This is a genomic window from Mycobacterium sp. UM_CSW (assembly GCF_000455205.1).
In the GTDB taxonomy this organism is placed as follows: domain Bacteria; phylum Actinomycetota; class Actinomycetes; order Mycobacteriales; family Mycobacteriaceae; genus Mycobacterium.
Genome location: NZ_AUWQ01000085.1, coordinates 1 through 47,159, shown reverse-complemented (window position 1 = coordinate 47,159; position 47,159 = coordinate 1). Strand labels below are relative to the sequence as shown.

Genomic DNA, 47,159 nt, shown 5'->3' with positions numbered 1-47,159 from the left:
GTCGTACTTGTCGTCGTTCACGCCCAACACGATGGTGATGTCGGGATCGGTGGCCGGCGCGGAGATGATCACCTTCTTGGCCCCGGCATCCAAATGGCCCTTGGCCTTGGCCGCGTTGGTAAACAGCCCGGTGGATTCCACCACCACGTCCACACCCAGATCGCTCCACGGCATCGCCGCGGGACCCTCGCGCACCTCGAGCGCCTTGATCCGCCGAGTGCCCACCACGATGGTGTCCTCGCCCTCCAGGCTCACGTCATCGGGCAACCGACCCAAAATCGAGTCGAATTTGAGTAAATGCGCCAACGTGGCGTTATCGGTGATGTCATTGACGGCCACCACCTCGACATCGGCCGTCCCCGCCTCCTGCTGGGCCAGCAACGCCCGGTAGAAATTGCGTCCGATTCGGCCGAAGCCGTTGATACCCACTCGGACCGTCACTTGTGCCTCCATCGATCGTTCACGTCATCGGAATGCCATGGTCTTCCGACGCTTTCGCCAGTGCATCCCCCAGTCAGGGGGCAATTCTGAGGGCTGAACACCCGACCACCCCGAAAACCCCCCATCGGGGGCGCCCGCGGCGGGCGCCGCGCGACAACAATCGACGCAACGTTGTCGAAAGGAGCCGAAATGTCCCGCACCGCCGCGGCTATCCACGGTCCCGCACGCGCACACCACGCTCCGACGGCCGGCGATCGGGTGCGTGTGGCGTCCGGTGTGTCCGGCCGGCTGGGGCGAATCCGCTCAACCTCGCCCGGCCATGTGCTGGTCGAATACGACGCGGGCGGCCGTGAGGTGGTCGATCCGACGCGGCGCGCGCTGTGGGTCGTCGGCCGTGCCTGACGTGATCGAGCCACGGCCCGCGCGTCGGTTCGGCGATCGTGGGCACGTGGCACGACGCCGGTTGAAGCCGCACCAGCGACGCGAACACCTGCTCGATGAAGGCGCAGCGTTGTTCGCGGAAAAACCATACGAAGATGTTTGGATGGAGGACATCGCCGCACGCGCCGGTGTGTCGAGAGCGACTCTGTATCACTATTTTGCGAGCAAGCGGGACATCTATGTAGCGATATTCGAGCGCGCTAGTGGCCGGTTTCTGGCGCGCGTGAGTCCTGATCCGCACTTGCCGCTGGCCGAACAGCTTGCCATCGCGCTCGACGCCCACATCCAATCGTTTGTCGATCATCCCTTCGAAGCCGTCACGATCAACCGCGGCGCATTGTCGGACGACCCGGCGATCCAGGCGATCATCGCCGAGGAGCTCAACATCGTGGGCCGGCGCCTGGTCAATGAGCTTGTCGCGGAGGGCCATCTGCGCGATGCCGTCGAGATCGCCGTCGAAGGCTGGTTGGCATTCGTCCGCGCGGCCTGCGTCAAATGGATCCAGTCGCAGAATATCTCGCGAGCGGACCTCACCGACATGTGTCTACGGGCGTTCGAGTGCGCTGTCGGTACCCCACAAGCCGCGTTCGTGTACGGATCGGCCGGGGATGCGGCGTCCGGCGACTACACCGCCGCCCTGACCGCTGACGTCGTCGACGGCGTGGCATGGTGAGGGCACCAAGACCGTGGCCTCGGGGATTCACACCGACTGAAGTTCGCCGCGAAGCCGCACCGCGGCCCCGTTGGCGGCGACCCGCTCGACCAGCGCGGCCTGCCCGTCGGCGACGCGGTCCGGGTCCCCGCGCCAGGCCGAAAGCGCCGGCGACACCAGGGCCCGGCCGAAGGAGAACGTCAACGGCCAAGGCGTCTGATGTTGCTGCATCGCCGCGAGATTGGCGGTCGCCCGCTCGGGTGACTGGCCGCCGGACAGGAAGGCCACACCCGCGAGATCGCCCGGCCACGCCCGCAGCACGCCCACGGTGAAGTCGGCCACCTCGGCCGGGGTCGATTGCCGGGCGTAGCCCTCGCCTTCGAGGACCATGTTCGGCTTGAGGACGATGCCGGCCAAATCGACGTTGAGCAGCGCGAGTTCGGTTCGCACCGCGGTGTGCACCCAACCGGTCACTTCCCGGCAGACGCCCCGGTTGTGGCTACCGTCCATGAGCACCTCGGGCTCGACGATCGGCACCAGTCCGGCCTCCTGGCAGGCTGCGGCGTAGCGCGCAAGGGAGTTGGCGTTGGCCCGGATCGCGCCACGGCTGGGCGTGGCGTCGGTTATCGTGAACACCGCCCGCCACTTGGCGAATGCCGCGCCCATCTCCGCGTACTCGGCCAGCCGGGCAGGCAACCCGTCCAGCCCCTCGGTGACCGTCTCCCCGGGCAACCCCGGGCACGGTTTGGCGCCGGTGTCCACCTTGATGCCGGGCAGGATGCCCAACCCGCGCACCGCCTCGGCGAACGGTGTTCCGTCGCTGAAGCTCTGGCGGAGGGTTTCGTCGCAGAAGATGATGCCCGACACGCTCTCGGAGAGACCGGGCGCCGTGGCGAGGAGTTCGCGGTACAGGCGCCGGTTTTCGGCGGTCGGTTCGACGCCGGCCTCTTGGAGCCGCTTCGACATGGTGGCGATGCTTTCGTCGGCAGCCAGAATCCCCTTGCCGAGCTCCATCATTCGCGCGGCGGTCTGTCGACAGGTCGTCATTCGGTGGTGCCCCTTCTGCTACGTGGTCGTGTGTTGGAAGTTATCCGGGCCGAGGCCCCCCGACCTCACCAACCTGGTGGATGCGCGGGGTGAGTTAGTCAAGTGATAACTTCAGTTTCAATGGCAGATTCTCAATAGACATGTTGAGAATTGGCTGGCAGCATTCCGGACATGACAGATCGATGGAACGCCGGCGTCATTCCTTACGCCGAAATGGGTTATTGGCAACCGGATTACGTCCCGAAGGACTCGGATGTCTTGTGCGCCTTCAGGATTACACCGCAACCGGGTGTTCCGCCGGAGGAGGCCGGCGCCGCGGTCGCCGGTGAGTCGAGCACCGCGACGTGGACGGTGGTCTGGACGGACCGGTTGACCACATTCGAGCACTATCAAGCCAAGTGCTACCGGGTGGACGCGGTGCCGAACACGCCGGGGCAGTGGATCGCGTGGATCGCCTACGACCTGGATCTGTTCGAGGAAGGGTCGATCGCGAACCTGACCAGTTCGATCATCGGCAATGTGTTCGGCTTCAAGCCGCTCAAAGCTCTTCGCCTGGAAGACATGCGTATTCCGACCCAGTACGTCAAGACCTTCCAGGGCCCCGCGCACGGAGTGGTGATGGAGCGCGAACACCTGAACAAGTTCGGGCGGCCGCTGTTGGGCGCAACCACCAAGCCGAAGCTTGGGCTTTCGGCGCGCAACTATGGCCGCGTCGTCTACGAGGCCCTGCGCGGCGGGCTCGACTTCACCAAGGACGACGAGAATATCAACTCGCAGCCCTTCATGCGCTGGCGCGATCGATTCCTGTTCTGCATGGAGGCCGTCAATCGCGCGCAGGCGGCCACCGGCGAGATCAAGGGACACTACCTCAATGTCACCGCCGGCACCATGGAGCAGATGTACGAACGGGCCGATTTCGCCAGGGAACTCGGTTCGGTGATCGTGATGATCGACCTCACCATCGGATACACCGCGATCCAGTCGATGGCCAACTGGGCGCGCGCCAACGGTGTGCTGCTGCATCTGCACCGCGCCGGGCACGGCACCTACACCCGCCAGAAGACCCATGGGGTCAGCTTCCGGGTGATCTCCAAGTGGATGCGGCTGGCCGGCGTCGACCACATCCACGCGGGAACCGTGGTGGGCAAGCTGGAGGGCGACCCGCACGCCATCGCCGGCTTCTACGACACGCTGCGCCTCGACCACATCCCGGCCGACCCGATCAAGGGCCTGTACTTCGACCAGGATTGGGCGTCAATGCCCGGCGTGATGCCGGTCGCCTCCGGCGGCATCCATGCCGGCCAGATGCACCAGCTGCTGCATTACCTGGGCGAGGACGTCATCCTGCAATTCGGCGGCGGCACCATCGGTCATCCGATGGGCATCGCCGCGGGCGCCGAAGCCAACCGCGTCGCCCTGGAGGCAATGATCAAGGCGCGCAACGAGGGTCGCGACTACTACAAGGAGGGGCCCGAGATCCTGAAGAAGGCCGCCTCCAGCAACCGCGCCCTCGACACCGCGCTGGCCACCTGGGGTGACATCTCGTTCAACTACGAATCGACCGACACACCCGACGTTGTCGCGACGCCAACACTCTCCTGAACCGGATCGGAAACTGAAATGCGTATCACCCAAGGCACCTTCTCCTACCTACCGGACTTCACCGACGACGAGATCACGGCCCAGATCAACTATGCGTTGGACAACGATTGGCCGCTCTCGGTCGAGTTCACGGACGACCCGCATCCGCGCAACGTGTATTGGGAGATGTGGGGCCTGCCGATGTTCGACCTCAAGGACGCCGCGGGTGTTCTGTTGGAAGTCAACGCCTGCCGAAGCGCCTATCCCACCGCATACGTCCGCCTCAACGCGTACGACGCCCGCCTGGGCCGGCAGACCACCGCGTTCTCGTTCATCGTGCAGCGTCCCGCCGACGAGCCGGGTTTCCGGCTCGATCGCGCCGAAGGATCTGACCGGCGCATCGGGTACACCACCTTCGCCTACGCCACCCGGCAGCCGCCGGGTCACCGCTACGCGGACTGATGGCCCACCCGTCGTCGACCGCGGATCACGAATATGTCTGCGCCGCCGACACACTCGACGGATTTCGGGTGCCGGTGAGGCTGAGCGGTCCTGACGGGGGCCGGGTGGTCGTCATGCTGGACGAGGTGCCGGGCGGGCAGAACGCCTATGACGCCGTCCGCGATCGGCTGCATGTCGCGACGTTCCGGACGCTGACGATCCCCGCCCACCCCGACCTGAGCCCGAAGTCGGTGATCCGCATCCTGGACCAGTTCGAGGTGGGCAGCGCGCTGCTGGTCGGCGACCGCAGCGGGGGCGAGTTGGCGTGGAGCCTGGCCGCGAGCCAGCGGGGGCGGTTCACGGGCTTGGTTGTCATCGACTGCGGCCACCCGCGCGTGCCGGACCTCGACGGTTCGGTCCGCGACAAGGACTGCGGCCCCGTAGAAGTCGACACCACCGCCCTGGTCAGTTCCCGCACGGCAGACGCCGTGGCCCGGGCGAGCCGGCGATACGTGCACGGAGAGTTTCGCCTGGTGGACCTCGCCGGTCCGCGGGATTCGCGCCACTTCACCGCCCAGCTCGCCGCTGAAATCGTCGTTCGCGCGCTGTCCCGCTGAACGGAGTCCGCTTAATCTTCGGCCAGCCCGCTCCACCGCTGCTCGATGCGGGCGAAGCGCCAAACTAGCAGCGCCACGGCCCACGTCAACGCGAACAACCCGACGATGATGAAGCCGACCGCATTCAAATCGATGCCGCGCAACCATTCCCAGAAGTCGCCCGTCAACCCGAGCTGGTCGGCAAGCACCCCGACCAGCTCAATGCTGCCGACGATAAGCGCCACCGCCGCCGACAGCGCGGTTATGGTGATGTTGTAGTAGACCTTGCGCGCGGGCCGCGAAAATGCCCAGCCATAGGCGAAGTTCATGAACGAACCATCGATCGTGTCGAGCAGGCTCATGCCGGCCGCAAACAACACCGGCAGGCACAGAATGGCGTACCACGGCACGCCCGCCGCGGCGCTGCTGCCGGCCAGCACCAGCAGCGCAACCTCGGTCGCGGTATCGAAACCCAGGCCGAACAACACTCCGAGCGGGTACAACTGCCATGGGCTGCGAATGGATTTTGTGAAGCGCCGCAGGAACCGGGCCGCCAGCCCGCGGTTGTTCAACTGCCGCTCCAACTCGCCTTCGTCATATATGCCCCGCCGCATCCGGCGGAAAATCCGAACGATCCCCACGAGCACCGCGATGTTGATGCCGGCGATCAGATAGAGGAAGACGCCGGACACTGTGGTTCCGAAAAGGCCCGCGTACCTATGCAGTGTCGAGGCGTCGTTCAGGACAGGCCCGCTCAGCGTTCTGATGCCTACCGACAGCAACAGGGCCACCACGAACACCACCGTCGAATGTCCCAGCGAGAAAAAGAATCCCGTGGTCAGCGGGCGCTGCCCGTCGCTCATCAACTTGCGGGTGGTGTTGTCTATCGCGGCGATGTGATCGGCATCGAAAGCATGCCGCAGGCCGATCATGTATGCGGTGAGACCGACGCCGACACCCAGCGCCCGGCCGCCGACGCTCAGGTGCTGCGGCACCACAAACGCGATCAGGACTAACCATCCGGTGAGATGCAGCGCGATGACAACACCGGCCATGGCCGCCACGTGCGCCCACTCGCGCCGGGACAATGCCGTTCGCCAGGATGGTGTAGTCACGGTCGATCAGCGGCTCACCAGATCCGCGTTGCGGAGCTCCGCGTTTCGCCGGTCGACCAGCCGGAGGATCATCGGGGTGAAGATGAGCTGCATCGCCAAATCCATTTTGCCGCCCGGACACACGATTGTGTTCGGGCGCGACATGAACGAGTCGTGCAGCATCGCCAGTAGATAGGGAAAGTCGATGCCGTGCGGATCGCGAAACCGGATGATCAGCATCGATTCGTCCGCCGTCGGGATGGTCCTGGCGATGAACGGGTTCGACGTGTCGACCACCGGAACGCGCTGAAAGTTGACGTCGGTATTGGAGAATTGCGAACAGATGTAGTTCACGTAGTCAGGCATCCGGCGCAGGATCGTGTCGGTGACCGCCTCCGACGTGTAACCGCGAACGTTCTTGTCGCGGTGAAGCTTTTGGATCCACTCGAGGTTGATCACCGGCACCACGCCGATGCGCAGGTCCGCATGGCGGGCGACGTCCACCGTCTCCGTGGTGATCGCGCCGTGCAGCCCCTCGTAGAAGAGCATGTCCGTACCCTCGGGGATCTCCTCCCAGGCCGTGAAGGTGCCGGGTGGCTGGCCGTACGGCTTGGCTTCGTCGTCGTCGTGCAGGTATTTGCGGAACTTGCCGGTCCCCGCTTCGCCGTACGTCCGGAACAATTCCTCGAGGTCCTCGAAAAGGTTTGCCTCCGGGCCGAAGTGGCTGAAGGCGTGGTCACCACGGGCGTGGGCGTCGGCGATCGCCTCCTTCATGCCGAGGCGATCGAAACGGTGAAAACTGTCGCCCTCCACATAGGCGACGTTGACGCCTTCCCGACGGAATATCTGCTGGAAGGTGCGCATTACCGACGTCGTGCCCGCTCCCGACGAGCCGGTCACCGAGACGATGGGATGCTTGCGTGACATGACGCTCAGCCCACCGCGCTGCGGAACAGTCCGCGCGTGCCGTACAGGGGCAGCGTGGAGGTCAACTCGTAGCTCTCGCCGTGGTACTCCTCGATGCGCGCGACCTCCTCGCGGGCCCCGAACACGAACGAGACCCGCTGATGCAGCTCGCCGGGAACCACATCGAGCACACGGGCGCGTCCGGTGCTGGCCGCGCCGCCGGCCTGCTCGATCAAAAACGCCACCGGGTTCACCTCGTAGAGCAACCGCAACCGACCCGGCTTGGCGGGCTCGCGCGAGTCGCGCGGGTAGAGGAAAATGCCTCCGCGGGTGAGGATCCGGTGGGTTTCGGCCACCAGCGAGGCAACCCAGCGCATGTTGAAGTCCTTGTGCCGGGGGCCCGTCCGTCCGGCCAGACACTCCTGCACGTAGCGCTGCACCGCCGGTTCCCAGAACCGCTGGTTCGACGCGTTGATCGCGAATTCTTTTGTTTCCGGCGGGATTCGAATCGACTGACGGGTCAGCACGAACTCGCCGAGGTTCGGGTCGAGGGTGAACGCGTGCACGCCGGTTCCCACCGACAGGACCAGCATCGTCGATGGTCCGTAGATCGCGTAGCCCGCGCAGACCTGCCGGGAGCCGGGCTGCAGGAAATCCCGCGGCTCGGGGTCCGAGCCCGGCGCGGCGGCCGCAAGTATCGAAAAGATGCTGCCGACCGAGACGTTGACGTCGATGTTCGACGAGCCGTCCAGGGGGTCGAACAGCAGCAGGTACTTGCCCCTCGGGTGCTCGGCCGGCAACCGGTAGGGCTCCTCGAGCTCCTCGGACACCATCCCGGCGACGTGGCCACCCCATTCGGTGGCGCGCAAGAAGTAGTCGTTGGCCAGGACGTCGAGCCTCTGCTGCACCTCGCCCTGGACGTTGGTGTGCTCGACCGAGCCCAGGACCCCGCCCAGCGCACCGGCCGCCACCCGTTTCGAGATTGCCTTGCAGGCCAGGGCGACGTCGAGGATGAGGCCGTTGAGGTCCCCCGACGCGTCCGGATGTCGGCGGCGTTCCTCGATCAGAAACTGGACGAGGGTGGTGCGGTCGGCAAGCATGCCCGCAGGATGCCGGAGCGACCATGGCCGGCCATCCCCCTTTTAGGTGGCCGGCCGGGTGGCCGCGCCGGCGTGCGCCGCCCGGTGGAGTTCGGCGAGCCATTCGCACCAGTCGTCGATGCCCGAACCGGTCCGGGCGCTCGTCTCGATCACGGCGACGCCGGGGTTGACGGCGTTCAGGTTCGCGTAGAACGTCGGCAGGTCGTAGTCGAGGTGCGGAATCAGGTCCAGTTTGTTGACGATGACGAGGTCGGCCGAGCGAAACATCACCGGGTACTTCAGCGGCTTCTCCTCACCCTCGGTGATCGAATACACCATGGCGCTCGCGTGGGCGCCGACGTCGAATTCCGCCGGGCACACGAGGTTTCCGACGTTCTCGATGACGACCAGGTCGAGCTCGGCCAGGGGCAGGCGGGGCAGGGCCGAACGCACCATCGGCGCGTCGAGATGGCACTCGCCCCCGAATCCGTTGGCGGTGTTGATGAGCGACACCGCCGCGCCGAAGCCGCCTAGCCGGTCGGCGTCGATGCTGGTTTCGATGTCGCCCTCGATGATGCCGATCCGCAGCCGACCCTGCAGCCGCCGGAGGGTCTCCGCCAGCAGCGTGGTCTTGCCCGCTCCCGGGGACGACATCAGGTTGACCGCCGTCAGGCCCGCGTTGTCGAAGTCGGCGCGGTTGGCCGCCGCGGTCTTGTCGTTCTCGTCGAAGATCCGCTCGAGCACCATCACCCGCTCGGTGCCGGTCGCGTAGCCGGCGTGATCACCATGGTCGTGCGGATGGTCGTGCTCGTGCGGATGGTCGTGCTCATGCGCGTGGCCGTGGTGATGACCGCCGTCGTCATGCCGATGGAATCTGCCCATCTGTCACACCTCCGCCAAATCGAGTGAAGTGATGAGGAATTCGTCCCCCTCGACCAATTCGACCGCGGCCCCGCCGCAGGACGAACACGCCATGACGACTGCATCGAGCACGGTTTCCCGGCCGCACCCGGCACACCGGATTTTGGCGGGTATGCGCTCCACCCGGAGCTCGACGCCCGCTAATTCGGAGCTTTCGGTGACCAGGGACCAGCAGTAGACGAGGGTCTCGGGCACGATCTGGCGCAGCGCCCCGATCCGCACGTGCACGGTTTGGATCCCGCGGCCGGCCGCGTGCTTGCGCACGATTCCGACCATCGAATTGCAGATGGACAGTTCGTGCACGGCCGGCCTCCTCGAGTCAGACGAGACCATACACCCGTCGGCGGTCTACTGGCGCAACGTTTCTGACGGACTCATTCCCCAGCGTTTCCGGTATTCGACGGCGAAGCTGCCGAGATGGTTGAAGCCCCAACGGGTTGCGACGTCGGTTACCGTGACGCCATCCCCTGGCAGGGCATCGGCCAGCTCGGCGTGCACGCGCTCGAGCCTGCGGTCGCGGACATAGGTCATCGGGGACATCCCCAGTTCCTCGCGGAACCCCTGCTGTATCGAGCGGATGCTCATGTGGACGTTGCGGGCGATCGACTCCATGTTGATCGGCTCGGCCAGGTTCGCTTCGATGTACTTGATCGCCTCCTGCACCACCTTGCGGCCGGAATCGGTCACCGGCCGGATGAACTCCTCGTGGTAGTTCGACGGCTGGATGTACAGCAGGCTGTTCATCAGCAGCTCCTCGATCCCGCTGATTCCGTGACCGCGCTGCACCAGCGAGCCGGCGTGGTAGACCTCCGTGTGCAGCAGCTGGACGGCGGCATGCCAGCGCACCGCGACGTCGCTGGCCAGGTTGAATTCGGGGTGAAACACGAGCGGCCTGGACAGCCTTCGGCCGCGGAGGCGCGTGAGGTATTCCAGCAACGCCGGCTCCTCGATGCGGATCAGCAGCTGGGGCGAATCGTCGTCGAAATGCATGGTCAGGGCGGCCCCCGGGCTGGTGACCAAGGCGTTGATGGTGTTGGCCTCGAACTCGTGCCCATTGTGGTGGCACCGGGCGCGCCCGTTCATCGGCATGTGCACAGCGAAGTAGCGGCCGAGAGCAGGGATTTCAAGCGTCGAACGGACGTGCAGATCCAGATAGAGCATGCTGATATCGCGAAACCGCACCCCGTGCATGGTGGCGGCGAAGCCAGATGCGTCCTCTCCCAACGTAATCCAGCCCGGCGCCAGCGCACGGCTGAGCAGCGAGCCCGCCTCCCGGACGCTTTCGGTGTAAAAGATCTCGTTGTCGGCCAGCGCGGGCGGCACGCCGCGCGAACGCACCTTGCGCCGAACCGGATTGCCGGTGCGCCGGGTGTCGATGAAACCGAGCCTGGCCAGGCGAGACACTAGCGCCAACCCGCCCCGGGGCACCCACGGAATTGACAATTCGGTGAACAGTTCGCGGCGATCATTCAAGACTCCTCGGCGTATTGAGCGCATCTACGCACATAAGTTTGCGCAATTCTGACAGTCATTGCGCGAATGCGATAGGCCCGATGGTCTCGTGGGGCTAGCGTGTGTGACCACCGACACACCGGCCTAGGAGGGATTGGGTGGCTGCACACGCTTCGCTGATCGAGGGCTTTGACACCGATGCGCTCGTCGCCGAGTCCCCCGGGGACGAGGTGATCGCCGCGCTGGAGGATCCCCGGATCGCTTCGTCGCTTTCGGTGCTCCTCGAGCACGCCGATCTGTTGGCGACGATCGTCGTCGGCCTCGACGGGCTGCTGCGCCGCGCCGAGGTGATCGGTGACAACGTGGCGTCGGGCGTCGCGGAGATCAGGGGGGTTGCGGCGTCGGGTGGCGGTCAGACCCTGTGGCCCAGCGTGGACTTCGCCGCGCTCAGCGACAGCGTCAGCCGGCTCTCCGCCGCCGTCGTCAACGCCACACCCGGGCTTGACCGGTTACTGCGCTCCCCCCTGGCCGACCCGCAGACCGTCGAGATCATCGCGGACGTCGGTGAGGCGTTGCTGGAAGGTAAACGCGCCGCGGCCGCCGACCCGCGCGGGCCGAAGGGTGTCTTCGCGCTGATGCGGGTGACGAAAGACCCTGATGTGTCACGCGGTTTGGGCTTCATGATCCAGATCGCACGGGCCTTCGGTCGAAGGCTTGCACAAGCAGACACGCCCCCGGCAGCCCGCCACGCGGCCACCTAGTCGACCACCAAAACCAGCCCACCCCAAGGGGTATCGAGAGGAGTTTTTATGGCGTCCGTGCTTTGGTTCCAGGGAGGGGCATGCAGCGGCAACACGATGTCGTTCCTCAACGCCGAGGAACCCAACGTCGTCGACCTGATCGTCGACTTCGGCCTCGACTTGCTGTGGCATCCGTCGCTGGGCCTCGAACTCGGTGACAACGCGCAAAAAGTGTTCTGGGACTGCGCCCGAGGCGAGCGGCCGCTGGACATCTTCGTCTTCGAGGGCTCCGTCATCGAGGCCCCCAACGGCACCGGCCGGATGGACATGTTCGCCGACCGGCCGATGAAGGACTGGGTTACCGACCTGTGCGCCGCGGCCCAGATCGTCGTCGCAATCGGCGACTGCGCCTGCTGGGGCGGCATCCCCGCCACCGAGCCCAACCCGTCGGCCTCGACCGGCCTGCAGTTCCACAAGCGCCGCAAGGGCGGGTTCCTCGGCCCCGACTTCCGTTCCAAGATGGGCCTGCCGGTCATCAACATCCCCGGCTGCCCCGCGCACCCAGACTGGATCACACAGATCATCGTGGCACTGGCCACCGGCCGTGCCGGCGACATCACCCTCGACGAATTGCACCGGCCGGAGACGTTTTTCAAGACGTTCACCCAGACCGGCTGCACCCGAGTGCAGTTCTTCGAATACAAGCAATCGACGCTCTCCTTCGGCGAGGGCACGCGGACGGGCTGCCTGTTCTACGAATTCGGTTGCCGCGGCCCGATGACCCACTCCCCCTGCAACCGGATCCTGTGGAACCGGCAATCGTCGAAGACCCGCGCGGGCATGCCGTGCCTGGGCTGCACGGAACCCGAGTTCCCACACTTCGACCTGGCTCCCGGCACGGTGTTCAAGACCCAGAAGGTCAGCGGCATGATCCCCAAGGAAGTCCCCGAGGGCAGCGACCACCTCACCTACATGGCCCACGCCGCGGCCGCCCGCATCGCGGCGCCGCAATGGTCCAAGGAGGACATGTTCGTCGTCTGATCCCAGCCCGCGCTGCCCTCCCGAAGCTCAGCCCAAGCCCTTGAAAGGACTTACCGAATGACCGCGTTGGATTTGTTTGTCAGCCCGCTCGGGCGCGTCGAGGGTGACCTCGACGTGCGCGTCACCATCGAAGACGGGGTTGTGACCTCGGCGTGGACCGAGGCCGCGATGTTCCGCGGCTTCGAAATCATCTTGCGCGGAAAGGATCCGCAGGCCGGCCTGGTGGTCACGCCGCGAATCTGCGGCATCTGCGGCGGCAGCCACCTGTACAAGTCCGCCTACGCCCTGGACACCGCGTGGCGCACCCACGTACCGCAGAACGCGACGCTGATACGCAACATCTGTCAGGCCTGCGAAACGCTGCAGTCGATCCCGCGCTACTTCTACGCACTGTTCGCGATCGATCTCACCAACAAGAACTACGCCAAGTCCAAGCTGTACGCCGAAGCCGTGCGACGGTTCGCCCCCTACGTCGGCGCCAGCTATCAGCCCGGTGTGGTGCTGTCAGCCAAACCGGTTGAGGTGTATGCCATTTTCGGCGGCCAGTGGCCCCACTCGAGCTTCATGGTGCCCGGCGGGGTGATGTGTGCTCCCACCCTCTCCGACGTGACGCGCTCGATCTCGATCCTCGAGCACTGGAAGGACGAGTGGCTCGAAAAGCAATGGCTCGGCTGCTCGGTGGATCGCTGGCTGGCCAACAAGACCTGGCAGGACGTGCTCGACTGGGTCGACGAGAACGAGGCGCAGCACAACAGCGACTGCGGGTTCTTCATCCGCTACTGCCTCGACGTCGGCCTGGACAAGTACGGCCGCGGCGTCGGCAATTACATCGCCACCGGCACCTATTTCGAGCCCTCGCTGTACGAGCACCCGACCATCGACGGACGCAACGCGGCGCTGATCGGGCGATCCGGGATCTTCGCGGGCGGCAAGTGGTCGGAATTCGATCAGGCCCGCGTTCGCGAGGACGTCACGCACTCCTTCTACAAGGGCACCGGGGCCCTGCATCCCTTTGAGGGGGAGACCATCCCGATCGACCCCGAGGAAGGCCGCAAGCAGGGCAAGTACAGCTGGGCCAAGTCGCCGCGCTACGACGTCCCGACCCTCGGGCACGTCCCGCTGGAGGCCGGACCGCTGGCGCGGCGGATGGCCGCGGGCGGTCCCAACGCCGCTGCTCATCAGGACGACGACCCGTTGTTCGTCGATCTCTACAACGCGATCGGCCCCAGCGTGTTCGTGCGTCAGTTGGCCCGCATGCACGAGGCCCCGAAGTATTACAAGTGGACCCGCGAATGGCTCAACCAGCTCAACCTCAAGGAGAGCTTCTACACCAAGCCCATCGAGCACGCCGAGGGCATGGGCTTCGGGTCGACCGAGGCGGCCCGGGGATCGTTGTCGGACTGGATCGTCATCGAGGACAACAAGATCAAGAACTATCAGGTGGTGACCCCAACGGCATGGAACATCGGGCCGCGCGACGGCGCCGAGACCCTCGGGCCCATCGAGAAGGCGTTGGTCGGCTCGCCGATCGTCGACCCCGAGGACCCCGTCGAGCTGGGCCACGTGGCCCGCAGCTTCGACTCCTGCCTGGTCTGTACCGTGCACGCCTACGACGGCAAGACCGGACGTGAACTCTCGAAATTCGTCGTCAATGGAATGGTGTGATTCCCACGGCAACCAACCCTGACGCGACGGCGCAACCCGGCGGATCACAGCTGGACCTGGAACCGCCGGGCTGTGCCGTGCTGGTGATCGGCTGCGGCAACCTGCTGCGCGGCGACGACGGAGTGGGCCCAATCCTGGTGCGCCACTTGTGGGAACGGGGCATGCCCGACGGGCTCCGGCTGGTCGACGGCGGCACCGCCGGGATGGACGTGGCCTTTCAGATGCGCGGCGCGGAGCGAGTGGTGATCGTCGACGCCTCGGCCACCGGCGCCCGGCCCGGGACGATATACCGCGTCCCCGGTGCCGAACTGGCCGAGTTGCCTCCGCTGGAGGGGCTGCACACCCACTCGTTCCGCTGGGACCACGCGATCGCGTTCGCCCGCTGGGCGCTGGCAGACGCGTGCCCTTCCGACGTCACCGTCTTCCTCATCGAGGCGGCCAACGTCGCCCTGGGTGCCGAACTGTCGCCCGAAGTGGCCACGGCGATGGACGAGGTGATGGAAATGATTGAGGCGGAATATATCTCGCCGCTGCGCCCGCCCGAGCCGAGCGATCCGGCCGACCTCACGGTGCAGTTCACCGCCGACGGCTACTTGCGGCTGTCCGCTGCGCTGTCCGCGGCTCACTTTCCCGCGCACGTCGCCGTCGGAGCCGTCCACGACGACCAGCTCTGGCTGTTGCCGCTGCGGGGACCGCGCAATGGCGGGCTGCTGCTCAAGCAGCGCACCCCCGCCGGCGATCGCGCGGTGCTGGTCCGCGAGGTGCTCGACGATGTGATCCCCGCCGGAGTGCGCCGTGCGTTCTGGGACGACGAGCATGGTGCGCTTCGGATTCCGCTGGAGCAGCAGTAGTGATACTCGTGGCCGAGCATCCCGACGTCGACCCGGACCCGAACCGCCGCACGCGGCGGCGCGAAGACAGCTCCGCCGACGAGGCGCTCAGCGTCGACACCGTCGTGTCGGAGGAGCGCGGACGCTGGGCCGTAGACATCGTGGTGGTGTTCGCCGACGGCGTAGTGCGCAAGCGCATCGACACGCACGCGACCAAGGCCCGCGCCGAATTGTCGGCCCGGATGATCAAGCGGGCCGCCGAACGTGACATCAGGGGGCCGCTCAATGGCTGAATCGCTGAAGGCAAGGACACAGCTGGCGCTGCCGCCGCAGCCGCTCGGCCTCTTCCCGCTTCCGTTGGGCTACATGCTGATTCCCGCCGGCGCCGATACCGAAGCCGCACGCATGGAAATGCTGGCCGGGCGGCCCCCCGAAAGCTGGCCGCAGAGCCTGCGACCCCACGAGCTTGCCGCCGCCGGTCAGCGAGACGCCGCGATAGCCGCGCTGGCCGACCGCACGGATTCGGTCGCCCGCTACAACCGCTTCGTCCTGGACCCCGACGGCGCCGACCCCGACGAACTGCGTACCGAATTGGGCAGGTTCGCGGTCCTCGTCGATGTGGTGCTGTTCACGCTGGGTCGCATCGACATGCCGCCGGATTGCGAGATCACGGAGGGTGAACTGGCCGCCACCGTGTTGTCCGTCCGGGCGGGTCATGCCCTCGCCGAGGGAAATCCGCACGCCGCCATCGAGTTGCTCGACCGGGCCGCGGAGGCCGCGGCGCCGGTGTCGGCGCCGCTGGCCGGGACCCTGCTCGCCGCCGCCGGTGCGATCGGCCGGGACACTCGCGACCCGGATTGCGAGACCCGGCTGCGAAAGGCGCTCGGTGCGCTCGGTGCCGCCGACGGGCTGCGCGTCGCCCGCGCCGAAACCCATTTGTGCCTGGCCGGCCTGCTGCACGAGGACGCGGCGACGCGGCCGGAGCTGCTGGCGACGGCCATCCCGCACTACCACTCGGCGCTGCAGCTGATCAAACGCGAGGACGCGCCGTTGGTGTGGGCCGCCGCGCACGCCGGGTTGGCCACGGCCTACCTGACCATGCCGATGGTCGAGGCGTCCAGCCAGCTGCGGCTGGGCGTGGCGGCCCAGTCGTTGCGGTCGGCGCTGACCGTCTACACCCGCGAGGACCACCCGGACGAATGGGCCAGCGTGCAGCTGAACCTCGCCAACTCGCTCGTGTATACGCCCTCGCGCCACAACCGGGAAAACCTGGTCGAGGCCGTCGAGATATACGAGGCCGTCCTGCAGACACGGGACCGCGCAACCCAGCCCCTCGGCCGGGCCCGGGTGTTGGCCAACCAGGGCAACGTCCTGGCCCACCTGGGGATGTTCGACGACGCCAAGGCCAAGCTCTACGAGGCGCGGTTCCTCTTCGAGGAGATGGGCGACGACGACTCGGTGCGCACCGTGCGCGGGGTGCTCGACGAAATCGCGCGCCAGCGCGTACTTTCCAGCACCGAAGAAGGCGGGAGGGTGTGATGTCGACAGCCGTCACCCAGGCGCCGTCAAACGGCCATGGTGCCGCCTCGGAGCCGACCTTCGAGGAACTGGCGAGACGTGTCGATGACGCGATCGCGGCGCTGCAGGGGCTGGACCCGGCCGCGCGCGCCGTGGCCGAGGAGTTGAAGGGGGCGATCGAGGCGGTTCATCGGGTGGGATTGGTGACCATCGTGCGCCGGATGCGCGCCGACGACGACGCCCGCGCAGTCCTTTTCGAGCTCGTCGATGATCCCGTTGTCCATCTGCTGCTGTCGCTGCACGAGATCGTGCGTCCGGACCCGATGACCCAGGCCGCCAAGGCCCTCAACGCCGTCCGGCCGCAACTGCAGGGCCACGGCGGCGACGTCACCCTGGTGCGCATCGAGGACCGCACGGCGTTCGTCCGCCTGCAGGGCGCTTGCAACGGATGCTCGATGTCGTCGGTGACGCTGCGCAACCTGGTGGAGAAGGCGCTCGTCGACGGTGTCCCCTCGATCACCGCGGTCGAGGTGCTGCCGAACGAGCCTGAGTCCACGCTGATTTCGGCTGAATCCCTGTTCGCGGCCCGCCACCCCGTCGAGGAGGGCTGGGCGCCGGCAGGTGCGACCGACGACGTGCCCGTCGGCGATTTCGTCGCGGTCGAGTTGACCGCACCGCGCTCCGGGCAGCAGGTCTCGGTGCTGGTGGTGAACCTCGATGGACAACTAACTGCCTACGTCAACGAATGCGCCCACGAGGCTTTGCCTTTGGATAACGCGGTGCTCGACGCTCACAACGGCACCCTGACGTGCCCGTGGCACGGGTTTTGCTACGACGCCGCGTCCGGCGAGTGCCTCACCGCGCCGGCAGCTCAACTCGAGCAGTTGCCGCTGCGCGTCGACAACGGGCGGATCTGGGTTCGGGTGGGGCAGTGACACGGCTGACGGTGCGGACCAGTCTGCTGCCACGGCCACCGCGCGCCGACTCTCCGACTGCGCCGGACCTGTCCGGTGGCTGGGTGCCCGAGGTATGGCTGGGCGCGCCGGCACCCGGCGGCCTGGCGTTGCCCGCGGCGACACCCACTTTGGCGTGGATGTACTCGCCCCGCGGCGTGTTCTTCGATGACAAGCATCTAGTCGTCGCCGATTCCGGCAACCATCGGGTGCTGATCTGGCACGGCCTGCCCGCCCGCGACGAACAGCCCGCCGATGTCGTGCTCGGGCAGCCGGATGGCACCACCGAGGGACGCGCGGCGGCCGGGCGCGGTCCGCGGAACGGGATGAACCTTCCCGCCGGTGTGCTGGTGCACGACGGGCGGCTCATCGTCGCCGACGCCTGGCATCATCGCATCCTGGTGTGGAACTCGGTACCCGAAACAAGCTCGACACCACCGGATTTCGTACTTGGCCAGACCGATGACTGCACGGTCGAGCCGAACGCCGGCGGCGAGTGTTCGGCCTCGTCGTTCTATTGGCCGTTCGGCGTCGCGGTGGTCGGCTCGATGTTTTGGGTCGCCGACACCGGCAACCGCCGGGTGCTGGGGTGGACGGGCGGCCTGCCCGAGCCCGGCCAGCCTGCCGACATCGTGCTCGGCCAACCCGACGCCGCTAGCCGTGAAGAGAACCGCGGGGCGCAGGTGGGTCCCGCCAGCTTTCGTTGGCCGCATGCCATCACTGGACGTGACGACCTGCTTCTGGTCGCCGATGCAGGTGATCATCGCGTGCTCGGGTGGACACCGCTGCCCGACGGCGACCGGCCGGCCGACCGGCTCCTCGGCCAACCAGACTTCCGCACCGCCCGTGAATGGCCATACGGACCGCAGTGCGCAGATCGGTTCCGCTTCCCTTACGCGGTCAGCCTGGACAGCACGGAAGGCACCGTCGACCGGCTGGCGGTCGCCGACACGGCCAACAACCGCGTCCTGCTCTGGGACGGCGTCCCGGACGACGGCCGCGGCGCCGATCACGTCCTGGCGCAGCCGACATTCGAGGCCAACGGCGAAAACCGGTGGAGCGCCGTGACCCACGATTCACTTTGCTGGCCGTACGGAATCTGGCTGCGCGGTAACCGGCTCGCCGTGGCGGACTCAGGCAACAACCGGATCATTCTGTGGCGGTTGACATGACGCCGCTCACAACCACGCGGCGCCGCCGCTACCTGGTGACCGGGGTGGTTCAGGGCGTGGGCTTTCGGCCGTTCGTCCACCGGGTGGCCACCGAGTTGGGGTTGAGCGGCTTTGTCGGCAACGACGCGTCGGCGGTGTTCATCGAGGTCCAGGGCAGACCCGACGCGCTCGCGCAATTCGGCGACCGGCTGATCACCGACGCTCCCCCGCTGGCGCTGATCAGCGACGTGGCCTGCGCCGAGCTCAACGGAGAGCCGCACGAAGCCAACGGTTCTCGCGGGTTTCGCATCGTCGCCAGCCGCAACTCCGGTGCCACGGCGAGCGCGATACCCGCCGATATCGCCGTCTGCGACGACTGCGTGACCGAGCTGTTCGACCCGTCCGATCGCCGATACCGGCATCCGTTCGTCACATGCACGAACTGCGGTCCCCGGTTCACGATCATCCGCGCACTGCCCTACGACCGGCCCGCCACCACCATGGCGGAGTTCGCGATGTGCGGCGACTGCGCCACCGAATACCACGACCCCGCCGACCGCCGGTTCCACGCCCAGCCCATCGCATGCCCGGCCTGCGGCCCTTCCATGTGGTTCACCGGAGGCGACGGCGTGCGCATCACCCAAGTCGACGCCGCGCTGGCCGCCACGCAGCGCGCGCTGGCCGACGGCCGCGTCGTAGGCATCAAGGGCATCGGTGGATATCACCTCGCGTGTGCGCCTGACGACGCCGCTGCAGTCGGGGCGATCAGGCGGCGAAAGGCGCGGCACGGCAAGGCCTTCGCCGTCATGGTCCGAGACCTTGAAGTCGCGCGGCGCTACGCGCACATCAGCAAGTCGGAAGCCGCGGCGCTCCTGAGCCCGTCGCGTCCGGTGGTGCTGCTCCGGCGTAGGCGAGGCGCGCCTGTCGCGGCGACGGTCGCACCGGACAACCCGCTGATCGGGCTGCTGCTGCCGTACTCGCCGGTCCATCACCTGTTGTTGGCCCCCGTCCCGGGTTCGAACACGCCGTCGCCCCAGGCGATTGTGCTGACCAGCGCCAACCGATCCGACGAACCCATCTGCTACACCGTCGAAGACGCCGCCAAGCGGCTGCCCGAGCTCGCGGACGCCGTCCTGGACCACGACCGGCCGATCCACGTGCCGTGCGATGACTCCGTGGTGCGGGTGATCCGGGAAGAGACTGCCGGTTCCGCCCGCAAGAAGGCCAGCCAGCTGCCTATCCGGCGATCCCGCGGCTACGCACCGCTCCCCGTCGACCTCGGCCGGAACAGCCCTCCGGTGCTCGCGGTCGGCGGGGAGCTCAAGAACACCTTTTGCCTGACCGACGGCCGGCGGGCGTACTGCTCGGCCCACATCGGCGACATGGGCACCGTCGCCACGCTGAAGGCGTTCACCCACTCGGTGCGGCAGCTCGCTGACATGCGGTCGCAGCCGGTGCGGCTGGCCGCCGATCTGCATCCGCGCTACCTGACGCGAAACTGGGCTGAGCGCAACGCCGGTGACCGACCGCTGGATCTTATCCAGCACCATCACGCGCACGTGGTGTCGCTGCTCGCCGAGCACGAAATGCTGAACGAGCCCATCATCGGCGTCGCCTTCGACGGCACCGGGTACGGGCTCGACGGTGCCGCCTGGGGCGGCGAGATCCTGCGGCTTGGCCGGGACAGTCACCGCTTCACTCGGGTTGGGCACCTTGCCGACGTGCCGCTGGCCGGTGGTGATGCGGCCGTGCGCAACCCGTGGCGGATGGCGCTGGCCCACCTGTGGAGCGCCCGCACTCCGTGGGACGCCGACCTGGCCCCGGTCAAGGCGGCCAGCCCAGCCGAATTGCGTTTGCTCCGAACGCAGTTCACGGCGGGGCGCGGCTGTGTGCCGACCACGAGTGTCGGCCGGTTGTTCGACGCGGTCGCATCGATCCTCGGGGTGCGCCAGCGCATCGACTACGAAGGCCAGGCCGCGATCGAGCTGGAGGCGCTGGCCGCATCCGCCGGCAACCGCGAACCGTCGATTCAGCTGCCTATCGCGGTAAGCGCCGACGGGATCATGGATCCCGCACCGATGATCACCGCGATGGTCGACGCGCTGGCAAGCGGCGCCGACAAGCGCGACCTGGCGGCGGCGTTCCACCACACCGTCGCGATTGCCGTCACGGTAGCGGTCGGCCGGGTCGCGGGGGGCACATCGACGGTCGGGCTGACGGGCGGGGTGTTCCAAAATGTGTTTCTGTTGACCGAATGCCGCCGGCGGCTGGAGGATGCCGGTTTCACCGTCCTCACCCACCGTCTCGTTCCCCCCAACGACGGCGGGCTGGCGCTTGGCCAGGCCGCGATCTCGATACTGACCGCGGCGTCGGAAGAAAGGACCGCGCGATGTGTCTAGGGATTCCCGGCCGGATCACCGAGGTCTGGGACGCCCCCGAGGGAGGGCGGTTTGCCGCGGTCGCCTACGGCGACGAGATCAAGACCGCCTGCCTGGCATACCTTCCCGATTTGGCGATCGGCGACTACACGATCGTGCACGCCGGTTTCGCGCTCACCCGCATCGACGAGGAGTCCGCGCGGGTAACCCTAGAGACGATGCGCGAGTACGGGGTGTTCGGCGACCTCGAGGCGGATCTGGAGGCGCGGCCGTGATGACGCCCGATCTTGCGGCCGACCTGGCCCAGGCCTCTTTCGCGCTGGCGCAGCGCTTCTCGGCCGGCGCGACGATGTGGTGCGTCGCCCCGGCCCTTGCCCCGCACGCCCAGCACGTCGCCGTCGAATTCGTGCACCCGGTGATCGTCGGGAAGCGCGCCCTGCCGGCGGTCGCCCTCACCGGGCACGACCTGGTGGGGCAGGTGCGGGTATCGGCCCGCGCCGGCGACGTGGTGATCGCCGTCGCCGGCGCCGCGGACCCCGACGTATGCGCGGTCATGCGTCGCGGCGCCGCGTGGGGTGTCACGACGATCTGGATCGGCAACGGCGAACGTCCGACGGCCGGCGCCGCGGATCACGTGCTGTGGCTTGATGATCCGGATCCGGTGCTGTCCGCGACCGGCGAGTTCGTACTGCTCTACCACCTGCTGTGGGAGTTGACCCATGTGTGCTTCGAGCATCCCGGGCTGCTGGTCCCTCGGCCCCAGGACTGCGCCGACGACGTGTGCATCACCTGCGCCGACGAGGGGCGGCCCGCCGAGGTTCTGCCCGGCACCCACGGCACCGCGACTTCGTTGACCCCGGTGCGCACCGCGAAGGGCACCGAGACGGTGGCCACCGATCTGATCGGCCCGCTCTCCCCCGGCGACGTCGTTCTAGTGCACGCCGGCCTGGCGATCAGCAAGCTGGGTGAAGCCTGAAAGCCCATGAGCAAGAATCACATCGGCGAGGCGACCAACTTCCTCTATCCGTTCATTGACGGCGACGAACGCGACCCCGGCCCGTTGCTGACCGACCTGGTGGACTCCGCGCTGGCCAAGTCCGCCGAAAGCTCCGCGTTGCGCGCGGCCACGCTGGAATCGTGCGACGCTTCGATCACCGTCGCGGCCGCCGAGATGGCGCGCCGATTCGCGGCTGGCGGCAGGCTGTTCACCTTCGGTAACGGCGGAAGCGCCACGGACGCAGCCACTTTGGCGATGCTGTTCGCCCAGCAGTGCGCCGCGCGGCCGCTGCCGGCGTGGTCGCTGACATCGGACCAGGCGGTGCTGACCGCCCTGGCCAACGACGTCGGCTTCGACTTGGTGTTCGCCCGGCAGTTGATCGCCCGGGCGCGGGCCGGCGACATCGCCGTCGCGATGTCCACCAGCGGCAATTCGGCGGACCTGCTGCATGCGATGCGCGAGGCTCATCGCCGCGGCGTCTACACGATCGGGTTCACCGGGTACGACGGAGGCGCCTTCGCCGACAGCGCCGACGTCGACGTGTGCTTTGTCGTCCGGTCCCAGAGCGTGCACCGAATCCAGGAGTCGCAGGCGGCGTTGGGATATCGGTTGTGGTCCGCCGTGCATGCGCAAATGGGAGTCCGATGAGAGAACATGTTGCCGAATACCTCACCTCCGGCCCCTCGTTCGGCGAGGGCGAGGTCATCGACCGCATCGAGGCGTTCCGCAGGCGGCGGCCGCGGCTGCGCGACACCGTCGTGACGCTCGCTCACGGTGCCGGCGGCAAGGCGTCCGCCGCATTGGTCGACGCCGTTTTCCTGGAGGCCTTTCGCAACCCTCAGCTGGAATCGCTGGGCGACGGCGCCGTCATCGCGATGCCCGGCGGGCCGCGGCTGGCGATGTCCACTGATTCGTTTGTCGTGCAGCCACTTCGATTCCCCGGCGGATCGATCGGCGACCTGGCCGTCAACGGCACGGTGAACGACCTCGCCATGGCCGGTGCCGTGCCGTCGTGGATGACGGCGGCCTTCGTCCTGGAAGAGGGCTTTGCGATCGAAGAGCTGCGCGGAATCGTCGCCGACATGGCCGCCGCCGCGCGGGCGGCCGGTGTGCAGATCGTCACCGGCGATACCAAGGTGGTCCCCCGGGGCGCGGCCGACGGCATGTTCATCACGACCGCCGGAGCGGGAGTCGTTCCGTCGGAACGGGACCTGTCCCCGCGAAAGGTGCGGCCCGGCGACAGGGTGCTGGCCTCCGGGACCATCGGTGACCACGGCATGGCGGTGATGCTGGCACGCGGCGACCTGGCGATCGAAGCCGACATCCACTCCGACACCGCCGCGGTGACCGGCCTCGTGGAGCGTCTGCTGCGGGCGGCCCCCAAGACGCGGTGGCTGCGCGACCCCACCCGGGGTGGCGTCGGGACGGTGTGCAACGAGCTGGCGCAGGCGTGCGGCCTGGCGGTCGTGCTAGAGGAGGACCGGCTACCGGTGCGATCCGACGTGGCGGGCGCCTGCGAAATGCTCGGCATCGACCCGCTTTACGTGGCCAACGAGGGCAAGTTCCTGGCCGTCGTCGACCCCGCTGAGGCCGACGACGCGTTGGACGCCCTGCGCTCGCACCCCGCGGGTGGCGACGCGGCCGAAATCGGACGCATCGCCGACGAACCGGCGGCCACCGTGCTGGTGCGCACCGCGTTCGGCGGCACCCGCATCGTGGACATGCTCGTCGGCGACCCGCTGCCCCGAATCTGCTGAGAGGACTTGAGAGATATGTGCCTGGGCATCCCCGGACAGGTCATCGAGATCACCGACGCCGAAAACTGTCTGGCCAAGGTAGATGTCAGCGGCGTGCGCCGCATCATCAGCGTGCGGCTGCTCGAGAACGACATGCTCGCGCCGGGCGAGTGGGTGCTGGTCCACGTCGGTTTCGCGATGGCCAAGATCGACGAAACCGAGGCGCTGCTCACCCTTGCCGCCGTGCAGAAGTTGGGCCAAACGTATTCCGACGAAATAGACGCGTTCGACACGTCGTCGATCATCTGACCGGGGAGACTGCGATGCGATTTGTTGACGAATTCCGAGACCCCGCCTCGGCACGAAAGCTGTTGGCGGCCATCGAGTCGCTGGCCGGGGCCGGCTCCGGAGACGAGCACTTCAAGTTCATGGAGGTGTGCGGCGGCCACACCCACACGATCTACCGCCACGGCGTCGAGCACCTGCTGCCGGACAACGTCGAACTCGTGCACGGTCCCGGCTGCCCGGTTTGCGTCATCCCGATGGGCCGTGTCGACGACGCGATCTGGCTGGCGCGCCAACCGGACGTGATCTTCACCTGCTTCGGCGACATGATGCGGGTGCCCGGCTCGGACGGGAGTCTGCTGGATGCCAAGGCCGGCGGCGCCGACGTCCGGTTCGTCTACTCGCCACTGGACGCGCTGAAGATCGCGACCGAGAACCCGGACAAGCACATCGTTTTTTTCGCGATCGGCTTCGAAACCACCGCCCCGTCAACGGCGGTCACGCTGGTGCGGGCGCGGGAGCTCGGGATCGAGAACTTCACCGTATTCTGCAATCACGTCACGATCGTGCCGCCGATCAAGGCGATCCTGGAGTCGCCCGACCTTAGGCTGTCCGGTTTCCTCGGCCCGGGCCACGTGTCCACTGTCGTCGGCACCCGGCCCTACCGGTTCGTTCCCGCCGTCTACGGCAGGCCGCTGGTGGTTGCCGGATTCGAACCGCTGGACATCCTCGCATCGATCGCCATGCTGCTGCGCCAGATCCGCGAGGGGCGTTGCGAAGTCGAAAACCAGTACTCGCGGGTCGTCTCCGAGGAGGGCAACCCGGCGGCGCTCGCCCTGATGGCCGACGTCTTCGCGCTGCGCCCCCACTTCGAATGGCGTGGACTGGGATTCATCTCGCAAAGCGCCTTGCGGCTGCGTGACGAGCTCGCGGACTTCGATTCCGAACGCCGATTCGCACTGCCGGGCGTGCGCGTGGCCGACCCCAAGGCCTGCCAGTGCGGCGAGGTGCTCAAGGGCGTGCTCAAACCCTGGGAGTGCAAGGTGTTCGGAACGGCGTGCACCCCGGAGACCCCGATAGGCACCTGCATGGTCTCCCCGGAGGGCGCGTGCGCCGCGTACTACAACTTCGGCAGGCTGCACCGCGACGCCGCAACGCTGATCGGGCAGGGCGCGCGAGCATGACCATCGCCGACATCACCGACACCCGCGGTGCGGAGATGTTCGCGCGGTACGCCTACGCACCCAACCAGCTCGGCTACTGCGGGCCCCGCGAGTCATCGGCCCTCCTCAACGGTGGGCGGGCCGAGATCGAGCGTGCGGCACGGCGATTCACGGGGGCGTGGCCGTATCTGCGGGTGATGTCGCGGCTGACCGGAATCCCCGACCCCCTCGACCTCCGCCTGGTCGAATCCTATTGGCTGGGCGGGGGCGCGGGCTCGACGATGGATTCGCACGCCTTCACGGCCGAGCTGATGGCGATCATCGCCCCGCAGGCCGGGCACTACTGGGCGCACCTCACCGAGGACCTCGCCGAGGAGGCCGCGGCGAATCACGGCTTCCACGTGTTCGGCGTCTACCCCTGGTCGCGGTTGCTCGGCAGGGGCGTCGACGAGCATCCGGTGTCCGTCCTGGACAACTGCCGCATCTCCTGGGGCACCGTCCTGTCGACGGACGGAGATACGGCGCTGGTCGTGTCGCAGCAGCTGTGCTTCACGGGATCCTCGCTGTCGCTGTCCGGGCCGCGGACGCGCCGGGTCGGGGTCCGCACCGGCGAGGGAAGGCCGATCGCGGTCCGGCGGGGCGATCTCGTCGCGATGCACTGGGGCTGGGTGTGCGACCGCCTCATCCCCGAACAGTTGGCGAGGCTCAAGGACAGCACGCACCGGCAACTGGCGGCCACCAACCGCAGGCTGCGGGCGCAGGCGCCATGAGACCGCGAATCACCCAGGCGGAGGGCCAGATCGGCTTCTACTGGTGCACACCGGAAGGCGCCGCCACGACGCTGCCCGACCTGGTCATCGGGGATGGTGAGGCCGACCGCTTGATTGCGACGCACCTCGAGGCTCTTGACGACGCGTTGATCATCGCCGCGGCGCGGTTCGGGGAACTGCTCGGCGGGGGCAAGCGCCCCGATCCGGACGAGCGCGCCGACCTGGTTGTCCTGCACCGCTGCCTGGACCTGTTGGTGCGGGATTACGCGCTGGCGGCGGAGATCACCGGCGTCGTCCCGGACGTGCGGGCGGGCAAGATCGTCGGTACCGCCACCCTGTTTTCGCTCCGCGCTCGTTTTCCGGTGGGCCTGCTCGGCCCGGCCCCGTTCGACGGCGAGCTCGGTGAGCCGTCGCCGGGGGTCATCAGCGGCTTCGGCGAGATGGTTCTTGTCAACCCGCAGGAACCCTGGAGGGGCGGTCGGTGGGTGCTGAAATCCGAGACCGGCCAACGCTATCCGCTGACGCTGTCGACGATGTTGTTCGACAGCTCGGGAGTCAACAAGGACGCCGCCAGGCGGGAACACCGTGAGGCCATCGAGGCCTGCGTCGCGGGCGCGGCGTCGGACGAGGCGGACCCGTTCGCGGTGGCCTGTGCGCTGGACTGGCTGCTCTACGACTGGCTCATGGCACACCGCGAGGACCCCGACAGCGCGGCGATCCAGATACCCAAGGGCTCCGACTCCGACGCGGCCATGATCGTGCGTGCGTCATGTGCGTCCGTCGCGGTTCGCGCCCGGATCGACCCGGGCCTGTCGGTCGTCCAATAGGCCCCACTTCTCGAGCGCGCGGCGCGCGTCGTCATCCCCGGCGAGAACCACCGGGGGGCGGGCGGATTCGCTGCTCCAGACGGCGTGCGCGGCGGCTCGTACGATGGACAACCCGCAGTCCTGGCCGCCTTCGCCCGTCGACGTGACGGTCACCGCGCCGCGGCCGGCCTGCGCATGCCAGCCGGGCTGTGGGGCGACGCGCAACGCGTCACTCCGCTCGGCGAGGGCGGTCAAGTCCTCCCCGATGTACGTCGGCCGGCAATCGGGTTTGGCATAAACGACATCGGCGGCGGTGGCGACGCCGCTGAACACCAGCAGACTGGGCAGACCCGCCACCGTCGCGCCGGCGATGTCCGTCTCGAGGCGGTCACCGACCACCAGCGGTGATTCGAAGCGACCGCGCCCCAAACCATCTCGGACCATGTAAGACTCGGGCTTTCCGACGACAATGGGCTCGGCGCCAGTGGCGGCGCGCAGGGCGGCGACCATTGCGCCATTGCCCGGGAGCAGACCGCGTTCGGTGGGGAATGTCGGGTCGATGTTGCATGCCACCCACAGCGCACAGCCGCGGATAGCCAAGGCCGCCTCCGCCAGTCCGGCCCAGTTGGTGTGCGGCGAATGACCCTGCACCACCGCTACGGGCCCGTCGTCCCAGGAGCGCACCGGTGCCAGGCCGGCGTCGGCCACCTCGGCGGCCAGCGCGTCGGTGCCGATCACCAAAACCTTGGACCTTTGCGGCAACTTATCGCTCATGAGGCGTGCGGCGGTGTGTGCGCTGGTCACGACGTCAGCCGGGTCGACCGCAAAGCCCATGTCGCGCATGTGGTCCGCGACCTCGACTGCGCTCCGGGAGGCGTTGTTGGTCAGGAACAGCGTACGAACCCGTAGACCTTCCAGGGTTTCTACGGCACCGGCGGTCGGGACCGCGCCCCGGTAGACCGTGCCATCGAGGTCGAGCAGCACACAGTCATGCTCCTCGGCCAAGGTTGCCGCGCCCAATCCCGAACTCACACAGTGACTCTACTGGATTTCACCTGGGCCTGACGGGGGAAATCACGGGGGATAAACGCTACCCGTCCCGTTCCAACGCCCGCCGCGCGTAGGCGCGGACGTCGGCGTCGCCGTCTTTGAGCGCGATGCTCAAGGCGTCGCGGGTGGCGGGTTCGGCGGCCCAGCGGGTCAGGCTCAGCACCGCCGCCTTGCGCACGTCGAGGTGCGCGTCGGACAGCGCCTCCGCCAGCAGCGGCACCGCGACCGCGGCACTGGCGCCCTTTAGTGCCCGCGCCGCGCCCTCGCGCACCTGCCACGCCGGCGCGCGCAGCGCCTTTTCGACGGCCCCAAGATCACCGTCGCCGCAGCCCAATTCGCCCAGGGCGGCGAGCGCGGCCGCTCGCACCAGGGGGTCGGGATCGGCGACCAGCGCGCTGACCGCCGGCGCGCCGTCGCGCAGCGTCGCCAGAGCACCGGCCGCTGCGATGCGGACCTCCCGGCTCTCGTCCGCCGTGGCCGCGACGACGCCGGCCACGTCGTCGACCGACACCAGCGCGCGCACCGCCTCAATGCGCACCCGGTGGTCGGGATCGTCCAGGGCGCCGCGGTATTGGGCGGCGTCGCCGGCCCGGCGCGCGGCCAGCAGGTAGACGGCGGCCGCGCGCACCACGGAATCCCGCGACGCCAGATGCGGTTCGGCGCCAGCCGGGTCGGGCAGCACCTCCACCAGCTCCCGGATGCCCTCAGCGCCGGTGCGGCGGACCGCGGCGTCGGCGTCGTCGAGCGCCGCGAACAGCGCGGGCGCGTACCCGTCGGGGATGTGCTCGGTCAGGGTGGCGACCGCGGTCCGGCGCACGCCGGGATCGGTGTCGGCCAGGTACGGCGCCAGGTCGCCGATCGTGGGCTCCTCCAGGGCGAGGACCTCGGCGATGCGCGGCGACGGGGGTTCGAACGCCGTTGCGGGCGAGGCGATCCGGGATGCCACGGTGGCCGGCGCCTGACCCCCGGTCAGCGGCGGCTGCTCCACCTCGCGCACGGTTTGGTCCACCGGCGGCAAGCCGTCCAGCTCGGGGACGGGCACGAAGTACGGCGCGACGGGCCGCTTGAGGAAGGCCATCTCGCCGTCCGCACCCTTGCGCAGGTTCAGGTGATAGCCCCATTGGTTGTCGTCGCGGCCGGGCAGGTCGGCGCGGTCGTGGTAGAGGCCCCAGCGGGATTCGGTGCGGGTGAGCGAGGAGCGGGCGGCCATCTCGGCGCAGTCGCGGATGAACGACACCTCCACCGCCCGCATCAGCTCGTGCGGGTCGCGCGCGCCCATCTCGGCAATCTCGGCCCGCATGCGATCGAAGGTGCGGACGGCGATGGACAGCTTGGCCGCCGTCTTCGGCGGCGCCACATAGTCGTTGACGAAGCGCCGCAGCTTATATTCGACCTGCGGCTGTGGGGGCCCGTCCGGGTGCCGCAGCGGTGAGTAGATCAGCTCGTGCGCGGCGCGCAGCTGGTCCTCCGGGAGCGTTTGTGGGGCAACGACATCGGGCAGCGACTTGGCGGCGTCGGTGCCGGCGAGGTCGCCGAACACGAACGCCCCGATCATGTAGTTGTGCGGAACGCAGGCCAGGTCCCCCGCCGCGTACAGGCCCGGCACCGTGGTGCGGGCGTGCTCGTCGACCCACACGCCCGAGGCGGAATGGCCGCCGCACAAGCCGATCTCGGAGATGTGCATCTCGATGTCGTGGGTGCGGTAGTCGTGGCCCCGGTTGGCGTGGAAGGTGCCGCGGGTCGGGCGTTCGGTGGTGTGCAGGATGTTCTCCAGCGCAGTCAGCGTCTCGTCGGGCAGGTGCGACACCTTGAGATAGATGGGCCCGCGGGCGGAGTCGATCTCGCTTTTCACCTCGGCCATCATCTGCCCCGACCAGTAGTCGGAGTCGACGAACCGCTCGCCGTGCGCGTTGACCTGGTAGCCGCCGAACGGGTTGGCCACGTAGGCGCAGGCCGGCCCGTTGTAATCCTTGATCAGCGGATTGACCTGGAAACACTCGATTCCCGACAGCTCGGCGCCCGCGTGGTAGGCCATCGCATACCCGTCGCCGGCGTTGGTCGGGTTCTCGTACGTGCCATACAGATAGCCCGACGCGGGCAGGCCCAGCCGCCCGCACGCCCCGGTGGCCAGGATGACCGCCTTGGCGCCGACGGCGACGAACTCGCCGGTGCGCGTATTGAACGCGGCGGCACCAACGGCTCGGCCCCCGTCGGTCAGGACTCGCACTGGCATCAGCCGGTTCTCGATGCGGATCCGCTCGCGCATGGACTTTTGCCGCAGCACCCGATAGAGCGCCTTTTTGACGTCCTTGCCCTCCGGCATGGGCAGCACATAGGAGCCCGAGCGGTGCACCCGGCGCACCGCGTACTCGCCGTGCTCGTCCTTCTCGAACTTCACCCCGTAGCGCTCCAGCCGCTGCACCATCGCGAAACCGCGGGAGGCGGTCTGATAAATGGTGCGCTGGTTGACGATTCCGTCGTTGGCGCGGGTGATCTCCGCGACGTAGTCCTCAGGTTCGGCCTTGCCGGGGATGACGGCGTTGTTGACTCCGTCCATGCCCATCGCCAGCGCACCGGAGTGCCGGACGTGGGCCTTCTCCAGCAGCAGCACTTGAGCGCCGTGCTCTGCGGCGGACAGGGCCGCCATGGTGCCGGCGGTGCCCCCGCCGATGACCAGCACGTCGCAGTCGAGGCGCACCGGCGTCAGATCCGGGACATCCATCATGCCGCCACCGAATGGTCAAGTGCCGCAATGATATCGGCGCGCAGTTCCGGACGCGGCCGGTCCAGGCGCGGATCCGGCACGTCGAGCACCGCGCGCACCGGCTCGCCGGCCTTGCCCAGCACGACGATCCGGTCCCCCAGCGTCAGCGCCTCGTCGACGTCGTGGGTGACGAAGACGATCGTGGTCGGATGGGTGCGCCAGGTGTCGACGAGCAGGCGCTGCATGGCGGCACGGGTCTGGGTGTCCAGCGCCCCGAACGGCTCGTCCATCATCACCGCGCGCGGCGCCCCGGCCAGGCCGCGGGCCAACTGGACGCGCTGGCGCATCCCGCCGGACAAGCTCTTGGGCAGGTAGTTGCCGAAGCCGGTGAGCCCGAGCTCGTCGATCCAGCGCTCGGCCGCCGCGCGCCGGGTGGCGCGGGGTTCGCCGCGCAGCCGCAGCGCCAACTCGATGTTGGACCGCACAGTGCGCCAGGGCAGCAGCGCGCTGTCCTGGAAGACCATGCCGCGGTCGCCCGAGGTGGTGGTGACCGGTACGCCGTCGGCGAGCACCCGGCCGTCGCCGGGCGCCAGCAGGCCGGCCAGCGCCCGCAGCACCGTCGACTTGCCGCAGCCCGACGGCCCGGTGAGCACCAGGATCTCTCCCGGCCGCACCGTGAGGCTCAGCTCGTCGATGACGGGAGAACCGGTGTAGGACAACCGGACTCGATCGAGCTCGAGGCTCATGCCCCGGTTTTTCGAAGTCATCGTGCCTCCTCCTGTGCCCGCGGCAGCCACCGCGTCACCCGGCGGCCCACCACTTCCACGGCGGCCGCCGTCGCGAAGCCGAGCACGCCGATGGTGATGATGCCGACGAACACCTGGGGGTAGGCCAGCACGGTGTAGTCCTGCCAGGTGCGGTAACCGACGCCGAGCCGACCGGAGATCATCTCGGCGGAGATCACGCAGATCCACGCCACCCCCATGCCGACCGAGAGCCCGCCGAACACGCCCGGCAGGATGCCCGGCAACACGACCTGGCTCAGCACCTCCCACCGGCCGCCGCCCAGCGTGCGCACCGAGTCCTCCCACAGCGTGGGCAGCGCCCGCACCGCGTGCCTGGTGCTGACCATGATCGGGAAGTAGGCCGCGAGGAAGGTGATGAACACGATCCCGGCCTCGTCGGTGGGGAACAGCAGGATCGCCACCGGCACCAGCGCGATGGCCGGGACGGGCCTGGCCAACTCCGTCAGCGGACCGAACACGTCGGCGAAAAGCCTTGAGCGGCCCAGCAGCACCCCGGTCGCCACCCCGATCACCGCGGCCAGCCCGAACCCGGTGAGGATCCGTAGCAGCGACTGCGCCAGGTCGAGCCAGTACTCGTAGGCGCCCAGCCGGCGGTGCAGCGCGGTCACGATCTGGGTGACCGTCGGCAGGGTATCGAATCGCAGCACCGCCCGCACCTTGCCGGCGGTGAGAAGCTGCCACAGCCCGATGGCGGCGACCACCGACGCCACCCGCACCAGCCACGACCGCCACGACCGCCCCGTCCAGGCCGACGGGCGCGGGGTCGCCACGGCGGGCAGCGGGACGGCACCCACGACCCGTTCGCTCAATTCGGCGGTCATACCGAACCTCCCAGTGCTTGTTGGTAATTCACGGCGACGCTGCCGGGATGGGCAGCGGTGTAGCGACGGGCCCCGGCGACGGTGCCGAAGGGCAGATAGGTCTGGCCGTCCCGCACCCAGACCGCCTTGTCGGCGAACCACCGCGTTCCCAGCTCCGCGTCGGGAACGTAGGCCGCGCGGACCTTCGCACCGCGGGCGGCGGCATCCCTGATCGCCTGCAGCAGAGCGGTGGGATTCGCGACGGTTTGGGTGATGTCGGAGCCGTCCAGCCACAGCTCGCTGGCCAGCGCGGGGTCGCCGGCGAGCACCGAGGGGTTGACGGCGCGCGCCCGCGTCGCGTCATAGTCGAGCCCGCGGGCGGCGAACACCGCGCGCAGCGGTGCGTCCACGACGAACTTTCCCACGTCGAGGTCGGCGAAGTCACCGATCGACTTCAGGTACGGCACATCGCTTTTCAGCGCATCGACCAGCGACGGTTTCAGTGTGGTGTCGAACGAGGTGCCGCCGGGGCCGTTGTATAGGTACACCACCTCCTGCGGCAGCCCGCTCCCCTGCGCGACAATCCGCGCGGCCTCCAGCGGCTTGGAGTTGAGGAAATCGGTCGCGTCCAGTTGCGCCTGCAGGAACGCCGCCAGCACCTCCGGGTGGGCCGACGCGTACGAGCGCCGCACCACCACGCCGTGCAGGGTGGGCAGGTTCAGCTCAGCGCCGTCATAGAGCAGCCTGGCCTTGCCCTGATAGACCAGCAGCCCCGGCCACGCGACGAACTGCGAAAGCCCCTGCACCTGACCGGATTCCAGGGCGGACGCGCCGATCTGGGGCTGCTGGTTGAGCACTTCCACGCCGCCGACGCCGGCCTTGGTCAGGGCGCGCACCAGCGTGCCGTGGCCTGCCGAACCCACGCTGGCCGACACCTTGGCGCCGGCCAGGTCGCCCAGCGTGGTCGCCGGCGAATCGGGAGCCACCACAACCATGTTCAGCGCGCCGCGCGGGTTGTAGCCGGTGACCGACACCATCTCCGTGCGGGCCAGCGGGTTGGCCTGCGTCTTGGAGCCGTTGATCAGCATCGGGTAATCGCCCATCGAGCCGATGTCGATCTTCTCGGCGAGCATCTGCGCGGTGATCGGGGCGCCGGTGTCGTAGTCCTGCCAGCGCACCGCGTATCGGGTCCCGGTGCGGGTGGTGATGTCGGCGAGCCGGTGCTCCAAGTACCCCTGCGCGCGCAGCAGCGTGCCCGCGGTGACGGTGTTGATGGTCTTGGACTGGTACCCCACCACGACGTTGACCACGCCGGAGGATTGCGAGAACGACTCCAGCGAGCAGCCGGAAACGACGGCGACGATAACGGCGGCGATCGAGATCAGCCGCGCGGCTTGGCGTTTCATCAGCGCAAGAGGTAGGGCATGTTGACGGTGACGGCGCCGGTGGGGCAGCGGGCCGCGCAGGGGCCGCAGTACCAGCATTCGTCGACATGCATGTAGGCCTTGCCGGTGTCGGGGTTGATGGCCAGCGCGTCCAGCGGGCAGACCTCGACGCACAGGGTGCAGCCGTCGATGCAGAGCGACTCGTCGATCGTGACGGGTACGTCGGCACGGTTGTTGACCAGCGTCATGGCTTGCTCCTAATTAAACTGCCGCGCATGGTGATTCGATCACCACGCATCCGGATGTACTCGAGGTCGACGGGCCTGCCGTCGTCGAGGCTGGTGAGCCGCTCCAGCATGAGCAGCGCCGCCCCGTCGGGCACCTGCAGTGTGGCCGCCGAGTGCGCGTCGGCGGGGATGGCCTCCAGCGCCAGCGACGCCGAACCCAGCCGCTGCCCGCTCACCTCCTCGATGAGCGCGAAGATGTCGTTGGTCTCCAGCGGGTAGTCCAGGATCCGGCTTCCGATGTCCGGGGCCAGGTAGGTCAGGTCGAGGCTGAGCGGCAGGTCGCCAAGGTATCGCAACCGCTCGACGAACACCGCCTGCCCGCCCGCCTGAAGCCCCAGCCGGCGGGCCACCGACGGCGGGGCGGTCACCGGCATGGCGGCGCGCACCTCGTTGCGCACCTCACCGAGGTGCTTGAACGTCTCCTTGAGCCCCAGCAGCGCGTCCAGCCCGTGGGCATACTTGCGCTGGGCGACGTGCGTGCCGACCTTCGGGCCGCGGTCGATCAGTCCCTCGTTCTTCAGGACCGCCAGCGCCTCGCGAACGGTGTTGCGCGACACCGCGAATTCGGCCGCCAGTTCGTGCTCGGCCGGCAGCGCGTCGGGGTAGGCGCCGGCGTGGATCTGCTGGCGCAACACGTCGGCCACCCGGCGGGCACGGTCGGATCGGGACCCCTCTAAAGGGCCGCGAATCGGTACTGGTTGCCCCACGCCGTCACGCTAACGCGGCCCGGCGGGCCGCCCGGGGTGGTCAAAGGCGGCCCCCGGGACCGCATCGAAGCATTGCGCCGGGCGCGATTCGGTGGCGACCAGCAAAAAGCCGCACCCACCGCCCTATTGCGCCACCTGGCGAACGGCGACGTCTTTGCGATCCCGGTGAGCGAAAACTACGGTCGCGACGCGCCGGCCAGTTCTCGCTCCGGCGGCGGCGGCCGGCTGTCCAGGCCCGGCGGCACCAACCCGGCGGGCACCAGCGCCACCGCCGCCAGCGGGAACAGCCCGCACAGCGCCCAGGCCGCCGGGTATTCGGCCGCCGCGACCACCGCGCCGAACAGCGGCGGCCCGGCCGCGGCCATCAGCCGTTGCGTGGTGTTCTGCAGGCCCAGCGCCCGTCCGCTCCAGAACGGCCCGGCGAACTCCGTGATCGCGGTGGCCTCCAGCCCGTTGTCGAGGACGGCGAGCACCGAGATGGCGACCATCAGCAACACGGCGTATCCCGAACCCGTGCCGTCGGTGAGGGCGAGCACGAACAGCGCCACCGCGGCGGCGATGGCGATCGCGCGCACCGGGCGCATTCGCGAGCCGACGCGATCGGACCACCGCCCCACCGCGATTCGGCCCGCGGCGCCGAGCACCTGGGTCAGGGTGACCAGGCCGCCCGCGGCTGCCACCGACCAACCGTGGCGATGCATCAACCACACGAGCATGAACGTCACGGTCACCGTCTGCGGGATCATCAGCAGGCCGGCGACGGCGTGGATGCGCCACAACACGGACGAGCCGCGATACGGGCTGGCCAGCTCCTCCACCGCCGCCGCCGTGCGGGATTTCCTTGGCGGATCGACGATTCCGATCGCGCTGGCCACCGCCGCGATCGTGCACATCACCGCGAGGAACATCAGCCCGCGGTGCGGTCCGCTTTCGGACAGCTCCGGTATCACCAACGCGCCCAAGGCAATTCCCAACGGCTGCGCGGTTTGACGGATGCCCATCGCCAGGCCGCGCTGGCGGGGCGGAAACCAGGCCGACACCAGCCGGCCGCCGGCCGTGTTGCAGCTCGCCGCGGCCATCCCGCCGATAAACAGGAACACACCGATCATGAGCACCGAATGGGCCGACGCGGCCGCGTAGGCGGCGGCCGCCGTCAGCACCGAGCCCGACGTGAGCACGGTGCGCTCACCGACCCGGTCCAGCACGTAACCCCAGAAGACCAGCGTGACCACCATGCCCCAGCTGGGCATCGACGACAGCAGGACCGCCGTCGGCAGCGACATGCCGCGGCGCGACTCGAGCGAGGGAATGAGGAACGCCACGCCGTTGATGAAAAGGAAGGACGTCGCCGTCACCCCCAACGAGACGGCCATGATCGACCACCGCGCACCCATTCAACAATGTTGCCACAGCGTTTGGCGGGCACCCGGGATCGCGGCGCGCCAAACTTATTGAACGTTAAGGTTTTTCATAACGCCGTTTAATGTGGACACCGATATGCGCGGTCACGCGCGGCCTGAAACATGTTGAACGCCTTATCGGCACGACGAAATTCATAGGGGACGCATAGCCTGGGACGCCGTGGGAGGATCAACTACGTGACTGATGACGCGGCCAAACACGCCTTGACCAAGGTTCCTGCGGTCACCCTGGGCTTCTGGGTGATCAAGATCCTGGCGACGACGCTGGGCGAGACGGGTGGCGACACCGTCACGATGACGCTGAACTGGGGTTACGCCGCGGGGGTCGCGCTATTCGGCGTCGCGCTCGTCGCCCTGGTCGTCGCGCAGATCTTCGCCAAGCAATTCCACGCGAGCCTGTATTGGGCCACCATCGTGGCCTCGACGACGTTCGGCACGACGCTGGCCGATTTCGCCGACCGACAACTGGGGATCGGCTACACGGGCGGATCGCTGCTGCTGTTGAGTCTCCTCCTGGCGACCCTGGGGCTGTGGCGCTGGACGCAGGGCACGGTGTCGGTGAGTACCGTGTCGACGCCGAAGGTCGAGGCGTTCTACTGGGCCACCATCACGTTTTCGCAGACGCTCGGCACCGCGCTCGGCGACTGGCTCGCCGACACCCGCGGATTCGGCTACGAACGCGGCGCGCTGGTGTTCGGCGCGGCCCTGCTGGTGGTCGTGGCCCTGTACTACTGGACCGACATCTCGCGTGTCGCCCTGTTCTGGGTGGCCTTTATCCTCACCAGGCCGCTGGGCGCGACCGTCGGCGACTTCATCGACAAGCCGGTCGCCGACGGCGGCCTCGCGCTGAGCCGCCCCCTGGCGTCGGCGGTGATCGCCGCGATCGTCGTCGCGTTGGTCATCGTGTTGCCGCAGCGTCCGGGACGCCACCCCGGTCATCCGGAAGACCGCGCGGCGGCGGAAACCCCCTGAGTCACAGGGCTTCCCAGCAGATTCCCAGCGATCCGCGCCTACGCTGGAATCGTCATGGGAAAGTTGACGATATTGACCAGCAAAATCCTGATCGGCGTTGCCATTTGCGTGGGTGCCGGCGTCGTCGGATCGGCGACGGCGAGCGCCGACCCTAGCGCGTTCAGCGCACTAAGCTGCAGCTGCCAACGAACGGCTTCCGTCGGCAGCCCGGCGCGGCAGGACGAGATAGCCCGCGGAATCCAGCAGGGCCTGTCGGACTGGCCGGCAGTGACCGGATAGCGGCGCTCAGCCGCCCCCGCTCACCGCCTGCACGACGCTGTCGCCGTTGCGCGCCGACGCGTCGGCCGGCAGCTCGAAGGCCGGGTACGCCGAACCGACCGCGGCCGTCGCCGCGCTGCGTTGGGCCTCCATGCGCGCCAGCGCGGCGTCGGTGAACACCGACAACCCCAGGTCGGGGTTGTAGCCATGGATCTCCTTGACGTCGAGCTGGGCCAGGAAATAGACGATCTCCTTGGAGACCACCTGGCCGGGGACCAGCACCGGGAAGCCCGGCGGGTAGGGCACCACGAACGTCGTGGAGACCAGCGTCCGGCCCTCCGCGAGCCGCCGGCCCGCCATGCCGATCAGCACGTGCTCGCGGTCGGACTCCTCGTATCCGGCGTAGAAGGCCGACCGCATGTCGCCGAACATGCAGGCGTCGACCGGGCGGAACGCCATGTCGAATTCGCTGAAATCCGGCAGGTGCGGCAGGTCCTCGGTGATCTCCTCGACCCGGCGCTGCTGCAGGGCACGGTCGTCCTTGCCGCCGATGCTCTGGCTGCGCTCGAAGTCGGTTGCGATGCGCCGCAACACGTCGAGCAGGTAGTGCACGCTTGACCAGGTGACCCCGATGGTGAAGATCAGCAGCACGCTGTTGATAGAGGTTTTGTTGATCTGAATTCCGAACCGCTCCATCAGGATCTTCTCGCGGAAGTCGTAGCCGTTCATGCCGGTCTTGCCGATGAACAGGGTGACGCGCGTCGCGTCCAGGACGAACTGGTCCGAGCGCCACGCCTCGTTCCACTCCGCCAGGGCGCCCTGGCGGACCTCGCGGTAGGAGCTGACGGACGACGCGCGGAACTCGTCGGGCACCAGGTCGGACTCGTCGAGGATGCGGAACCACTTGCCGATCAGCCGGTCCTTGCGGACGCGGTGGCGAAAGACGAGAGCCATGTTGTAGACGTTGCGGACCAACTCAAAGCCCTCGATGTCGACCTGCCGGCGCGCCAGGTCCAGCGACGCCAGCAGCTGCTGGTTCGGCGATGTCGAGGTGTGCGTCAAGAACGCCTCGACGAACGCGTCGCGGGTGAGCGCCTTGAAGTCCTGGTCGCGGACATGGACCATCGACGCCTGCCGGAACGCCGACAGGGACTTGTGCGTGGAATGCGTCGCGTAGACGCGGACCCGCGCGCGGGCCGGGTCGGGAAGCAGCCGCCGATCGACCCACTCGGAACGCTGCACTCCCTCCATCGATGCGGCCCAATCCCGGTATTCCGCAGCGTATTCCGGCGACGCCAGCATCTGCTCCAGGCGTTCGGCGGACACCATCGCGGTGCGCTGGCGCGCCCACGGCACCGCGGTGGCGAACGCGTACCACGCCTCGTCCCACAGGAAGCAGATGTCCGGCTTGATCGCCAGCACCTCCTCCATCACCCGGCGCGGGTTGTAGACGACGCCGTCGAAGGTGCAGTTGGTCAGCAGCAGCATGCGGACCCGGTCCAGCTGGCCGGCCGCCTCGAGGTCCAGCAGCGCCTTTTTGATCGTGTGCAGCGACACAGCCCCGTAGATCGCGTACTCGGGCAGCGGGTAGGCGTCCAGGTACAGCGGGTAGGCCCCAGCCAGCACCAGGCCGTAGTGGTGCGACTTGTGGCAGTTGCGGTCGATGAGGACGATGTCGCCCGGTCGCGTCAGGGCCTGCACGACGATCTTGTTGGCGGTGGAGGTCCCGTTGGTGACGAAGTAGGTGTGGTTGGCGTTCCACGTCACCGCGGCCTTGTCCATCGCCTTCTTGATGTTGCCGTGCGGGTCCAGCAGCGAGTCCAGGCCGCCGGAGGTGCTCGAGGTCTCGGCCATGAAGATGTTGCGGCCGTAGAACTCCCCCATGTCCTGCAGGGACTTCGAGTTGAAGATGCTGGCGCCCCGCGCGACGGGGAGCGCGTGGAACTGGCCGACCGGGGCGCCCGCGTAGGCGCACAGCGCGTCGAAAAACGGTGTGGCGAAACGGTTTCGCAGGCCCGCGAGCACGGTGCTGTTCAGGTCGGTGACGTCGTTGAGCCGGTAGAACGTTCGGTCGTAGACGTCGGGTTCGTCCTCGGTTTCCGCGGCGATCGACTCGTCGGTGAGCAGGTACAGGTCGATGTGCGGCCGGAGCTCCCGGATCCACTCGGCGCATTCGACCCAGTCCTGGGTGTTCCTGGCCACCACGTCCTCGGCGTCTTCGCAGGCGGCGCCCAGCAGCGTGTTCATCAGCGGCACCCGGTCGTGGGAGCGCAGCGGCAGGTCGTGGCGGATGATCGCGGCCTGGATCTCGCCGTTCAGCGCGACCGCGGTGATGGCGTCCTCGATGCTGCCCACCACCAGCAGCTCGTACTGCACGTCGTCGGACGGGGTGCGCAGCGCCCGCAGGCACTCGGCCAGGCTGTCGGGGGCCGTCGACGGGGCGTCGTCGGCGAGCAGCACAGTGTAGAACTGCTGCTGTTTGGCCTGGGCGACCAGCTCCTGCTCGGCCAGCGACGCGGTGGTGTCGAAGAGCCCGGCGCGGTCGCCGTATTCGCTCAGCAGGCGCACCGCCAGCGACACTTCCTCGCTGAGGCGCACCGTCGAAAGCCCCTCGAGGTGGGCGCGAAACGTCGCGAGGTTGGCCGCGCCGGGGTACAGCCAGTAGCGCTCGTACGCGGCGATGCGGTCCATCAGGCGCTTCACCCGGGCGATGTCGTGCGTCTTGTCCAGCCCGGCGAGGTCGACGTCGCGCAGGTGACGGCAGGCGTCGTCGAGCAGGTTCCAGGTGTCGACGCGCGTGTACGACGGGTTGGCGACCGCCGCCAGCGCGGACACGCGAAGTCGCCGCGGGCGGGCAGATTCTGGACTCATCTGGTCATTGTGGCCCGGCCTCGCCGCGGGCGCGATGATTATCGGCCGTCCGATTTGCCGTAGGCGACGGCCACGACGAGCCCGGCCGTCGCCATCAAGAGAAACAGCATGGCCACGGGGTCGACCAGCTCGAGGATCATGCGACCACGGCGACGTCGGGCACCGCGCTGATCAGCGTCACGATCAGGTCGGCGCCGTCGGGAATCGAGTAGACCCGTCGTTCCCCGGGGCGCGCACCGGCAATCGCGCGGCCCAGCGGCGACAGCGTCGAGTACACCTTGATGTTGTCGTCGTTGGCGCCGTACCGGCCCAGCCGAAAGGTTTCGGTCTCGCCGGTGCCCTCGTAGCGGATGGTGACGATCGTGCCCGGCTCGGCGGCGTTCCTGTCCTCCGTCACGATCGCACGAGCCAGCAGATCCTCGATCTCACGGATGCGCGCCCGGCGCGCCGAGTAGCGCGCTATCCGGTTGGCGTCGTAATCCATGAAGTCGTCCGGCACTTCGATGCTGCGCCGCGAGCGCAGCGCCGCGAGCTCGTTCAGCAGGCGGCCGTACTCGTGTCGGGTCAGGCAAATTCCTTGTTGGTCGCGCATTTTCGTTGATCTCCTTCATTTCCAGGAAGTGTCGTCAGGGACGGGCCGCAGCGGGGCAACCGCCCCTGACGACTCGGCGCCCGCGGTGGGCAGGTCTTCGAAGATTCTGCAGGGCTTCGCTATTCGGCGGTGCGGTCGCCGACCATGCGGTCGAAGTCTCGCTGCCAGCCGGCATGGCGCTTGCGGTCAAGGAAGATGCGCGCCATCCCGAACAGCACCGCCGCCCCGATGACGACGCCGAACCAGATGGCCGTCCCGGTCGCCACGGCTTCGTCCTTCGCGGAGAACACCGGCTTGCCGACCGGCAGGCCTTGCTCGTCTACCCAAATATCAACGCGCTCGCCGGGTTTGGTGGCCCGATCGACGACAACCAGGCCGGCGTGTTCGTCGCCGGCGACGACCCATCGCGCCGGCGCGGTTACCGTCGGGCTGGACAGATTGCGGTCGGCCCGGGGATCTCCCGTGATCGTCGCGGTGGCTTTCTGGTGGGTCTGCGCCTGCGCGGCGTAGACGCGGCTGCGACTGTCGTGGACCGCGGTCCCGACGGCGGCCGCGACGGGAAGGGCGATGATCGACACCACGAACGCGAACACCAGAAGCAACGCTTCGACGCGGTCGGTGCTGCGCACCAACGGATTCCGCCCGAAAAGCCGAACGAGCAGCGGCGGCATGCGCGCGGGAACCTCGAGCGTTTCCATCTCGTCGGGGCGCGGAGTGGTCATGGTACGGTCACCTCAAAACCGGGGCATTGGTTGACAACTCCATCGTGGCCGGGATGCGGGCCAAAGGCTTTGCGCCGGCCGGACAACACGGGCGGCGCGCATTGTCGCGTTCCGACAGTGCGGACGGCGTCAATCCGTGTCGGTGGCCGCCAACTCGATCGTCATAGCCAGCCGCTTCTTGGCGTCGTCCAGCGGCAGGTTGGTTATCTCGGCCATCTTGCGCAGCCGGTATCGCACGGTGTTCTCGTGCACCCCCAGCCGCTCACCCGCGCGCACCGGGTCGCCCTGGGCCTCCAACCAGGCCCGCAGCGTGGCGACATAGTCGGTCGAGTTCGCCCGGTCGTGGCGACGTAATTCGGCGACCGGTCCACCGTCCGGCAGCCGACCGGCTCGCGCCGCGGTGCGCAGCCGCTGCAGCAGGATCTCGTCCCACGCCTCGTCGTACGCCGGCGGCACCCCGCCGCCCGATTCGTGCAGCGCCAGACACTCGTCGGCTTCCCGGCGCGCGGCGACGAGGTCCGCCACGTCGGCCGGCCCACTGATCCCGGCCGCAACGCCCACGGCTTCGGGCATGGCCGCCGTCAGATCGCTTATCCAGCGACGCGCCGAGTCGACCGGCTCGGCGCGAAGGACGGTGTAGACGGTGTTTCCGGCCAGCGCGCTGCGACCGGGTCGGGACCAACCGAACCCCGCGGTGGCGCGCTCGAACGCCAACAGCAAGGCGGCGTCGCGCTCGCCGTCGATGACCGCTTGCAGCGCGATCACCCGCAGCGGTCCGCGCGGCAGGCCCAGTCGGCTGGCCAGCGTCGCGGCCTCGATGGTGCCCTCCAACAAGCGAATCACCAGCTCGGATTCGACCTGGCGCTCCAAGTCCGCGCTGGCTCGGGAGCGGAGCAGATGCAGGGCCACCGTGTGGGCGCCGTCGGTCAGCGCGTCCCGCTCGGCGCCGTCCAACGGGGCCGAGCAGGCCACCCACACCGAGCCCAGCAGCTCCCGTCCGGACCGCACCGCGACCACCATGCGCCCGGTCAGGCCGTGCTCTGCGTCGGCGCCCACGAACACCGGGTCGTCGGAGGCGGCCAGGTGTGCGAACACGCCCCGCTCCTCGAAGAGCGCCCGCAGCCGCTCGGGGGCCTGGCGGCCCAGGATCGTTTCGACGCGCGCCGGGTCGGCGTGCTGCTGCGGCCGCGAATACGCCAGCAGCCGCAACCGCCCGTCCTCGATAGTCACCGCACCGCCGGTCGACACGGCCAGGCTGTCGGCCAGCGCGAACAAATCCGTTGGGCCGCGCCCGGATTCGGTCTCGCGGCCCTCCAGCACCAGCCCGTAGACCACCGCGGCGACCTCGCTCCACGACACCAACGGGTCGAGCACCATCACCGCGCCGGGCTCGGCACCGCCGTCGGACGGCGTCGGCTCCTCGTCGCCGCGCGCCAACAGCACCACCGCGCGGGCGGACGCCGCCCAGTCGACGGCTTCCCGCATGGAGCCGGCCCCGATCGCGAGCAACACGTCGCCCACGGGCGGACGCGCGGCAGCTGACTCGTGAATCACCACGCTGCGCAGTTCGGTCGACCTCGGCACCGAAGACCATCGCAACCTGACCCCGTAACCCCCCAGCACGTTGACCAAGCGGTCCAAAGTGATCACGAGCCGCTCCCGGTTCAGCCGTCCAGTTCGTCGTCGGCATCAACGATCCGCCGGTTTGCCCTCGAGTCCATCCAGCGCAGCACGGGGAACTCCCGGCTGCGCGCCGGCAGCTCGGTGACGTCGCTCAGCGAGCGCACCACGGCCTGCGTCAAACCCATGATGGCGGCCATCACCGGCAGCAGCGGCTGCAGCGGCCGGGCGGCCGAACGGACCGTGCTGATGCGGCGGGCCACCATGAGCCGTTCGATCGAGTGGTAGAGCCAGGCTCCGACGCCCAGCGCGTAGATCGCGAGCGCCGACGCGACGATGCTCCACCCGTAGGCCGCGCACACGACGGCGCCCAGCACCACCGTCGCGGCCAGGAAGGCCGCGACGGCGACGCGCAGCTCCAACCGGGTCATTGTTCTTCGCGGACCGCCTTGGCGGCCGCGCGGATCTGCGGGGTGACCAGCATGACCTGGCCGAGCACCCCGTTGACGAAGCCCGGCGACTCGTCGGTGGACAGCTCCTTGGCCAGCTGCACGGCCTCGTCGACGGCGACGGGCTCGGGGACGTCGTCGGCGTAGAGCAACTCCCACACCGCGACGCGCAGAATCGCCCGGTCGACCGCGGGCAGCCGGTCCAGCGTCCAGCCCTGCAGGTGGGAACTGATGAGGTCGTCGATGTGGGCGAGGTGCTCACCGACACCCCTCGCCGCGGCGGCGGTGTACGGGTACAGCGGCGACACGTCGGGATTCGCGTCGGCGAGCGCGGTGCGGACGTCGACCACTTCGGCCGGGGTCAGCTCCCGGGCCTCGGCCTCGAACAACAGGTCGACGGCGCGTTTGCGCGCCTGATGGCGTCCCTTAGCAGCCATGCGGCCCGCTCACGCGTTGACGCGCCCCAGGTAGCTACCGTCGCGCGAGTCCACCTTCAGCTTGTCCCCGGTGTTGATGAACAGCGGCACCTGGATCTCCGCGCCGGTCTCCAGCGTGGCCGGCTTGGTGCCGGCGCTGGACCGGTCGCCCTGCAGGCCCGGTTCGGTGTGGGTGACCTCGAGCTCGACCGACACCGGCAGCTCGATGTAGAGCGGCGCCCCGTTGTGGAACGCGATCTGAACGGGCAGACCCTCCAGCAGGAACCGCGAGGCGTCGCCGACCAGGGACTCGGGCAGCGGGTGCTGCTCGTAGTCCTGGCTGTCCATGAACACAAAGTCCGAGCCGTCGTGGTACAGGTAGGTCGCGTCGCGGCGGTCTACGGTGGCCGTCTCCACCTTGACGCCCGCGTTGTACGTCTTGTCGACCACCTTGCCGGACAGCACGTTCTTCAGCTTCGTGCGCACGAAGGCCGGCCCCTTGCCGGGTTTGACGTGCTGGAACTCGACGATCTGCCATAGCTGGCCGTCGATCTCCAGCACCAGTCCGTTCTTGAAGTCGGCAGTCGAAGCCACGGTCGGTGTATCTCCTAAGGGATGGCAGTGCTCGGCGAACTTCGCTGTCGGTTCGCCCCATGCAGATTACCCGCGTCGCGGCGCCGGTCCGAACCGTGCGCCCGTGATCACGCGCACCCCGGGCCCTACAGGGCGACCAGGATATTCAGCGCAATGTCGATCGTCGGCAGCACGAACACGAAGAAAAACGCAGTCGAAAAGGCGATGGCTTCGCGAATCAACGGAAGCAGAAATCCCGCCAATTGATTGAGCATCTGCTCGAAAGTGGTGAGGGCGCCTGTGAAGAAATTCTGCACATCGCCCCATAGGGCCGATATGGCGCCGGTAATCGATTCCGCGGGCGGCAGCAATGCGGCGTTGGCGGCCTCGGCGGCCGCATACGAGCCCGCGCCGTTGGTCAGCTGCTGCACGAACTGCTCCTGAGCCGCCGCCGCCTGCCCGGCTTGCGCCTGGTACTGCTGGGCGTGCCGGGAGAAGAAGTTCGCGATTGTCACCGACACCTCGTCGGCGGCCGCGGGCGACACCGCGAGGGTCGGGGTGGCCGCCGCGGCGTGGGCGGCACTGAGATTCGAGCCGATGCCTGCCAAATCCGTTGCCGCGGAAGCGATTACCTCCGGCGTTGCGGTCAAATACGGCATGTCGGCTCTCGCATCCGGTCAGCCTAGCCCGCGGGAGCTTAACAAAGGGCCAACTTTGGGCGTCGCGCTCGCGGCAACCGGCTGCGCGGAATTGTAGGGAAATCCCTGATTCGCGCCGACGCTCGCGGCCGTTAGCGTCACCGGCATACGGCCCGAGTGGATAGGTGGGATGACATGTCGTTTGTTGTTGCAGCGCCGGAGTTGATGTCGTCGGCGGCAGCGGATCTGGCCAACATCGAGTCGGCGCTGCGCTCCGCCCACGCCGCAGCCGCGGCCCCGACGTCCAACGTGCTGGCGGCCGCCGGCGACGAGGTGTCGGCGGCCATCGCCTCGCTGTTCGGGGCGCACGGGCAGGCCTATCAGGCGCTCAGCGCCCAGGCGGCCCAGTTCCACCAGCAATTCGTCCAGTTGCTGAACGCCGGAACGGCACAGTACGCCGCCGCCGAGGCCGCCAATACCGGCCCGCTGCAGACCCTCGAACAGGACATCCTCGCAGTGATCAACGAGCCCACCGAGATACTGCTGGGCCGCCCGCTGATCGGCAACGGCGCCAACGGGTTCACCGATGCGAACGGCGTCGGCACGCCCGGCCAGGCCGGTGGAATCCTGTGGGGCAACGGCGGCAACGGCGGCACCAGCACCGCCAACTTCGTGTCCGGCGGCGCCGGTGGGCCCGCCGGGCTGTTCGGGAATGGCGGCGCCGGCGGCGGTGGAGGAGGATCCGCACGCGGCGGGAGCGGCGGGGCCGGCGGCCTCATCTACGGTGCCGGCGGCGCCGGCGGGACGGGCGGTCCGAGCGTGCTGCAAACCGCCGGCGTCGGCGGCGCCGGTGGGTCGGCCGGTCTGTTCGGTAACGGGGGGCTTGGCGGCGCGGGCGGCGTGGGCGGCCTCGAACCCGGCGGCGGCGGCGGTGCCGGCGGCAACGGCGGCTTCTTCTACGGCAACGGCGGTGGCGGCGGCGTTGGCGGCACGAGCATAGACAACGGTGGCGCCGGGGGCGCCGGAGGGCACGGCGGCGTCCTCGCGGGCGACGGTGGCGCCGGCGGCGGGGGTGGCCAAGCCACCGACCCGAACAACGCCCCCGTAGGCGGCCGGGGAGGCAACGGCGGTACGGCCGGCGCCCTGTTCGGCAACGGCGGAGTGGGCGGTCCCGGCGGCCCGGCACTCAACGGCGGGGCCGGCGGCAACGGCGGCGGGGCCGCGCTGTTCGGTAACGGGGGCGGCGGCGGCAACGGCAGCGGCGGCCTGGGCGGCGGGGCCGGCGGCACCGGTGGCAACGCGATCCTGGTCGGCAACGGCGGCAACGGCGGCAACGGCGGAATCGACATCGTCGACGGCCAGGGCGGCCCCGGCGGCAGGGGCGGGCTACTGTTCGGCGCACACGGGGCCAACGGCACCAGCTAGGTCAGGATCGCCAGTTCCTTCGGGAACCGGGTCAGCAGCTCCGGCGTTTCCCCGGCGGTGTGCGACGTCGCCGCCCTGTTTCGGAAGCCCTCACCAACGTGCCCTCAATGCACACCGCGGTGCGCGCAAGTATTGGATCGACGACGGCACCGCAACTTAGGTAGACGGCTACTCAGGCCACCGGACGGCCACTGCTCAACAATCGTGTTCGAGTCCCAACGACTCTGACCGGTTTGCTGGGAGGTGTGGCATGTCGTTTGTGGTCGCGGCGCCGAGCGCGATGGAGGTAGCGGCGACGGATTTGGCGGCTATCGGTTCGACGCTCAGCGCAGCGAACGCGGTCGCGACCGCCCCGACGACCACGGTGCTGGCTTCGGGCGCCGATGAGGTGTCAGTGGCCATCGCGGCGCTATTTTCCGACTACGGCCAGGGCTATCAGGGTCTGAGCGCCCAGGCGGCGGCGTTTCATACCCAGTTCATGCATGCCCTGCGCGGGGCGCAGGGCGCCTATGCGGTCGCCGAGGCGGCGAACGCGTCTCCGCTGCAGACCCTGGAGGACGACGTCCTGGGTTTGATCAATGCGCCCACCAATCTGTTGTTGGGACGCCCGTTGATCGGCGACGGCACCAACGGGACACCGGGTACCGGGCAGGCTGGCGGCCCGGGCGGAATCTTGTGGGGCAACGGGGGCAACGGTGGGTCAGGCGCGCTGGGGCACGACGGCGGTGCCGGCGGGCCGGCAGGCCTGTTCGGCCACGGCGGCACCGGCGGGGCCGGCG

At 68.4% G+C, this 47,159-nt stretch carries 48 protein-coding genes and 1 pseudogene; 25 read left to right on the top strand and 24 right to left on the bottom strand.

The genetic code is table 11. The features are described from left to right. The coding region (locus N415_RS24840) for a glyceraldehyde 3-phosphate dehydrogenase NAD-binding domain-containing protein (RefSeq protein ID WP_239645689.1) at positions 1-441 on the bottom strand (441 nt) is incomplete at its 3' end. 189 nt (positions 442-630) lie between these two features. On the opposite strand from N415_RS24840, the gene N415_RS32030 reads away from it, so the two are divergent. Both N415_RS32030 and N415_RS24830 read left to right on the top strand, forming a co-directional pair. Further along, positions 631-843 carry a hypothetical protein gene (locus N415_RS32030; RefSeq protein WP_068187541.1) on the top strand — a complete coding sequence of 71 codons (213 nt, stop codon included), beginning with the start codon at positions 631-633 and terminating at the stop codon, positions 841-843. Further along, the gene (locus tag N415_RS24830) at positions 836-1,555 is read left to right on the top strand and encodes a TetR/AcrR family transcriptional regulator (protein ID WP_068187540.1); all 720 of its coding nucleotides are present in this window, start codon (positions 836-838) and stop codon (positions 1,553-1,555) included. The genes N415_RS32030 and N415_RS24830 overlap by 8 nt, the downstream gene beginning before the upstream one ends. A gap of 27 nt (positions 1,556-1,582) precedes the next feature. Here N415_RS24830 and N415_RS24825 read toward each other — a convergent pair whose 3' ends face one another. Further along, positions 1,583-2,581, bottom strand: a complete 999-nt coding sequence (locus tag N415_RS24825; protein ID WP_068187539.1) for a class I fructose-bisphosphate aldolase — start codon at positions 2,579-2,581, stop codon at positions 1,583-1,585. A gap of 171 nt (positions 2,582-2,752) precedes the next feature. On the opposite strand from N415_RS24825, the gene N415_RS24820 reads away from it, so the two are divergent. From N415_RS24820 to N415_RS24810, 3 genes are read left to right on the top strand one after another with little or no spacing between them, the layout of a single operon-like run. After that, positions 2,753-4,183 carry a form I ribulose bisphosphate carboxylase large subunit gene (locus N415_RS24820; RefSeq protein ID WP_068187538.1) on the top strand — a complete coding sequence of 477 codons (1,431 nt, stop codon included), beginning with the start codon at positions 2,753-2,755 and terminating at the stop codon, positions 4,181-4,183. Positions 4,184-4,201: 18 nt separating this feature from the next. Then, complete coding sequence (locus N415_RS24815) at positions 4,202-4,624, top strand: ribulose bisphosphate carboxylase small subunit (RefSeq protein WP_068106463.1); 423 nt, start codon at positions 4,202-4,204, stop codon at positions 4,622-4,624. After that, entirely contained in the window at positions 4,624-5,220 is a 597-nt protein-coding gene (locus N415_RS24810; RefSeq protein ID WP_068187537.1) for an alpha/beta hydrolase, read from the top strand. Before N415_RS24815 ends, N415_RS24810 begins: the two co-directional genes overlap by 1 nt. 11 nt (positions 5,221-5,231) lie before the next feature. Here the strand turns inward: N415_RS24810 and N415_RS24805 are convergent, their stop codons facing one another. Genes N415_RS24805 through N415_RS24780 form a run of 6 tightly spaced genes read right to left on the bottom strand, consistent with a single transcriptional unit; the run spans position 5,232 to position 10,672 of the window. Continuing rightward, complete coding sequence (locus N415_RS24805; RefSeq protein ID WP_068187536.1) at positions 5,232-6,287, bottom strand: HoxN/HupN/NixA family nickel/cobalt transporter; 1,056 nt, start codon at positions 6,285-6,287, stop codon at positions 5,232-5,234. Between the two features lie 33 nt (positions 6,288-6,320). Further along, positions 6,321-7,220 carry a phosphoribulokinase gene (locus N415_RS24800; protein ID WP_068187535.1) on the bottom strand — a complete coding sequence of 300 codons (900 nt, stop codon included), beginning with the start codon at positions 7,218-7,220 and terminating at the stop codon, positions 6,321-6,323. 5 nt (positions 7,221-7,225) lie between these two features. Further along, positions 7,226-8,299: a class 1 fructose-bisphosphatase gene (locus N415_RS24795; RefSeq protein ID WP_068187534.1), complete on the bottom strand. Its 1,074-nt coding sequence runs from the start codon at positions 8,297-8,299 to the stop codon at positions 7,226-7,228. A 42-nt stretch (positions 8,300-8,341) separates the two neighbouring features. Beyond that, complete coding sequence (gene hypB, locus N415_RS24790) at positions 8,342-9,160, bottom strand: hydrogenase nickel incorporation protein HypB (RefSeq protein ID WP_068187533.1); 819 nt, start codon at positions 9,158-9,160, stop codon at positions 8,342-8,344. Between the two features lie 3 nt (positions 9,161-9,163). Further along, positions 9,164-9,502, bottom strand: coding sequence for a hydrogenase maturation nickel metallochaperone HypA (locus tag N415_RS24785; protein WP_068106481.1), 339 nt, complete (start codon positions 9,500-9,502; stop codon positions 9,164-9,166). 45 nt (positions 9,503-9,547) lie between these two features. Continuing rightward, positions 9,548-10,672, bottom strand: a complete 1,125-nt coding sequence (locus N415_RS24780) for an AraC family transcriptional regulator (RefSeq protein WP_239645687.1) — start codon at positions 10,670-10,672, stop codon at positions 9,548-9,550. A gap of 137 nt (positions 10,673-10,809) precedes the next feature. Here N415_RS24780 and N415_RS24775 point away from each other — a divergent pair, with 137 nt between their 5' ends. The 17 genes from N415_RS24775 to N415_RS24695 are packed head-to-tail and all read left to right on the top strand — an operon-like array spanning position 10,810 to position 26,705. Then, the gene (locus N415_RS24775; protein ID WP_068187532.1) at positions 10,810-11,412 is read left to right on the top strand and encodes a DUF1641 domain-containing protein; all 603 of its coding nucleotides are present in this window, start codon (positions 10,810-10,812) and stop codon (positions 11,410-11,412) included. Positions 11,413-11,460: 48 nt separating this feature from the next. Then, positions 11,461-12,432 carry a hydrogenase gene (locus N415_RS24770; RefSeq protein WP_068106488.1) on the top strand — a complete coding sequence of 324 codons (972 nt, stop codon included), beginning with the start codon at positions 11,461-11,463 and terminating at the stop codon, positions 12,430-12,432. A 57-nt stretch (positions 12,433-12,489) separates the two neighbouring features. Further along, on the top strand, positions 12,490-14,097 hold the full coding sequence (locus N415_RS24765) for a nickel-dependent hydrogenase large subunit (protein ID WP_068106491.1): 1,608 nt from the start codon (positions 12,490-12,492) through the stop codon (positions 14,095-14,097). Then, entirely contained in the window at positions 14,094-14,948 is an 855-nt protein-coding gene (locus N415_RS24760) for a hydrogenase maturation protease (protein ID WP_081665487.1), read from the top strand. The genes N415_RS24765 and N415_RS24760 overlap by 4 nt, the downstream gene beginning before the upstream one ends. A gap of 8 nt (positions 14,949-14,956) precedes the next feature. Then, complete coding sequence (locus tag N415_RS24755) at positions 14,957-15,220, top strand: hypothetical protein (RefSeq protein WP_068187543.1); 264 nt, start codon at positions 14,957-14,959, stop codon at positions 15,218-15,220. After that, positions 15,213-16,466 carry a hypothetical protein gene (locus N415_RS24750; protein WP_068187531.1) on the top strand — a complete coding sequence of 418 codons (1,254 nt, stop codon included), beginning with the start codon at positions 15,213-15,215 and terminating at the stop codon, positions 16,464-16,466. The genes N415_RS24755 and N415_RS24750 overlap by 8 nt, the downstream gene beginning before the upstream one ends. Beyond that, complete coding sequence (locus tag N415_RS24745; RefSeq protein WP_068187530.1) at positions 16,466-17,380, top strand: NifU family protein; 915 nt, start codon at positions 16,466-16,468, stop codon at positions 17,378-17,380. The genes N415_RS24750 and N415_RS24745 overlap by 1 nt, the downstream gene beginning before the upstream one ends. 5 nt (positions 17,381-17,385) lie before the next feature. Then, the gene (locus N415_RS24740) at positions 17,386-18,570 is read left to right on the top strand and encodes an NHL repeat-containing protein (protein ID WP_239645690.1); all 1,185 of its coding nucleotides are present in this window, start codon (positions 17,386-17,388) and stop codon (positions 18,568-18,570) included. Next, a complete protein-coding gene (hypF, locus tag N415_RS24735) occupies positions 18,567-20,948 on the top strand; it encodes a carbamoyltransferase HypF (protein ID WP_068187528.1) in 2,382 nt (793 codons plus the stop codon). The genes N415_RS24740 and hypF overlap by 4 nt, the downstream gene beginning before the upstream one ends. Beyond that, positions 20,939-21,202 (top strand): HypC/HybG/HupF family hydrogenase formation chaperone, encoded by a 264-nt coding sequence (locus N415_RS24730; RefSeq protein ID WP_068187527.1) that lies wholly within the window; start codon positions 20,939-20,941, stop codon positions 21,200-21,202. Before hypF ends, N415_RS24730 begins: the two co-directional genes overlap by 10 nt. Then, positions 21,202-21,903, top strand: a complete 702-nt coding sequence (locus N415_RS24725) for a hydrogenase assembly protein HupF (RefSeq protein WP_068187526.1) — start codon at positions 21,202-21,204, stop codon at positions 21,901-21,903. The genes N415_RS24730 and N415_RS24725 overlap by 1 nt, the downstream gene beginning before the upstream one ends. Positions 21,904-21,909: 6 nt before the next feature. Next, the gene (locus N415_RS24720; RefSeq protein WP_068187525.1) at positions 21,910-22,572 is read left to right on the top strand and encodes an SIS domain-containing protein; all 663 of its coding nucleotides are present in this window, start codon (positions 21,910-21,912) and stop codon (positions 22,570-22,572) included. After that, on the top strand, positions 22,569-23,681 hold the full coding sequence (hypE, locus tag N415_RS24715) for a hydrogenase expression/formation protein HypE (RefSeq protein ID WP_081665485.1): 1,113 nt from the start codon (positions 22,569-22,571) through the stop codon (positions 23,679-23,681). Before N415_RS24720 ends, hypE begins: the two co-directional genes overlap by 4 nt. A 15-nt stretch (positions 23,682-23,696) precedes the next feature. After that, positions 23,697-23,969 (top strand): HypC/HybG/HupF family hydrogenase formation chaperone, encoded by a 273-nt coding sequence (locus N415_RS24710; RefSeq protein ID WP_068187524.1) that lies wholly within the window; start codon positions 23,697-23,699, stop codon positions 23,967-23,969. A gap of 14 nt (positions 23,970-23,983) precedes the next feature. After that, a complete protein-coding gene (gene hypD, locus N415_RS24705; protein ID WP_068106521.1) occupies positions 23,984-25,129 on the top strand; it encodes a hydrogenase formation protein HypD in 1,146 nt (381 codons plus the stop codon). Then, a complete protein-coding gene (locus N415_RS24700) occupies positions 25,126-25,878 on the top strand; it encodes a DUF6390 family protein (protein ID WP_068187523.1) in 753 nt (250 codons plus the stop codon). Before hypD ends, N415_RS24700 begins: the two co-directional genes overlap by 4 nt. Continuing rightward, complete coding sequence (locus N415_RS24695) at positions 25,875-26,705, top strand: hypothetical protein (protein ID WP_068187522.1); 831 nt, start codon at positions 25,875-25,877, stop codon at positions 26,703-26,705. Before N415_RS24700 ends, N415_RS24695 begins: the two co-directional genes overlap by 4 nt. Here N415_RS24695 and N415_RS24690 read toward each other — a convergent pair. The 8 genes from N415_RS24690 to N415_RS24655 form a co-directional block, all read right to left on the bottom strand. Next, a complete protein-coding gene (locus N415_RS24690; protein WP_068187521.1) occupies positions 26,646-27,716 on the bottom strand; it encodes an HAD-IIA family hydrolase in 1,071 nt (356 codons plus the stop codon). The two genes, N415_RS24695 and N415_RS24690, sit on opposite strands and share 60 nt — an antisense overlap. Before the next feature lie 58 nt (positions 27,717-27,774). Continuing rightward, positions 27,775-30,459, bottom strand: coding sequence for a fumarate reductase/succinate dehydrogenase flavoprotein subunit (locus N415_RS24685; RefSeq protein WP_068187520.1), 2,685 nt, complete (start codon positions 30,457-30,459; stop codon positions 27,775-27,777). Next, positions 30,456-31,205: an ABC transporter ATP-binding protein gene (locus N415_RS24680; protein WP_068187519.1), complete on the bottom strand. Its 750-nt coding sequence runs from the start codon at positions 31,203-31,205 to the stop codon at positions 30,456-30,458. Before N415_RS24680 ends, N415_RS24685 begins: the two co-directional genes overlap by 4 nt. After that, positions 31,202-32,065: an ABC transporter permease gene (locus tag N415_RS24675; RefSeq protein WP_068187518.1), complete on the bottom strand. Its 864-nt coding sequence runs from the start codon at positions 32,063-32,065 to the stop codon at positions 31,202-31,204. Before N415_RS24675 ends, N415_RS24680 begins: the two co-directional genes overlap by 4 nt. Further along, positions 32,062-33,450, bottom strand: a complete 1,389-nt coding sequence (locus tag N415_RS24670; protein WP_068187517.1) for an ABC transporter substrate-binding protein — start codon at positions 33,448-33,450, stop codon at positions 32,062-32,064. The genes N415_RS24675 and N415_RS24670 overlap by 4 nt, the downstream gene beginning before the upstream one ends. Next, positions 33,450-33,677, bottom strand: coding sequence for a ferredoxin family protein (locus N415_RS24665; protein ID WP_068187516.1), 228 nt, complete (start codon positions 33,675-33,677; stop codon positions 33,450-33,452). Before N415_RS24665 ends, N415_RS24670 begins: the two co-directional genes overlap by 1 nt. Next, positions 33,674-34,423 (bottom strand): GntR family transcriptional regulator, encoded by a 750-nt coding sequence (locus N415_RS24660; protein ID WP_068187515.1) that lies wholly within the window; start codon positions 34,421-34,423, stop codon positions 33,674-33,676. The genes N415_RS24665 and N415_RS24660 overlap by 4 nt, the downstream gene beginning before the upstream one ends. 176 nt (positions 34,424-34,599) lie before the next feature. After that, positions 34,600-35,817 carry an MFS transporter gene (locus N415_RS24655; RefSeq protein ID WP_068187514.1) on the bottom strand — a complete coding sequence of 406 codons (1,218 nt, stop codon included), beginning with the start codon at positions 35,815-35,817 and terminating at the stop codon, positions 34,600-34,602. Positions 35,818-36,021: 204 nt separating this feature from the next. Here N415_RS24655 and N415_RS24650 point away from each other — a divergent pair, with 204 nt between their 5' ends. Then, positions 36,022-36,816, top strand: coding sequence for a hypothetical protein (locus tag N415_RS24650; RefSeq protein ID WP_068187513.1), 795 nt, complete (start codon positions 36,022-36,024; stop codon positions 36,814-36,816). Between the two features lie 285 nt (positions 36,817-37,101). On the opposite strand, the gene N415_RS24640 is transcribed toward N415_RS24650, so the two are convergent. From N415_RS24640 to N415_RS33310, 8 genes are all read right to left on the bottom strand, one after another. Continuing rightward, positions 37,102-39,945, bottom strand: a complete 2,844-nt coding sequence (locus N415_RS24640; RefSeq protein WP_068187511.1) for an aminotransferase class I/II-fold pyridoxal phosphate-dependent enzyme — start codon at positions 39,943-39,945, stop codon at positions 37,102-37,104. 136 nt (positions 39,946-40,081) lie between these two features. Beyond that, a complete protein-coding gene (locus N415_RS24635) occupies positions 40,082-40,537 on the bottom strand; it encodes a GreA/GreB family elongation factor (RefSeq protein ID WP_068187510.1) in 456 nt (151 codons plus the stop codon). Between the two features lie 119 nt (positions 40,538-40,656). Further along, the gene (locus N415_RS24630; protein ID WP_068187509.1) at positions 40,657-41,259 is read right to left on the bottom strand and encodes a hypothetical protein; all 603 of its coding nucleotides are present in this window, start codon (positions 41,257-41,259) and stop codon (positions 40,657-40,659) included. A gap of 129 nt (positions 41,260-41,388) precedes the next feature. After that, positions 41,389-42,909 carry a helix-turn-helix domain-containing protein gene (locus N415_RS24625; protein WP_068187508.1) on the bottom strand — a complete coding sequence of 507 codons (1,521 nt, stop codon included), beginning with the start codon at positions 42,907-42,909 and terminating at the stop codon, positions 41,389-41,391. A 14-nt stretch (positions 42,910-42,923) separates the two neighbouring features. Beyond that, positions 42,924-43,310 carry an antitermination protein NusB gene (locus N415_RS24620; protein ID WP_068187507.1) on the bottom strand — a complete coding sequence of 129 codons (387 nt, stop codon included), beginning with the start codon at positions 43,308-43,310 and terminating at the stop codon, positions 42,924-42,926. Next, the gene (gene nusB, locus N415_RS24615; RefSeq protein ID WP_068105033.1) at positions 43,307-43,765 is read right to left on the bottom strand and encodes a transcription antitermination factor NusB; all 459 of its coding nucleotides are present in this window, start codon (positions 43,763-43,765) and stop codon (positions 43,307-43,309) included. The genes N415_RS24620 and nusB overlap by 4 nt, the downstream gene beginning before the upstream one ends. A gap of 9 nt (positions 43,766-43,774) precedes the next feature. Continuing rightward, entirely contained in the window at positions 43,775-44,338 is a 564-nt protein-coding gene (gene efp / locus N415_RS24610; protein WP_067152084.1) for an elongation factor P, read from the bottom strand. Positions 44,339-44,463: 125 nt separating this feature from the next. Continuing rightward, positions 44,464-44,976 carry a PE family protein gene (locus N415_RS33310; protein ID WP_081665483.1) on the bottom strand — a complete coding sequence of 171 codons (513 nt, stop codon included), beginning with the start codon at positions 44,974-44,976 and terminating at the stop codon, positions 44,464-44,466. Positions 44,977-45,150: 174 nt separating this feature from the next. Between N415_RS33310 and N415_RS33305 the strand changes: the two are divergent. Together N415_RS33305 and N415_RS24595 are read left to right on the top strand one after the other, a co-directional pair. Further along, a pseudogene (locus tag N415_RS33305) lies at positions 45,151-46,362 on the top strand (PE family protein); the annotation flags it as partial. Positions 46,363-46,630: 268 nt separating this feature from the next. Beyond that, on the top strand, positions 46,631-47,159 hold a 529-nt coding region (locus tag N415_RS24595), incomplete at its 3' end, for a PE family protein (protein ID WP_152531561.1).

Bases quoted from the DNA above. Each gene is read 5' to 3' on its own strand.
- N415_RS24710 (WP_068187524.1), top strand. From the start codon at position 23,697: ATGTGCCTGGGCATCCCCGGACAGGTCATCGAGATCACCGACGCCGAA.
- N415_RS24685 (WP_068187520.1), bottom strand. From the start codon at position 30,459: ATGATGGATGTCCCGGATCTGACGCCGGTGCGCCTCGACTGCGACGTG.
- hypB (WP_068187533.1), bottom strand. From the start codon at position 9,160: ATGGGCAGATTCCATCGGCATGACGACGGCGGTCATCACCACGGCCAC.
- N415_RS24655 (WP_068187514.1), bottom strand. From the start codon at position 35,817: ATGGGTGCGCGGTGGTCGATCATGGCCGTCTCGTTGGGGGTGACGGCG.
- N415_RS24820 (WP_068187538.1), top strand. From the start codon at position 2,753: ATGACAGATCGATGGAACGCCGGCGTCATTCCTTACGCCGAAATGGGT.
- N415_RS24810 (WP_068187537.1), top strand. From the start codon at position 4,624: ATGGCCCACCCGTCGTCGACCGCGGATCACGAATATGTCTGCGCCGCC.
- N415_RS24795 (WP_068187534.1), bottom strand. From the start codon at position 8,299: ATGCTTGCCGACCGCACCACCCTCGTCCAGTTTCTGATCGAGGAACGC.
- N415_RS24635 (WP_068187510.1), bottom strand. From the start codon at position 40,537: ATGCGCGACCAACAAGGAATTTGCCTGACCCGACACGAGTACGGCCGC.
- N415_RS24745 (WP_068187530.1), top strand. From the start codon at position 16,466: ATGTCGACAGCCGTCACCCAGGCGCCGTCAAACGGCCATGGTGCCGCC.
- N415_RS24725 (WP_068187526.1), top strand. From the start codon at position 21,202: ATGACGCCCGATCTTGCGGCCGACCTGGCCCAGGCCTCTTTCGCGCTG.
- N415_RS24700 (WP_068187523.1), top strand. From the start codon at position 25,126: ATGACCATCGCCGACATCACCGACACCCGCGGTGCGGAGATGTTCGCG.
- hypD (WP_068106521.1), top strand. From the start codon at position 23,984: ATGCGATTTGTTGACGAATTCCGAGACCCCGCCTCGGCACGAAAGCTG.
- nusB (WP_068105033.1), bottom strand. From the start codon at position 43,765: ATGGCTGCTAAGGGACGCCATCAGGCGCGCAAACGCGCCGTCGACCTG.
- N415_RS24620 (WP_068187507.1), bottom strand. From the start codon at position 43,310: ATGACCCGGTTGGAGCTGCGCGTCGCCGTCGCGGCCTTCCTGGCCGCG.
- N415_RS24765 (WP_068106491.1), top strand. From the start codon at position 12,490: ATGACCGCGTTGGATTTGTTTGTCAGCCCGCTCGGGCGCGTCGAGGGT.
- N415_RS24675 (WP_068187518.1), bottom strand. From the start codon at position 32,065: ATGACCGCCGAATTGAGCGAACGGGTCGTGGGTGCCGTCCCGCTGCCC.
- N415_RS32030 (WP_068187541.1), top strand. From the start codon at position 631: ATGTCCCGCACCGCCGCGGCTATCCACGGTCCCGCACGCGCACACCAC.
- N415_RS24640 (WP_068187511.1), bottom strand. From the start codon at position 39,945: ATGAGTCCAGAATCTGCCCGCCCGCGGCGACTTCGCGTGTCCGCGCTG.
- N415_RS24800 (WP_068187535.1), bottom strand. From the start codon at position 7,220: ATGTCACGCAAGCATCCCATCGTCTCGGTGACCGGCTCGTCGGGAGCG.
- N415_RS24720 (WP_068187525.1), top strand. From the start codon at position 21,910: ATGAGCAAGAATCACATCGGCGAGGCGACCAACTTCCTCTATCCGTTC.
- N415_RS24630 (WP_068187509.1), bottom strand. From the start codon at position 41,259: ATGACCACTCCGCGCCCCGACGAGATGGAAACGCTCGAGGTTCCCGCG.
- N415_RS33310 (WP_081665483.1), bottom strand. From the start codon at position 44,976: ATGCCGTATTTGACCGCAACGCCGGAGGTAATCGCTTCCGCGGCAACG.
- N415_RS24670 (WP_068187517.1), bottom strand. From the start codon at position 33,450: ATGAAACGCCAAGCCGCGCGGCTGATCTCGATCGCCGCCGTTATCGTC.
- N415_RS24815 (WP_068106463.1), top strand. From the start codon at position 4,202: ATGCGTATCACCCAAGGCACCTTCTCCTACCTACCGGACTTCACCGAC.
- hypE (WP_081665485.1), top strand. From the start codon at position 22,569: ATGAGAGAACATGTTGCCGAATACCTCACCTCCGGCCCCTCGTTCGGC.
- hypF (WP_068187528.1), top strand. From the start codon at position 18,567: ATGACGCCGCTCACAACCACGCGGCGCCGCCGCTACCTGGTGACCGGG.
- N415_RS24680 (WP_068187519.1), bottom strand. From the start codon at position 31,205: ATGACTTCGAAAAACCGGGGCATGAGCCTCGAGCTCGATCGAGTCCGG.
- N415_RS24770 (WP_068106488.1), top strand. From the start codon at position 11,461: ATGGCGTCCGTGCTTTGGTTCCAGGGAGGGGCATGCAGCGGCAACACG.
- N415_RS24825 (WP_068187539.1), bottom strand. From the start codon at position 2,581: ATGACGACCTGTCGACAGACCGCCGCGCGAATGATGGAGCTCGGCAAG.
- N415_RS24730 (WP_068187527.1), top strand. From the start codon at position 20,939: ATGTGTCTAGGGATTCCCGGCCGGATCACCGAGGTCTGGGACGCCCCC.
- N415_RS24695 (WP_068187522.1), top strand. From the start codon at position 25,875: ATGAGACCGCGAATCACCCAGGCGGAGGGCCAGATCGGCTTCTACTGG.
- N415_RS24665 (WP_068187516.1), bottom strand. From the start codon at position 33,677: ATGACGCTGGTCAACAACCGTGCCGACGTACCCGTCACGATCGACGAG.
- N415_RS24750 (WP_068187531.1), top strand. From the start codon at position 15,213: ATGGCTGAATCGCTGAAGGCAAGGACACAGCTGGCGCTGCCGCCGCAG.